Source organism: Lysinibacillus sp. GW247-5R2A (assembly GCF_059424475.1).
Window position 1 is genome coordinate 173,015 of sequence record NZ_JBWKZL010000005.1, and the last position, 57,671, is coordinate 230,685.

53 protein-coding genes (2 of these 53 running past the window's edge) are annotated in these 57,671 nt (G+C 38.2%); 11 read left to right on the forward strand and 42 right to left on the reverse strand.

What is annotated here, in order from left to right:
- The 15 genes from AC07YC_RS09865 to dsdA form a co-directional block, all read right to left on the reverse strand.
- Positions 1-604 carry the start of a DNA polymerase IV gene (locus tag AC07YC_RS09865; protein WP_494919213.1) on the reverse strand. Its footprint begins 632 nt before the window's first position, so only the first 604 of its 1,236 coding nucleotides appear in the window; its start codon is at positions 602-604; the stop codon falls past the left edge of the window.
- Positions 605-805: 201 nt separating this feature from the next.
- Entirely contained in the window at positions 806-1,669 is an 864-nt protein-coding gene (locus tag AC07YC_RS09870; protein WP_336635139.1) for a MurR/RpiR family transcriptional regulator, read from the reverse strand.
- A 486-nt stretch (positions 1,670-2,155) separates the two neighbouring features.
- Positions 2,156-3,055, reverse strand: coding sequence for a serine hydrolase (locus AC07YC_RS09875; RefSeq protein WP_336635140.1), 900 nt, complete (start codon positions 3,053-3,055; stop codon positions 2,156-2,158).
- A gap of 55 nt (positions 3,056-3,110) precedes the next feature.
- On the reverse strand, positions 3,111-4,547 hold the full coding sequence (locus AC07YC_RS09880) for a serine hydrolase domain-containing protein (RefSeq protein WP_494919214.1): 1,437 nt from the start codon (positions 4,545-4,547) through the stop codon (positions 3,111-3,113).
- A gap of 72 nt (positions 4,548-4,619) precedes the next feature.
- The gene (locus AC07YC_RS09885; protein ID WP_494919215.1) at positions 4,620-6,725 is read right to left on the reverse strand and encodes a S9 family peptidase; all 2,106 of its coding nucleotides are present in this window, start codon (positions 6,723-6,725) and stop codon (positions 4,620-4,622) included.
- Between the two features lie 104 nt (positions 6,726-6,829).
- Entirely contained in the window at positions 6,830-7,969 is a 1,140-nt protein-coding gene (locus AC07YC_RS09890; RefSeq protein ID WP_494919216.1) for a M20 peptidase aminoacylase family protein, read from the reverse strand.
- The gene (locus AC07YC_RS09895; protein ID WP_494919218.1) at positions 7,962-8,804 is read right to left on the reverse strand and encodes a GNAT family N-acetyltransferase; all 843 of its coding nucleotides are present in this window, start codon (positions 8,802-8,804) and stop codon (positions 7,962-7,964) included. The genes AC07YC_RS09890 and AC07YC_RS09895 overlap by 8 nt, the downstream gene beginning before the upstream one ends.
- A 48-nt stretch (positions 8,805-8,852) precedes the next feature.
- Positions 8,853-9,983, reverse strand: coding sequence for an o-succinylbenzoate synthase (gene menC / locus AC07YC_RS09900; RefSeq protein WP_336635145.1), 1,131 nt, complete (start codon positions 9,981-9,983; stop codon positions 8,853-8,855).
- Positions 9,984-10,017: 34 nt separating this feature from the next.
- Positions 10,018-11,016, reverse strand: coding sequence for an ABC transporter ATP-binding protein (locus tag AC07YC_RS09905; RefSeq protein WP_336635146.1), 999 nt, complete (start codon positions 11,014-11,016; stop codon positions 10,018-10,020).
- Entirely contained in the window at positions 11,013-12,017 is a 1,005-nt protein-coding gene (locus AC07YC_RS09910) for an ABC transporter ATP-binding protein (protein WP_494919220.1), read from the reverse strand. Before AC07YC_RS09910 ends, AC07YC_RS09905 begins: the two co-directional genes overlap by 4 nt.
- Before the next feature lie 19 nt (positions 12,018-12,036).
- Positions 12,037-12,951, reverse strand: coding sequence for an ABC transporter permease (locus AC07YC_RS09915; protein WP_336635148.1), 915 nt, complete (start codon positions 12,949-12,951; stop codon positions 12,037-12,039).
- Positions 12,952-12,968: 17 nt separating this feature from the next.
- Entirely contained in the window at positions 12,969-13,886 is a 918-nt protein-coding gene (locus tag AC07YC_RS09920; RefSeq protein ID WP_336635149.1) for an ABC transporter permease, read from the reverse strand.
- A 66-nt stretch (positions 13,887-13,952) separates the two neighbouring features.
- Complete coding sequence (locus tag AC07YC_RS09925; protein WP_336635150.1) at positions 13,953-15,551, reverse strand: ABC transporter substrate-binding protein; 1,599 nt, start codon at positions 15,549-15,551, stop codon at positions 13,953-13,955.
- An 8-nt stretch (positions 15,552-15,559) separates the two neighbouring features.
- The gene (locus AC07YC_RS09930) at positions 15,560-17,050 is read right to left on the reverse strand and encodes a M81 family metallopeptidase (RefSeq protein ID WP_494919221.1); all 1,491 of its coding nucleotides are present in this window, start codon (positions 17,048-17,050) and stop codon (positions 15,560-15,562) included.
- Positions 17,051-17,379: 329 nt separating this feature from the next.
- On the reverse strand, positions 17,380-18,759 hold the full coding sequence (dsdA, locus tag AC07YC_RS09935; RefSeq protein ID WP_494919222.1) for a D-serine ammonia-lyase: 1,380 nt from the start codon (positions 18,757-18,759) through the stop codon (positions 17,380-17,382).
- 149 nt (positions 18,760-18,908) lie between these two features.
- On the opposite strand from dsdA, the gene AC07YC_RS09940 reads away from it, so the two are divergent.
- Both AC07YC_RS09940 and AC07YC_RS09945 read left to right on the forward strand, forming a co-directional pair.
- Positions 18,909-19,454, forward strand: a complete 546-nt coding sequence (locus AC07YC_RS09940; RefSeq protein ID WP_336635152.1) for a helix-turn-helix domain-containing protein — start codon at positions 18,909-18,911, stop codon at positions 19,452-19,454.
- A 19-nt stretch (positions 19,455-19,473) separates the two neighbouring features.
- The gene (locus AC07YC_RS09945) at positions 19,474-19,995 is read left to right on the forward strand and encodes a GNAT family N-acetyltransferase (RefSeq protein ID WP_494919223.1); all 522 of its coding nucleotides are present in this window, start codon (positions 19,474-19,476) and stop codon (positions 19,993-19,995) included.
- Positions 19,996-20,213: 218 nt separating this feature from the next.
- Here the strand turns inward: AC07YC_RS09945 and AC07YC_RS09950 are convergent, their stop codons facing one another.
- Positions 20,214-21,611 (reverse strand): aminotransferase-like domain-containing protein, encoded by a 1,398-nt coding sequence (locus tag AC07YC_RS09950; protein ID WP_494919224.1) that lies wholly within the window; start codon positions 21,609-21,611, stop codon positions 20,214-20,216.
- 129 nt (positions 21,612-21,740) lie between these two features.
- On the opposite strand from AC07YC_RS09950, the gene AC07YC_RS09955 reads away from it, so the two are divergent.
- Positions 21,741-22,904 carry an aminotransferase-like domain-containing protein gene (locus AC07YC_RS09955; RefSeq protein WP_336635155.1) on the forward strand — a complete coding sequence of 388 codons (1,164 nt, stop codon included), beginning with the start codon at positions 21,741-21,743 and terminating at the stop codon, positions 22,902-22,904.
- Between the two features lie 45 nt (positions 22,905-22,949).
- Here AC07YC_RS09955 and AC07YC_RS09960 read toward each other — a convergent pair whose 3' ends face one another.
- A complete protein-coding gene (locus AC07YC_RS09960) occupies positions 22,950-23,504 on the reverse strand; it encodes a helix-turn-helix domain-containing protein (RefSeq protein ID WP_336635156.1) in 555 nt (184 codons plus the stop codon).
- Positions 23,505-23,620: 116 nt separating this feature from the next.
- Here AC07YC_RS09960 and AC07YC_RS09965 point away from each other — a divergent pair, with 116 nt between their 5' ends.
- Positions 23,621-24,208 carry a LysE family transporter gene (locus tag AC07YC_RS09965; RefSeq protein ID WP_494919225.1) on the forward strand — a complete coding sequence of 196 codons (588 nt, stop codon included), beginning with the start codon at positions 23,621-23,623 and terminating at the stop codon, positions 24,206-24,208.
- A 45-nt stretch (positions 24,209-24,253) separates the two neighbouring features.
- Here the strand turns inward: AC07YC_RS09965 and AC07YC_RS09970 are convergent, their stop codons facing one another.
- The 5 genes from AC07YC_RS09970 to bioD form a co-directional block, all read right to left on the reverse strand.
- Positions 24,254-24,376, reverse strand: a complete 123-nt coding sequence (locus tag AC07YC_RS09970) for a hypothetical protein (protein ID WP_008178200.1) — start codon at positions 24,374-24,376, stop codon at positions 24,254-24,256.
- 387 nt (positions 24,377-24,763) lie between these two features.
- A complete protein-coding gene (bioB, locus tag AC07YC_RS09975) occupies positions 24,764-25,759 on the reverse strand; it encodes a biotin synthase BioB (protein ID WP_494919226.1) in 996 nt (331 codons plus the stop codon).
- The gene (locus AC07YC_RS09980; protein WP_494919227.1) at positions 25,756-26,349 is read right to left on the reverse strand and encodes a biotin transporter BioY; all 594 of its coding nucleotides are present in this window, start codon (positions 26,347-26,349) and stop codon (positions 25,756-25,758) included. Before AC07YC_RS09980 ends, bioB begins: the two co-directional genes overlap by 4 nt.
- Positions 26,342-27,718: an adenosylmethionine--8-amino-7-oxononanoate transaminase gene (gene bioA / locus AC07YC_RS09985; protein ID WP_494919228.1), complete on the reverse strand. Its 1,377-nt coding sequence runs from the start codon at positions 27,716-27,718 to the stop codon at positions 26,342-26,344. Before bioA ends, AC07YC_RS09980 begins: the two co-directional genes overlap by 8 nt.
- Positions 27,699-28,403 carry a dethiobiotin synthase gene (bioD, locus tag AC07YC_RS09990; protein WP_494919229.1) on the reverse strand — a complete coding sequence of 235 codons (705 nt, stop codon included), beginning with the start codon at positions 28,401-28,403 and terminating at the stop codon, positions 27,699-27,701. The genes bioA and bioD overlap by 20 nt, the downstream gene beginning before the upstream one ends.
- Positions 28,404-28,666: 263 nt before the next feature.
- Between bioD and AC07YC_RS09995 the strand changes: the two genes are divergently transcribed.
- Complete coding sequence (locus tag AC07YC_RS09995) at positions 28,667-29,131, forward strand: hypothetical protein (RefSeq protein WP_494919230.1); 465 nt, start codon at positions 28,667-28,669, stop codon at positions 29,129-29,131.
- Positions 29,132-29,178: 47 nt separating this feature from the next.
- Here AC07YC_RS09995 and AC07YC_RS10000 read toward each other — a convergent pair whose 3' ends face one another.
- Both AC07YC_RS10000 and AC07YC_RS10005 read right to left on the reverse strand, forming a co-directional pair.
- Positions 29,179-30,219, reverse strand: a complete 1,041-nt coding sequence (locus AC07YC_RS10000; RefSeq protein ID WP_494919231.1) for a beta-carotene 15,15'-monooxygenase — start codon at positions 30,217-30,219, stop codon at positions 29,179-29,181.
- Between the two features lie 108 nt (positions 30,220-30,327).
- Positions 30,328-31,221, reverse strand: coding sequence for an AraC family transcriptional regulator (locus AC07YC_RS10005; protein ID WP_494919232.1), 894 nt, complete (start codon positions 31,219-31,221; stop codon positions 30,328-30,330).
- Positions 31,222-31,328: 107 nt separating this feature from the next.
- Between AC07YC_RS10005 and AC07YC_RS10010 the strand changes: the two genes are divergently transcribed.
- Both AC07YC_RS10010 and AC07YC_RS10015 read left to right on the forward strand, forming a co-directional pair.
- The gene (locus AC07YC_RS10010; RefSeq protein WP_402792251.1) at positions 31,329-32,246 is read left to right on the forward strand and encodes a DMT family transporter; all 918 of its coding nucleotides are present in this window, start codon (positions 31,329-31,331) and stop codon (positions 32,244-32,246) included.
- Between the two features lie 165 nt (positions 32,247-32,411).
- Positions 32,412-33,461, forward strand: a complete 1,050-nt coding sequence (locus tag AC07YC_RS10015; protein ID WP_336635166.1) for a Cj0069 family protein — start codon at positions 32,412-32,414, stop codon at positions 33,459-33,461.
- A gap of 29 nt (positions 33,462-33,490) precedes the next feature.
- On the opposite strand, the gene AC07YC_RS10020 is transcribed toward AC07YC_RS10015, so the two are convergent.
- The 3 genes from AC07YC_RS10020 to AC07YC_RS10030 form a co-directional block, all read right to left on the reverse strand.
- Positions 33,491-34,123, reverse strand: coding sequence for a LysE family translocator (locus AC07YC_RS10020; protein ID WP_494919233.1), 633 nt, complete (start codon positions 34,121-34,123; stop codon positions 33,491-33,493).
- A 117-nt stretch (positions 34,124-34,240) separates the two neighbouring features.
- A complete protein-coding gene (locus AC07YC_RS10025) occupies positions 34,241-34,984 on the reverse strand; it encodes a tetratricopeptide repeat protein (RefSeq protein WP_336635167.1) in 744 nt (247 codons plus the stop codon).
- A gap of 87 nt (positions 34,985-35,071) precedes the next feature.
- Positions 35,072-36,787: a methyl-accepting chemotaxis protein gene (locus AC07YC_RS10030; protein WP_494919235.1), complete on the reverse strand. Its 1,716-nt coding sequence runs from the start codon at positions 36,785-36,787 to the stop codon at positions 35,072-35,074.
- A 207-nt stretch (positions 36,788-36,994) separates the two neighbouring features.
- Here AC07YC_RS10030 and AC07YC_RS10035 point away from each other — a divergent pair, with 207 nt between their 5' ends.
- From AC07YC_RS10035 to nspC, 3 genes are all read left to right on the forward strand, one after another.
- Positions 36,995-37,201, forward strand: coding sequence for a hypothetical protein (locus tag AC07YC_RS10035; RefSeq protein ID WP_494919236.1), 207 nt, complete (start codon positions 36,995-36,997; stop codon positions 37,199-37,201).
- Between the two features lie 227 nt (positions 37,202-37,428).
- On the forward strand, positions 37,429-38,658 hold the full coding sequence (locus tag AC07YC_RS10040; protein ID WP_036126904.1) for a saccharopine dehydrogenase family protein: 1,230 nt from the start codon (positions 37,429-37,431) through the stop codon (positions 38,656-38,658).
- Positions 38,655-39,794: a carboxynorspermidine decarboxylase gene (nspC, locus tag AC07YC_RS10045; RefSeq protein WP_494919237.1), complete on the forward strand. Its 1,140-nt coding sequence runs from the start codon at positions 38,655-38,657 to the stop codon at positions 39,792-39,794. The genes AC07YC_RS10040 and nspC overlap by 4 nt, the downstream gene beginning before the upstream one ends.
- A 119-nt stretch (positions 39,795-39,913) precedes the next feature.
- Here the strand turns inward: nspC and AC07YC_RS10050 are convergent, their stop codons facing one another.
- From AC07YC_RS10050 to mce, 5 genes are all read right to left on the reverse strand, one after another.
- A complete protein-coding gene (locus AC07YC_RS10050) occupies positions 39,914-40,402 on the reverse strand; it encodes a chemotaxis protein CheW (RefSeq protein ID WP_008181662.1) in 489 nt (162 codons plus the stop codon).
- 26 nt (positions 40,403-40,428) lie between these two features.
- Entirely contained in the window at positions 40,429-41,544 is a 1,116-nt protein-coding gene (locus AC07YC_RS10055; RefSeq protein WP_494919239.1) for a M20/M25/M40 family metallo-hydrolase, read from the reverse strand.
- Between the two features lie 136 nt (positions 41,545-41,680).
- Positions 41,681-42,634 (reverse strand): hypothetical protein, encoded by a 954-nt coding sequence (locus AC07YC_RS10060; RefSeq protein ID WP_494919240.1) that lies wholly within the window; start codon positions 42,632-42,634, stop codon positions 41,681-41,683.
- A gap of 128 nt (positions 42,635-42,762) precedes the next feature.
- Positions 42,763-44,310, reverse strand: coding sequence for an acyl-CoA carboxylase subunit beta (locus tag AC07YC_RS10065; RefSeq protein ID WP_025116102.1), 1,548 nt, complete (start codon positions 44,308-44,310; stop codon positions 42,763-42,765).
- 5 nt (positions 44,311-44,315) lie between these two features.
- Positions 44,316-44,729 carry a methylmalonyl-CoA epimerase gene (gene mce / locus AC07YC_RS10070; RefSeq protein WP_012295035.1) on the reverse strand — a complete coding sequence of 138 codons (414 nt, stop codon included), beginning with the start codon at positions 44,727-44,729 and terminating at the stop codon, positions 44,316-44,318.
- Positions 44,730-44,854: 125 nt separating this feature from the next.
- Between mce and prli42 the strand changes: the two genes are divergently transcribed.
- A complete protein-coding gene (prli42, locus tag AC07YC_RS10075) occupies positions 44,855-44,950 on the forward strand; it encodes a stressosome-associated protein Prli42 (protein ID WP_150907189.1) in 96 nt (31 codons plus the stop codon).
- Positions 44,951-44,971: 21 nt separating this feature from the next.
- On the opposite strand, the gene AC07YC_RS10080 is transcribed toward prli42, so the two are convergent.
- The 10 genes from AC07YC_RS10080 to AC07YC_RS10125 form a co-directional block, all read right to left on the reverse strand.
- Complete coding sequence (locus AC07YC_RS10080; RefSeq protein ID WP_494919291.1) at positions 44,972-45,949, reverse strand: aromatic acid exporter family protein; 978 nt, start codon at positions 45,947-45,949, stop codon at positions 44,972-44,974.
- Positions 45,950-46,137: 188 nt separating this feature from the next.
- Positions 46,138-46,578 carry a BrxA/BrxB family bacilliredoxin gene (locus tag AC07YC_RS10085; RefSeq protein ID WP_008179942.1) on the reverse strand — a complete coding sequence of 147 codons (441 nt, stop codon included), beginning with the start codon at positions 46,576-46,578 and terminating at the stop codon, positions 46,138-46,140.
- Positions 46,579-46,732: 154 nt separating this feature from the next.
- Entirely contained in the window at positions 46,733-47,830 is a 1,098-nt protein-coding gene (gene meaB, locus AC07YC_RS10090) for a methylmalonyl Co-A mutase-associated GTPase MeaB (RefSeq protein ID WP_494919242.1), read from the reverse strand.
- Entirely contained in the window at positions 47,830-49,983 is a 2,154-nt protein-coding gene (gene scpA / locus AC07YC_RS10095) for a methylmalonyl-CoA mutase (RefSeq protein ID WP_336635175.1), read from the reverse strand. The genes meaB and scpA overlap by 1 nt, the downstream gene beginning before the upstream one ends.
- A complete protein-coding gene (locus tag AC07YC_RS10100) occupies positions 49,980-51,683 on the reverse strand; it encodes a methylmalonyl-CoA mutase family protein (protein ID WP_494919244.1) in 1,704 nt (567 codons plus the stop codon). Before AC07YC_RS10100 ends, scpA begins: the two co-directional genes overlap by 4 nt.
- 121 nt (positions 51,684-51,804) lie before the next feature.
- Positions 51,805-53,148 (reverse strand): dihydrolipoamide acetyltransferase family protein, encoded by a 1,344-nt coding sequence (locus AC07YC_RS10105; protein WP_494919245.1) that lies wholly within the window; start codon positions 53,146-53,148, stop codon positions 51,805-51,807.
- Positions 53,149-53,314: 166 nt separating this feature from the next.
- Positions 53,315-54,298 (reverse strand): alpha-ketoacid dehydrogenase subunit beta, encoded by a 984-nt coding sequence (locus tag AC07YC_RS10110; protein WP_016993882.1) that lies wholly within the window; start codon positions 54,296-54,298, stop codon positions 53,315-53,317.
- Complete coding sequence (locus tag AC07YC_RS10115; RefSeq protein WP_336635177.1) at positions 54,298-55,314, reverse strand: thiamine pyrophosphate-dependent dehydrogenase E1 component subunit alpha; 1,017 nt, start codon at positions 55,312-55,314, stop codon at positions 54,298-54,300. The genes AC07YC_RS10110 and AC07YC_RS10115 overlap by 1 nt, the downstream gene beginning before the upstream one ends.
- Positions 55,315-55,402: 88 nt before the next feature.
- Complete coding sequence (lpdA, locus tag AC07YC_RS10120) at positions 55,403-56,830, reverse strand: dihydrolipoyl dehydrogenase (RefSeq protein ID WP_336635178.1); 1,428 nt, start codon at positions 56,828-56,830, stop codon at positions 55,403-55,405.
- Between the two features lie 185 nt (positions 56,831-57,015).
- A protein-coding gene (locus tag AC07YC_RS10125) for a Leu/Phe/Val dehydrogenase (RefSeq protein ID WP_336635179.1) crosses the window boundary here: on the reverse strand, positions 57,016-57,671 show its 3' portion. The gene runs 439 nt beyond the window's last position; only the last 656 of its 1,095 coding nucleotides appear in the window; its start codon lies beyond the right edge, outside the window; the stop codon is at positions 57,016-57,018.

The window sequence follows — 57,671 nt, forward strand, 5'->3', positions numbered from 1 at the left end:
TTGTTTGAATACCTAACTCTTTCAGTTTTTCTGCCGTGCTTTTCCCGATTCCATGCATCTCTTTCACATTCAATGGCCACAAAACAGAAGGGACATCACGTTTACGTAATATGGTTATGCCCATTGGCTTTCTCATATCACTGGCCATTTTTGCTAAAAACTTATTGGGTGCAATGCCGATTGAACAAGGCAATTGTAGTTCGTTCCAAATTCGTTCTTGTATACCATGTACATGTTCTAAGACATTTTGTCCTTCGATTATCGGCAATTGTATATAACCTTCATCTATAGAAACGGGTTGAAGTATTTCACTATACTCTTTCAGTAATCCAAAAAAAGATTTTGAAGCAGCTCTATATCGTTCAAAATTTGGAGGTAGCACAATTAATTCTGGGCATTTTCTTCTTGCCTCACCGACATTCATGGTTGTATACACACCACTTTTTCTAGCTTCATAGCTACATGTAATAACGATACCTCTACGTTCCTTTGGATTACCTGCAATGGCTATAGGCTTTCCTTTTAATGAGGGATCGTAAATTTGTTCCACTGAGGCATAAAAGCAATTAAGGTCAATATGTAAAATGATTCTTCCTTTATGCAATTTCGTTCACCTCACTTTAGTTTTAATAGTAGCTATATTTTATCATAGATAGGTCCTTGAACACTTAATCTACCATCTAAGTATGTTTCATAATAAAATAAAAAGGTTCTTTTGATGTAAACTCTCGGAAATCGAGTGACATCAAAAAACCTTCTATTTTGGTTACCTATCCTATTAGAATCTAACCAATGAGCTCCCTTCCTACTGGTTGGTAAATGGTGAGAAATCATCACTTGTTTGGTCGTAATCTTCCATCCGCTTTTGAACCTTTATTTCATCTGAAGCTGCTATTCCTGTTATTAGTAGATTAAGTAAGGCAAAGGTTGGTGTAGTACCTTTTAGAGAAATAGGAGGAGGAGCCACCACCTTAAACATAATGTCCGAAAGAAGCCCTAATGGGGACAACTCATCGTCTGTTATGCCTATCACTTGTGCCCCTTTTTTCTTTGCTGCTTTTACAAATGCATTCGTTTCTTTTGAATATCGAGGAAAAGAAATAGCCACCAATAATGTCTTGTCATCGACTAAGGATAATAAATAATTAGAATCCTCTATTTCTCCACGATATAAAAACGTATTTCCTACAACAACATTGAGACTAAACGATAGCCAGTTAGCAGGACCATATGATGAACGGAAGCCAATGACGATTCTTTTTTCAGAACTAATTAAAAGATCTATAGCTTTTTTATACTGGGTGTAATCTATTTGTTCTAGCGTTGCGCGTATATACGAGGTATCTTTCTCGATTACATGTTGAATTAAATTTGTATCTTTTAAAGACTTGGACGTAGATCGAAGTCCTTCAATTGGATCTGCAATGGGTGAAGAATCTTCTAATAAAGTAGCTTGAATTTCTTTTTGCAACTCGCTAAATCCAGAATACCCAAGAGCATAGGATAGCCTAATCACCGTTGTATCGCTTGTTTCACTTGCAATACCTAGCTGCTTCGATGTTTGAAATGCAACCTCTTTTGGAAAGTCAACAATATATTTTGCAACTAATTTCTGTCTTTTTGTCAGTTCATTAAATTGTTTTCTAATTCTTTCATTATAATTATCCATACAGCCAGCCCTTCCAATGTGTTAATCGAGGTATATAACTTATATAATACCGGTTCAGTAAATGGTTGATTACTAAAAAACTCCCATTTTATTATTCAGTATGCATCACTTTTATATTTAAAAAACCACTAAATCACTTAGAGATAATGAGCTCCAAGTTTTATCCTTTTATCTGTCGGTGTAATTTATCCAATGAACATTTACTATAGTACAAACATTCAATCTATTACGTAGGTAATTTGGTAATTACACGAACCTTTATTGTGAGTTTTATGTATAATTTCAGTTTCATATTTTTAGCATAAGATCCTGGGTATTCACTTTAAACATTTAGCGTGAATACCCCAACATTCATTGATTTTTAACAAGAAAATAACTTACTATTTGTAACATCATCATACCATTTAGCTATGAATTGTTATAGTTGTATATTTTTTCATACCCGATTATATTTGTTAAATTATTAATAGCCCTTGGGTTTAAAAGTTAAACGGTTACTTTATTAAGAAAATGATTATAAGCAACTCTCGATAATTTAGATATTATACTAGCACCTTCTGCTTCAGTATTATTTCCTATAGAAAATACTGAAATGATAAAATTACCTTTATTATCAGGGAGCTGGACTATCCCAGAATCATTGACAACACTTGCAATGGTGCCAGTTTTATGAGCAACAACAGTATTTTGAGGTAATAAATAAGGTATTCTACTTCGAAACTGTTGCTTGGCAAGGATTTCAAACATATCATGACAAGCTTTTTCAGAGATTAATTGCTTATTTGCCATTTTTTCTAACAAAAGTGCCATATCAGCTGCGGTTGTTACATTGTTTGCATGACTTTCTTTAAATACAATTGAATGATGATCAATTTCACCATTTTTAAATCGACGGTTAATGTCATTATAAGTGTCCATTGAGAATTTTTGTGGAGGTAATCCCACACAAGAGCAAAGAAGCTCCCAGCAGCTGAGACGAATGTAAGTATTGCTTAGTCCAATTTCTTTCATATATTGATTTACATTTTCTTTCCCTAAAATACTCAATAATTTATCTGTTCCAACATTATCACTAACAATTATCATCATAGTCGCTAAATTTTTTATCGTAACGTCGATTCCAGGAATTAACTCCTTAAATATACCTGATCCATTGACTAAATCCTCTTCTTCCAACCTAATACGTTCTTTAAGTTCGACCTTCCCCATTTGAACATCACGATATAAAGTGGCCAAAATAGGAATCTTAAAAACACTTGCAGCTTGAAATAAACGATTCTCATTTATTGCAGCAGTCTCTCCAGATTCCAGATGTTTCACATAAACCCCGAATGTCCCAGTAGCTTCTTGTATAATTTTTTCCAAACTCTCTTGTAATTCCATCATCAACATCCTCTCAAATTTCTACATAAGGAGTTCAATATGAAAACCTTGGAACTCACTAGTTAAGTGGTATATTTACGGAAACTTTAGGGAATTGTCTAAAATGATATGATATTCCGTATGCTTCACTATTATCATCTACTAGTATCTCAGCTATTTCTGTAAAGTCATTAAAATATGCTATAAACATGTTATCGCTCACAAAAGTTATTGGTATCTCTACATTTTGTGAGAGTAGAACTGGGTTTCCTTCTTTGATTTTAATGCAGACTTTCGTCCCTTCATTCGATTGATATTCTCCTTGATACTGTTGAAGTCGTTCTTCTGAAATATCATATTCTTCAAAGGTAAGGTGATTGGCGTCTACTTCTCTTTCACTCAAAACATTAAAAGCAAGTTGCATAATCCGGGCAGCAGGTACACCTGCCAAGTTAGTTAATACAACACCTGTAACCCCTTTTTCAGGTAAAATACTTAATTGAGCTGAAATTCCCTTGAGCCCTCCACCATGTTCAATAAGAGTAGTGCCAAAATAATCGGGAGTAATCATAAAACCATATCCATAGAATCTTCCAGGTTGTAATTGAACATGGGGTTTAGTCATTTCTTTTACACTTTCTTCAGATAATATTTGCACACCATTTACTACACCAGCATTACGGAAAATTTCTGCATACAATAACATGTCTTTAGCTGTAGATTTCAAAAAGCCTGCCGCTCGCATTGAAGTAGAATCCCACCAAATTGGTGCAGCCAAAACGCGTTTTGTTCCATCGCTTTTCTCCTCTGTATAGCAAGTGGTGATATTTTCATAATCACCGTACTCCTCAATTGTGAAATAGCTGTTTTCCATACCACAAGGTGTGAGGATATGATCATATATATATTGTTCATAACCTTTTCCACTGATTCGTTCGATGATTGTTCCTAACAAGGCATATGATTCATTGGAATAACTAAAATGTGTACCAGGTGCCCCCAATAATTCAATATCTTGTTCATCAATAAACTGCATAAGTTGCTCATAAGTGTCGATTGGTCCGTGATCTTCAACATTAATATTTAAACCTGGATAATTTTTTACAGTTGGGTCAAGATCTAGTGACCTTTTCATTGCGTAAAATAACGAGGACATTGGAGGCAATCCTGCTGTGTGAGTCATAAAGTGATGAATAGTGATATCTTTAATAGTCTCTTTATTTTTAACGTTGAATTCAGGTAAGTACTTACTAACAGGATCATGCACATTCAATTTACCGACTTCCTGCAGTTGCAATATAGCCACACAAGTAAATGATTTTGTTATCGACCCAATACCAAAAACTGTATTTTCAGTTACAGGTAGTACATCGTCTACATTACGGAAGCCAAATCCTTTATGGTAAAGAATTTCCCCAGCTTCAGCAATTGCAACCGAAGTACCAGGAATCTTATGTTTTTCCGTTATCTTTTGACCAGCCTCTTCAAATGCTTTTAAATTCACATCTACTTTCATTTCTTTTCCTCCTTTAGAGTAGTTGTATATAATAATGTAGATCGAATCGATGATCTAACTATTATCCTCACATTATTGATTCTCAGTCGTTATCAACTTCGAAAAATCTTCTACAGGTAAATGTCTGTTTATAAAATCGAGCATTGAATTCAATCTAGCTATTCTTAATTCGGGTTTGCCGTATTGGAGGAGCCCATGACTTGATTGTGGGATACGAACCAATTCTACTTCTCCTCCTCGACGCTTAATATGGGAATAAAACTGTTCTGCCTGCTCTATTGGACATCGTAAATCATCTTCATTGTGTAGAAGTAGAAGTGGCGTTTTTACATTATCTACATAGGCAAGAGGAGAGAATTTCCAAAGATTCTCCAAATCTGTCTTTCCAAGAAACTCCTGATCAATAAAATATGGTGCTATATCGCTTGTGCCATACATGGAAACCCAATTCGAAATACAGCCTTCAGAAACTGCTGCAAAAAATCTATCGGTGTGAGAGATGAGCCAATTTACCATGAATCCACCATAGCTAATTCCATTAACGGCTACCCTATTTTTATCAAGATAATGATTTTTTTGTAGGGCAAATTCCAGTCCGTTCAAAATATCATTCATATCCTTTCCACCATAATCACCATGTACAGCATTGGTAAATTCTACACCGAATCCTGAGCTTCCTCGTGGGTTCGTATAGATAACTGCATAACCTCGTGCAGCGAATAATTGCAATTGATGAAAATATGTGAAACCATAAGCAGAATGTGGTCCTCCATGAATATCTAATAGAACAGGATATTTTTTCTCAGGATCAAAGTTAGCGGGTTTTAAAATAAAACCTTGCATATACCAGTTATCAACAGAATTATAGGAAAAAACCTCAGGTTCAACTACGATGAGTTCGGATAATAACTTGTCGTTGCAGTCATCCAGACGAACTTCAGTTTCAGGGAAAATGGGTACACGTAATTGAGAAAAAGCTTCTGTTGGATACCGATAATTACAGTCGGCTGTATTCGTTTCATCAATTTTAATGGCTGATATCTTCCCAGGATGATTTACTGTCGAATAGGCCATACTAATCGTCTCTTCTCCATCAAATGAAAAATGAAAAATAGTGCGGTCTCCACCAGCAATAATTACCGGATAATCGTTATTTTTGTCATTCGAGAATCTAACAATTTCATTTCTTCCTTCATGGGTACTAAGCGCATAAATATACCTACTATTATTAGACCATTGAGGGCGAAGTGCATATCTGAGATTACGCATATCTGTAAAAGTCATATCAAGGAGGGTGTCTTGATATTTTTTACTTAAACATCTAACATCCCCTCCCTCTGAAGGTATAACTAACAATTCCTTCTGTTCTGCATGGTTGCCAAAAAACGCTATCCACTTTCCATCAGGTGAATAAGAAGGTGAGCTTGCTTCCGTGTCACTGTATAGCAACTCCGCATCTCCTCCAGAAGAAGAAACTCGATAAACCTTTCCTCCAAAAAGAAAATTTTCATTTTCTGCGTTTGAACTGAACACGATATATTTTCCATCTGGTGAAACGTCAGGCTGATGAACTTCATTTTTTCCTTTTGTTATCAAAACGAATGTTCCAGTATCTATATGAATAGCAACAATTTGACGTTTGTACGGTTTATGAAGCCCAGCTCCATCATTTTTGTAATATAGATGATGATAGCGTTTAGCCCCATCTCTCCATAACTTATCCTCTTGTTCCTTCTCACTATTTGCTTCATTAATTGTTGCATTTTCATGAAAGGTTTCTAGTTCCGAATGTTCAACTACAGGTACCAATCCATATATCGTTTTACCGTTAGGAGCCCATACTATTGAGCTAATTCCTTGACGAAACTTTGTCAGACACTGGGCCTCTCCACCATCGAGAGATAACAGCCATACCTGCATTCCGTAAGCACGGTTCGAGATAAATGCTATGGTTTTTCCATCGGGTGACCAGATAGGATTGACGTTTCTTATGCCTGAGGATGTCAAAACTCTTCGTGTTTTTCCTTCTACATCGCTTAAATATAAATGTGTTTCGTAATTATTTTCTTTCACAGCTATGGTTCTTTCATAAACTACCTGTTGTCCATCAGGAGAAATAACCGGATTGCTTGGCCATTCAAAGTTATAAATATCTTCTGGCACTGTAGTTCTTAACATCTTTTATCACTCCTTATTAATAATAGATATTTCACTATTGCAATTATTCAGAAAAAATTTTCGCAATATTCTAATCTAGTCTCTTCTACTAATTTTCACTAATACTATGGTTTAAATAATTTAATGGTCGTCATAGCAAGTATTTTTACACCATTTTGCAAAGCATCTAAGTTAAAATTCATATTAGGATGGTGCAGTCCAGGTTGTAAATCGGTTCCAAGTCCAATCATTGTAGCTTTAATATGAGGAAAATACTTTTTATAATAATGGAAATCTTCCCCTCCAGGAGTAATGACTGGCGCTGTGATTGCGTCATTCCCTAGAGCTTCAATAATAGCTTCTCCCACTAGTTCCTCAAGTTGTGAACTGGGTTCCGCAGCAATCATTGATGCTAGAGTCTCTATTTCAACTATTGCCCCATTGGCTGAACCCGAAGTAAGAACCGCATTTTCTACCTTTTTAAGTAAATCTTTCATAACATAGTTCTGTTGTGCACGGACATCAATGCCAAATTCAGCATAATCGGGAATGATATTAATATTGTTTCCACCCGCCTGAACCATGGTTATTTTGGCAGATGAGGATAATGTCGGATCCGTTTTAACTGAGTTAACAGCCTGAATAATGGCTCCAAGTGAATCTACAACATTTATTCCAAGATTTGGTCGTGAACCATGAGCTTGAATCCCTTGAATCCTTCCTTTTAATAGAGTTGTGGCGCCATGATAGATGGCAGGAGATGCTTGGCCAAATTTTAATTCTTGAATTGGCCGTACATGTATCCCTAGTAAACAATCAACATCATCCATAACGCCTCTATCTATTAGAGCCTTAGCCCCTAAACCGGATTCCTCAGCTGGCTGAAAAATAATTTTAATAAGACCCCTTGGTTGAAAACCTAATTTCTTTAGACAAGAAATAGTATGAAGTACCATTGTCATATGAGCATCATGACCACAGGAATGATTGGCTTTCCATTCACCGTCGACCAGCTGCCATAACGCATCAATGTCTGCTCTAATTCCAATGGTTGGACCAAATTTCTCATTTCCCCAATATCCAACAACTCCAGTATGCTCCTCAAACCTCTCAAAAGGTATTTTCAAATATTCGAATTGCTTACATAAGTAATCCGTTGTCTCTTTTTCTTCCCAACTAATTTCCGCATTACAATGAAAATGATGATATGTTGAATTTATTAACTCTTTATTCTCATCAACCCAATTTTTGATTTGTTCAATCATATAGAGGCTCCATGGATTTATTTTCAATAACATAAAAATGAATGTTAGCTAAATTTTTTTTTAACATTCCGGTTACTACAAAACCTTTTGAGAAAGCATCATTTACTGCATCTCTCAACTTATACCTCCAAGCCTTCGCCGCTTCAAAATCCTCTTGTTTCAAAATCTGAAAATTAGCTGGAACAGGTATTAAATACCCCTCTTCATTCTTGATTGATTCTATCTCATCAGGATATGGAATATTTCCACTATCACTATATGACAGAAGCGACTTATAGTGATTAACCAATGTATCCTTTTTGACTATACCTGTAAGTGCATTCGTTACTCGGTTCGAACAAATATCCCATTCGACTAAAAAACGATCAGATGGTAGACCTTTATTCAGTTTATCGCTCATTTCACCATAATAAGAAGGAAAGTACGTTTGGGAATATGCTCCTAGCTTATTTAGATTAAAGTATGCATTTTTGGCTTCTAAAGGATCAAAAGTCCATACAATTTTTTGATAGCCGTAATCTACTGCCCACTCCCTTTGCTTAAGTTTTAGCTGTAATCCGATCCCATAATTTCGGTACTTACTATGGACGCCAGTCATATGAGAGATTAAATATTTTCCCCCATTCTTAAAGCCAGAAAAACCGTATGAAAATCCAATTAATTCACCTTCTTTAAACGCTCCAACAATGTTTCCCCCATTGTGAGTTGCAGCAACAAGCTGCGGAAGAGGTGTTACTACATCTTTATCCCAAATATCTTCTTGAAAACAGACTACATCTTGTATTTCCTTTAACCCTATAATACTTTTATAGATGATTGGTTGTGTGAAAACCATGGGTAAATCCCTCCATTCATCATGAAATAAGATCAACTTGAAAATCATTTAGTAGAACTTTACTTTATCTCTCATAAACTCTTTCTGATTCACTGTAAGTTGATTAATGAATTCCTGGTTAACCTCAAAACCAATGCCAGGTTGTTCTGGAACAATAATAGTGCCAGCCTTTGAAAGTTTTACTTCTGGTAAAATGATATCTTTATCAAAATATCGACTAGAAGCAGATGTATCACCTGGAATACTAAAGTTACTTAATGAAGCGATTGCGATGTTATGAGCTCTACCTATCCCAGTTTCAAGCATTCCCCCACACCATACAGGAATGTTATTTTCCTCACACAAATCGTGCATTCTAATAGCTTCGAATAGCCCTCCTACACGACCAACTTTAATATTAATAATTTTACACGCATTAATTTCAATAGCCTTTCTTGCGTCTTCTACTGAATGTATACTTTCATCTAGACAAATAGGAGTGGTTAATGCGTCCTGTAATTTTGCGTGATCGATAATGTCGTCATGAGCTAACGGCTGTTCAACCATCATTAAATGAAACTGATCTAATTCTTTTAATAGTTGTAAATCATCCAGACTGTAGCAAGAATTAGCATCCGCCATTAGTGGAATTTGTTCTCCAAACTTTTTCCGAATAGCCTCTAAAGGTTTGATGTCCCAGCCAGGTTTAATTTTCACTTTAATCTTTTTGTAGCCATCCTCTAAAAAGTCTGCCACCTTGTTTAATAGTGTTTCTATATTATTTTCAATTCCAATGCTTACGCCCACTTCAATCTCGGAGCGATTCCCTCCTAATACAGTAGATAGCGTTTGTCCTTTTTGCTTGCTATATAAATCCCAAATTGCCATTTCTAGCGCTGCTTTTGCCATGTTGTTTCTACGTATATAGGAAAATAATTTTGAAAAATCTTTGGGCTCTTTAATTTCATTTTCTAATAGCTTTGGAATTAAGTAAGTTTCAAGCATGTGCCATACTGTACCTGTAGTCTCTTCATTGTAGATAGGAAAAGGCATCGCGACACTTTCAGCAAAACCAACTTTATCTCCACTATGGACCTTTACGATGATAATATCCTTTTCAGTCACTTTACCGAAGCTAGTTTCAAACGAAGATTTTAAGGGTAATTTAATTCTTTGTAACGAAATTTTATTTATTTCCATTTAGTAATACCTTCCTTTTTATATAAAATTACTTTTAGTCTCTTACTTCCATTCTTTCTGGCTCAAACAAATGACAAGCTACAAAATGTCCCGGTTTAACTTCTATGTTTCGAGGTTTTTTTATCCTACAAACCTCCATACATGCGAAGCACCGTGGATGGAAAGTACAACCAAGAGGAGGATTTACCGGATTTGGAACATCACCAGTTAAAATAATCCGGTCTTTTTTTTCACTTTCAGGATTTGGGATAGGAACAGAAGACATAAGGGACTTTGTATATGGATGAAGAGGGTCAGCAAATAATTGGTTTTTATCGGCAAACTCTACCATTCTCCCTAGATACATAACTCCAATTCTGTCACTAATGTGTTTTACAACACTTAAATCATGAGCAATAAAAATATATGTTAGTCCTAATTCTTTCTGGAGGCTTTGAAACAGGTTAAGTATTTGTGCCTGTACAGATACATCTAAGGCGGAAACTGGCTCATCTGCGATGATAAGTGAAGGGCCAACCGCGATAGCTCGGGCGATACCAATTCTTTGTCTTTGCCCTCCACTAAATTCGTGAGGATATCGATCTGCATGAAAAGCACCTAACCCTACCATTTGCAGAATCTCTATTACTTTCTGTCTTCTTTCTTTTTTAGTCGCTCCTATTCCATGTGTTAACAGTGCTTCTTCTAAAATAGAAGAGATTCGTAGGCGAGGATTTAAAGAAGCAAATGGATCTTGGAAAACAATTTGCATTTGTTTTCTGAGCTTTCTCAATTCCTGCCTGCTCAAGCTTAGAACATCTTTGCCTTCAAATAGGATGTTTCCACTTGTTGGTTCAATTAATTTTAAAATACTTCTTCCAGTTGTAGACTTGCCACAGCCGCTTTCTCCAACAATTCCTAATGTTTCTCCTTTAAATAGCTTGAAAGTAACGCCATCAACAGCTTTGACATAGTCCTTATTTTTTGAAAAAAAACTTTTATTGATTGGAAAATAGGTTTTTAGATTTTGAACTTCTAGCAATACTTCACTCATGCGAATGCCTCCTCCTTACTATATAGCCAACATCTAACGGAGTGTTCATTATTCGTTTTTATGAGAGGTGGGTTGCTTTCAAAACATTTTGAATGAGCTTGGACGCACCGAGAAAAGAATGGACATCCTTTCGTTACTTCTCCAATATTCGGTACATTGCCTTCGATTGGTTGCAGCTTATCCTGCTCATCTTCAAGACTAGGAATAGAATTTAATAGACCTATCGTATAAGGATGTTTTGGGTTTTTATAGATCGTTTTCACATGTGCTTCTTCAACAATTTGTCCATAATACATAACCATCACCCGATCAGCCATTTCCGCTACAACACCTAAATCATGCGTGATTAATAGTATGGCTGTATCGTAGTTAGTTTTGAGATCATTCATTAAGTCTAAAATCTGGGCTTGTATTGTTACATCTAATGCTGTTGTCGGCTCATCCGCAATTAATAGGCTGGGATTACACGCCATCGCCATCGCAATCATGATCCTTTGTCTCATTCCTCCAGAAAGTTGATGTGGATATTCGTGAACAATTTTTTCCGGACGTGGAATGCCAACCTTTTTTAATATATCTACCGTTTGCTTTTTTAACTCATCCCCTGTGGCATCTGTATGGATCTTAATAACCTCACTAATTTGCCTGCCAATTCTATGAACAGGATTTAAGGATGTCATAGGCTCCTGGAATATCATTGAAACATCTTTCCCCCGAATCGAACGCATTTTCTTTTCAGATATTTGATTAAAATCCATATCTTTGAAAAGAATTTTCCCTTCAATTTCACCAACACCATTTGCTATTAATCTCATGATGGAAAGGGACGTAACACTTTTTCCACATCCAGATTCCCCCACCAAAGCAAGTGTTTCACCTTTATTAATAGTAAAGTTCACCTGACTCACCGCATTGACAAAATCTCTCTTCCCCGTTTTAAATTTAATAGATAGGTCTTCCACTCTCAGAAGCGCTTCATCTTTTACGAGATCCGTTCCCATATTTTTCACTCCCAAGCAGTTATTTTTGCCTTGGATCTAATGCATCACGCAATCCATCACCTAGCAGATTAAAACCAAGGACGACTAACATAATGGCCATACCTGGGAATAGAGACATCCACCAAGCCTGCCCTAAAAAAGCTTTCCCGACGTAAGCCATCGAACCCCATTCAGGAGTTGGAGGCTGAGCACCGAGCCCCAAAAAGCTTAATGCTGCAGCTACTAGAATACTAGTTCCAAATTGTAAGCTGGATAAAACAATTACTGGTGATAGGACATTGGGCAATACGTGCTTTACAATGATTTTAAAATCTGAAACGCCAAGTGCCTTAACTGCCTCTATATATTCTTTTTCTCTTATTGATAAAACCGATGCTCGAACTACCCTTACATACGAAGGTATTGCCGAAATTGCGACTGCAATCATCGCGTTCGTTAATCCGACCCCAAGTACAGCAATAATAGCGATGGCTAGAAGGAGTGAAGGAAAAGCCAGTAAAATATCCATAACCTGCATAATATAAATATCAAATTTACGATAATAGCCTGCTATCACCCCTAAAATGACACCGATAACACCTGCGATTAGCACTGCAACAAGCCCCATCATTAAGGAAACCCGACCACCATATAAGATTCTTGAAAATATATCTCTCCCAAAATCATCTGTCCCTAAAAAATATTGTCCTCCTGGAGGTAAAAACCTTTGTTCGAAATTCATTACGTCAACTGGATGTGGAGCTATCCAAGGAGCTAGTAAGGAAATTGATACGAAGAATAATAAGATAAATGCCCCACTAACAGCACTTTTGTTAGTTATTATTCTTTTCCCCACGATCGACCAGTACGATTTAGACTTTGCTTCAGAATCTTTATTGTGAGGAGGATTAAATTTAGTTTCTGAATCTGTAAGTTTAGGAGCTGAACTACTCAAAATACTTGCCTCCCTTTCTAATACTTAATACGAGGATCTACTAGACTGTAAACGAGATCCACGATCATATTAGTTATAATAAAAAGAAATGCCATAAATAGAACTAACCCTTGTACGGTTGGCAAATCCCTTTTAGTAATGGCTTCAATAGAAAAACTCCCTAACCCCGGTAGTGCAAATACAGTTTCTATGACTACAGCACCTGCTAATAGAAAACCAAACTGTAGACCAATTAAAGTAATAACTGGGATCATCGCATTTTGGAGGGCATGTTTAAAAATCATAGTAATCATGGCAAGCCCTTTAGCTTGAGCCGTTCTCATAAAATCCTGTTTAATGACTTCAAGCATGCTAGACCTCGTCATTCTTGCTATATTGCCTGCTGAGCCTAAACCCAGTGTTATAGATGGCAAAATTAACGAGTAAAACCCTTGATAGCCAGAAATAGGAAAAATATTGAATTGGTAGGAAAACATCCAAATTAAGAATAATGCTATCCAAAAACCTGGTGCAGATATTCCTATTAAGGAAATCACCATAGCTAGCTGGTCAAAGATTGTGTTTTGTTTCACTGCTGCTAAAATACCCATTAAAATTCCAATGACGGATCCAATGATTAAACTATACAGTGCTAGTTGTACTGTAATAGGAAAACGAGCCATAATCTCTTCACCCACTGTCAAGCCCGTAATATAGGAAGTCCCTAAGTTCCCTTGCAACACATTTTTAATGTAATCAATGTATTGAATAAAAAGCGGTTGGTCTAAACCTAAAGTCTTTTTCATTTCAACTATGGCCTCTTCTGAAGCAAAGTCTCCTAGAATATAAGTTACGGGATCACCCGGTATGAAATGCATCATCAAAAAGACTAAAATTGATACACCAATTAGAGTAATAAACATTGAAAGAGTTCGATTCAAAATATATTTAGACAAGTTTTAATCCCCCCCTTTTAATAAGGTAGTTAGCGATGAGCGGTCCCTAACTTTACAGGTTAATTTTTATTTCGAAGTGATATCATTGAAAATAATTGATTGTGAATAAGGATTTTGTTTAAATCCATTAACGTCACGGTAAGCGGTTACATTTTCACGTACAAATAACGGAACCCAAGGAGATTCTTCCACAAGGAATTGCTGCGCTTGTTCATAAATTTCCATCCGCTCATCCGTATCCATCGTCTGACGTGCTTTCGTGAGTAAATTGTGTAATTCCTCAGGTTCGTAATGCATTCTTAATGAGCTTCCTTTTGCAAAAAGCATATATAAGATATCTGGATCTGACCATCCATACATATTTAGAATTGCATCATGTAACCCCTTTGGTGTGTTTGCAGTAATTGCCGCTGGCTCTTGAACCGAAATATTAACTAAAATCCCAATCTCTTTTAATTGGCCTTGCAGAATTTGGGCAATTCTTTGCATCACTGGCTCATCAGATAACCATAATTCAAATGAGAAAGGCTTTCCGTCCTTCTCTACAATGCCATCCCCATTTGTGTCCTTCCACCCAGCTTCTTCTAGCAACAATTTAGCTTTTTCCACATTTCGAGTATATTTTTGTTTAGCCTCTTCTTCCACCTTACCACTATACCCTGGTATGCTTTCAGGAAGCGGTCCAAAGAGTGGTTTTGCATAGCCTTCCAAGGCAAATTCTACGAGTGGATCACGATTGATACCTAGTGCAATCGCTTGTCTAACACGTTTGTCTTGGAACATTGGCTTTTTATTATTGAAGCCTAAGTATGTTATGCCTTGTTCCAACATACTATCAATGTTCACACCTTCTGTTGCTTCAAGCTCTTTAATATAATTTGGTGGCACACTGGTCATAATCTGTGTGGTACCTTTCTTAAATTCTAGCACTCTAGTATCGTCATCCGTGATAAAACGGAATTCATATTTATCAAAACCTGGTGCACTCTTATTATCTACAAAAGGAGGACCCCAATTATATTCATCATTTTTCATGTAAGTAATAGAAGATCCACGTACTCTTTCCTTAAATTTAAATATTCCTGAAGCTGAAGGTTTTTTTCCAAAATCCTCACCGTACTCATCAAGTGCCTTAGGATCCATCGGTGCTAAATAGGCGGTAGTTAATCCACTGGCAAAAGGTGCAAAAGGCTCTGTGAAATAAATCATTAATTTCTGTCCATCAGCTTCTATTTTGTCTACTGGTCCAGCTATAAATTTGACAGCTGAATTTTGAAGGAACCTTTCAAACGTCTTTTTAACCGCTTCAGCAGTGAGCGGTTCCCCAGAATGGAACTTGACATTTCCATCTAAATAAAGGGTCCATATTTTACCATCATCTGAAATGTCATATTTTTCAGCAAGACCAGGTATTATATTTCCCTCCAGGTCTCTTTTTAACAATGTGTCATAAATATTAGCTGTTGAATTATCAACCCAAGTTGTTTTATGGACATCAATTGTATCCGGCTCACGAACAGAAGAGATGACTAATGTATTCCTTGATTTGCTATCGCCATTTCCAGCACTTTGTTCATTTGAATCTGGGGTACAGCCTGCTAAAATAACCATAATCATTACCATAACGATACATTTAATTCCGCTGGTTTTCTTTTTCACCTTCATCCTCCCCTTTACTTAACTTTATCTTTCTGTAAAAATTCAACATCTTTCCTAAAAGGATAAACTTCTTTTGCAAGTCTTGTATGGTCAAAAGAAAACAGATTAAAACTTGATAATCCAGGTGAGTCAACGGTAATGATTGTATGGGCTAAGGGTTCAAATCCGGCACGGAAATGCTGACTTGATTTTAAAGCGACAATTTTATAGGACCTAATATCAATCCCGTGTAATAAAAAGATTTGTTCATCCAGTGTTTGGGATCTCTTGGAACAAACAACAATATCAATGTCGCCAACTACTAATCTTGCAGACTTACCATAATTTACTTTTGCACCTTTTCCCATTTGAGAAGACTGGATAAATCGGCCATCTGCAAGAGTTTTAACATAAGCAGTAACCTTGAGCGGCTTTCCGTGTAAATCATCTGTTTTGCCACCTAGTAATACATCGATTGTTGCTCCTACTCCACTATTATGAGCAATATTCACTACCTCAGGGTCATAAATAAAACTGAAGCAAGCATTTTTAAGATCTGCGTTTATCATGGCTGAAAGTAAATGAGTACCATCACCTGGCGTACCCCCTCCAGGATTGTCTGAAGTTTCGTTAATGACAATTGGCTTTCCTTCTATTTTTAGTGCTCTTTTAATGCCTTCATCTGGATTAATAATGTCTGGAAAAAACATCTCTTTTGTATTCCAAATCTCCAAAGCAATTTCTTCTGCAGTTTGATCTGCAAGCTCCTGGTCATTATTAGTGACGGTCACCACCGAAACGCCAACTTCAGGTATATTCGTGTAAGGAAAGCCATGAAAGAATGTGCAATCAATAATTTTTTCATTTACTTCATGTGCCCAGCACAGTTCATTGATATTTTTTGCTGGTGGTAAATTTGTAGTAGAGGTAGGAATCATAAGTGGGAGTTTTTTTAGGCTCATTTTTGGTTGAAGCTCACCTGAAAGAATTTTTCGGGTAATATCGATTGCCTCGATTCCTCTTTCAAAACAATCAACATGTGGGTAAAAATTAACGCCCAATAGGACATCTGCTTCTTGAACCATCTGATCCGTTATATTTCCGTGTAGGTCTAGCGTGACGACAACAGGAATTTTATACCCGACAACTTCTCTAATAGCCGATAATATACCACCTTCAAGATCATCAACGTCTTCCGCGACACCAGCACCATGAAGTGCAAGACAAATGGCATCATACTCTTTCACAGCTTTAATTGAATTCGTTAACTCCTGAAGAAGCACGTTGTAGGTTTCTTTTGTTATAACTCCAGAAGGCATGGCAAATGCTGAAAATAAAGGAATGATTTCTACTCCTGTTTCTTCAGCTCGTTCCATCATTCCACCTAAGTAATCTCTTACTTTACGATGTTTCTGTAAGATCTCGTCGCCATGAATCCATTCCCATTCCTTAAACGACTCAACAGTTGTTTTCCCATTAGCAAACGTGTTTGTCTCATGTGCAATTTCGCCTATTAAGATTTTCATGATTTTACCCACCCTTTTTTGAAGTATTCACTTTAAAATAAAACAAAAATAAAGTAAATGTTTTATTTTTTTAATCATATTTATTTTGGGTAAAGTTGTCAACACTATTATTTAATTTTTCTAAAATTTCAGAATTGAAATTCACATTGATTCATGTACCTGTTCAACTAGCGCTAACATGAAAAGATTCTTTAGTAATGGCTTAATGAATGCAACAGGACGACAGTCTACTGACTATTGCTCCCATAAACCTAAAAAAGCAACCGGACATAGCGATCGCCATGTTCAGTTGCAAAAAAACTAGTATAGAAAAGGCCCAGCACATTTTTCTAGTGAGAATCTGTGTTTTGTCCATCCATTTTGTTTTCTAGCGCCAACTTTAAACCTTTTTGATAATATTGATTCATGATTTCTTCCGGAACCATGCTCCCCCCAGTTCCCCAAATAATATGTGTACTGTTTTTCATTATTTGTTCTGTTAAATGAAGCTTGCTTAAATAATCAGCACCCTCTTTATATAATTTTATTGGTCCTAACATACCAGCTAGTGCTGATGGTTCTAAATGAATGCCTTCAGTATCGACAAGCTCCTTCAGTAATCTATACAATTGTTCATCGCTGACAGTAAAATTACCACTTAAAAAAGGTTCTATAGTCTTACCAACAAATCCAGATGGTCTTCCTACAGCAAGTCCATCTGCCTCTGTTACATTATCAATGCCAATCTCTTGCACAGAAACTTGATCATGCAGTCCTGTCATTAAACCGAGTAGCATACAAGGAGAGTGAGTAGGTTCAGCAAAGAAACAGTGAACATTATCTTCAAATAATAGCTTCAAGCCAAAAGCTATTCCCCCTGGACCGCCACCTACACCGCATGGAAGGTAAACCATTAACGGATGATGCTGATCTATCGTTATATGCAGATCCTCTAATTGTTTTTTTAAGCGTGACGCAGCTACCGCATAGCCTAAAAATAAATCATGTGAATTTTCATCATCCACAAAATAGCATGTTGGGTCCTTTTCTGCCTGAATTCGACCTTCTTCTACTGCTTTACTATAATCAGCTTCATATTCAATAACAGTGACATGATTATTTCTGAGCAAGTCTTTTTTCCATTGCTTAGCATCTGCTGACATGTGAACCGTCACATTAAAACCCAATTTTGAGCTTATAATACCAATACTAAGCCCTAGATTCCCAGTTGAGCCTACTGCAATAGAATAGTGTGAGAAGAAAGATCGGAACTTCTCACTAGCCAAAATTGAATAATCATCATTGACCGTTAATAAATTATGTTGAATAGCCAAATCCTCTGCATGCTTAAGAATTTCATAAATCCCCCCTCTAGCTTTGATAGATCCTGATATAGGAAGATGGCTATCACATTTCAGTAATAAGTTACCTAAAATCGGCTGCTGAAAAGTGTCCTGTAATGATTGCTTCATAGCAGGAACATCCACTAAAGGAGATTCAATCATTCCAGCTGCGCCTTCTGTTTCAGGAAAAACCTTCGCTATATATGGAGCGAAGCGTACCAACCGTTCCTCCGCATCCCTTACATCCGCTTCGTTCAGAGGGGATTTTTTAATTCCTGATTGGAATATCTCCATATTCGGATTTATCCAAAATACTTCCTCCATTACTGTAAGCTTATCGAATAATGGATATTGTTCTTTCCATATTTGTATATCTTTTTTCATCATCTAGCTAATCCCCCATTTTTCTTGTAGTAGTTCTAGTTATAAAATATAATTAAATAATATTTAATTAAGTTTAACACAATTACCGTTTATGTTAAATCAAATTGAATAACGTTAAATAATTTTTAATTCATACGATAGGGAGTTTCAAAATGGAGAATATTGATATTGGAAAGAAAGTGGAGAAATACAGAAAAATGAAGGATTTGACCAATAGAGAATTAGCAGCCTTAGCTGGTATTACCCCTTCTATGTTAAGCCAAATTGAACGGGGTCTAGCGAATCCATCCATTCAAACACTAAAAGTCTTAGCAAAAACTTTAGATGTACCAACATTTAGTTTTTTTATGGAAGAAACAAATACCGATGCTTTAGTAGTAAGATCCCATAAACGCAAGAAAATGATTATAGATAACTTGTCCTATGAGTTATTATCACCTGATTTTACAGGTAATTTGGCTTCAGCCATTATGACCGTTCCACCCAATACTTCTTCCTCAGAGAAACTTTTAGATCATAGAGGCGAGGAAATAGCAGTTATTATAGAAGGAAGCATAAACATTTACTTGGGTGAGGAAGAATATCGTTTAGAAGTTGGTGATAGTGTGAAAATCCCAGCTAATTTGAAGCATAAATGGGAAAATAATTCTCATACAGTGGCAGTTGTATTATTTTCTGTTACTCCACCTATTTTTTAATACATTAAAAGAGATGTGTATGAATACAGACAAAAAATATCAATTTAATGGACAAGGAGTAAACATGGTTATTTCAATTAGAGAAATCAACAAAGAAAATTATATGGAGGTTTGTGAGTTAACAAGTAATAAAGATGGCAAATTAACATTATACGAAGAATTTATATGTAGTAATGCTGTATCTTTAGCGGAATCCAAGTATTCTTCAAATATGCACCCTATGTCCCTTTATCATGATGAGATTTTAATAGGTTTCTTTATGTATGAGCATAGCGAAAAAACACCTGACTTAGTGACAATGTGCCGGTTTATGATCGATCATAAATTTTTAGGTAAAGGATGGGGACGTCAAAGTTTTGAAGCGATGTTAAACTATTTTAAAAATAGTGTGAAAGCAAGCAGTATCGAATTGATGATAGAGGATGAAAATATAATAGCGAAAAAATTATATACATCCTATGGGTTTACGTTTACTGGGAAAATAAACACGTTTACAGGGGACATAACAACTCATGAATATTATTATAGGCTAGATTTTTAAGTCTGGCTGTCCATACATAAATGAGTCCATAGACAAACTTAACATTTTAAGAGTTTGTCTACGGACTTTTATGTTTTTCCCTCATGGTTAATCATAGTTGTGTAATATTTAGTATGCTTACAAAAATTTTTTTCCTACAATTGCAATAGAATTGCCCACCTAAGAATCCCACACTCTGCATTCATATCTCTACACCTCTTCCTATGGCTTGAAGACGATTAATCAACAAATGCATAGTCACCATTACTTTCGAGAATATCCTTTAAGATGATTAATGCTTGCTCCAGCTGATACTCTGGAGCTGCTATAGCCATACGCACAGCATTCACAGGCTTTGCATTGCCGACTGCAAAGCGTTCTGCAGCATAGACCTGTACACCCGCTTTCGAGGCCAGCAATTCAAATTGTACGCCTGTAAATTTGTCTGGCAATAGGAGCCATCTGAAAATACATTCGTCATCACCTAGAATGTGATACTCTGCTAAATAATGATTAACAAGAGCATTTTGTTGTTTTGCGTATGCTCGATGTTTTTCCAATATGGTTTGCGCGACCCCTTCATGTATTAATCTTGCTGCAAGCTCTAGCATAATTGGAGAGACTGATATATTGATATTATAGAGAGTTTCCATTATTTTTTTACGAAATGCAGGAGGTGTGACAATAAAGGATAGTCGTAACCCTGGTGAGATCGTTTTCGACAGACTAGCAATATAGATCACTTTATCAGGTGCATAGGAAGCAATCGGAGCATATGGTTTTTCCTTAAGAAAGCTATAAATTGCATCCTCAATGACAAGCAAATTTTTCTGTCTTGCTACTTCTGCGATCATTTTTCTTGTTTCTACCGACATCGTATGTGTAGTTGGATTATGAAAATCAGGGATGACATAAATGCCCTTAATATGTTCATTTTTACAAGCATACAACAGTCCTTCTTTTGTCATTTCACCCTGGCATTGTTGTATAGCGACAAGCTGTATACCTAGCATATTGGCAGCAGTTTTCATCCCAGCATAAGTAACGGGGTCTGTCCCAATTCGATCGCCTGGCTGGAATAATGCCGCAAGTGTTCCGACAATGGCATTTTGTCCGCCAGCTCCAAGCAAAATGGGCTGATCTGTTTGAAAATTTACCAATTCGAAGAGCTTGAGCACGGCCTCATTTTGCCAAGCAGTACCCTCAGGTCGTCCATATTGAAATAGTTTAGGAAAGCTAGGTTCACCTACCATTTTTTTCATATAACGAGTAATGTCCTCATTGACAAAGTTATCTGGTAGTACGGAGCCCATTTCAATAATCGGCGTCGTACGGTTTGTAGGCAATAAAATTTTATTGCTAGCTGCATCCGTTGAAACAAATGTGCCACTACCAATTGAGGCATATATTAATCCCTTTTGTCCACAGAGCTTAAATGCACGTGTAATCGTGCTTAAATTCACATCTAAAAAATCAGCTAATTCTCGTTGTGGTGGCAATTTTGTTCCTGGCGTTAGCTTTCCTTCTTTAATGTCTAGCTCTAGCTGTTGTGCAATGGCTATATATAATGGAGCCGTGCTATTACTAATATCTGGCTTCCAACTCATAGGATACGCATCAAATGAATTAATAGGCATTCGCAAAGCGCCTTCTTTCTATTAATTTGCATACAATAGTTTAATTGTCTTGCATACAATGATAATATTGTATGCAACCGATGACAATGATATAATTTTTAAAAAATCAGAAAAAAAGGACCGATCATTATGCAATATTCTGAAAGAATCTTAAATACTCCATCCTCATTTATTCGAAATATTTTGAAAGTGACAGATGCAGAGGATGTCATTTCCTTTGCAGGTGGGCTTCCAAACCCAATTTCTTTCCCAATTGATGCGTTAAGAGCATCAGTAGATCAAGCTATCACCAAAAATGGTAGCCGCCTATTTCAGTATTCTTCAACACAAGGTTATGCACCATTACGTGAGTACATCGCTGCGAAGTATCAACGTATCCACGGGCTTGATATTCATGCTGACGACGTCTTTATTACAACAGGTTCACAGCAAGCACTTGAATTAATTGGTAAAGTGCTTATTAATAAGGGCGATGGCATTATTATCGAAGAGCCTGGTTACTTAGGAGCTATCCAAGCCTTTACATTAGCTGAACCAACCTTCCATGGGGTGACACTAGAAAACGATGGTCTTAATCTGGAAGAATTAGAGCAAGCCCTACAACAACCAAATGTAAAATTTATTTACACAGTACCAAACTTCCAAAATCCAACGGGTCTCACATACTCGAAAGAAAAGCGTGAGCAAATATACGAATTGGTTGCCAAGTATGATGTTGCTTTAATTGAGGATGATCCTTATGGCGAGCTACGTTTCCAAGGCGAGCCACTTCCTTATATCGGCGCTGGTAAATTAGAAAATAGTATTTTACTAGGTTCTTTCTCTAAGACGGTCACACCTGGCATGCGTCTTGGGTTTATTATTACAAAAAATAAAGAGCTTTTACAGCATATCGAAACAGCTAAGCAAGCTTCTGATCTTCATACAAATATTTTCTCGCAATATGTTATCTATGATTATTTAGCAAGTAATGATTACACGGAGCATGTTAATAAAATAATTAGCTTATATAAAAATCAATCAGAAGCGATGCTAGATGCGATGCAAGAGTTTTTCCCTGCCCATGTTGAGTACACACGACCTGAGGGAGGCATGTTCATTTGGGCAACAATGAAGGATGGTACGTCAGCCCTTGATGTATTCCAAAAAGCGATGGAACAAAAGGTTGCCTTCGTGCCTGGTGATCCATTCTATACATCGAAAACGAACGTGAACACAATGCGATTAAACTATACAAATGCAACACCTGAAGTAATCCGCGAGGGTATTAAACGTTTAGCAAGTATACTGTAAAAAAATGAAACCGTATAAACGCTTTGAAGGCGTTTATACGGTTTATTAATGTGGATAATAGATGGTCATGCTGAGACGTGTTAAAGTCTCCCCGGGGTTGATATATGTGTGGGGGCGATCAGCTTTAAAACGGATGGCATCACCGCTTGCTAATCGATAGTCCTTATCTTGTATTCGCATAATTAATTCCCCATCAAAAACGGTTAAATATTCCTCCGTTCCTTCTCTATGCGCCTCAGCGTGTAATGTTCCATTCTCCTTTATCTCGATACTATAAATTTCAAAGCGGCTATCCTTTTGAAAAGGAAAATGAGGGTAGACGATATATTTCCCGTTATCTTCCTCTAATGCATGAATATCCTTGCCTAAGATGAGCTTTGTTTCTGCTTGCGGTTGATGAATAAGCTCGGTGAAAGAAACCTTTAACCCATTAGCTATTTTCCAAATGGTAGTTAATGTGGGGCTCGATTCCCCTCTTTCAATTTGTCCAATCATGGCTTTACTAACCCCGCTTAGTTGTGAAACCTTCTCTAGGCTTAATTTCTCTCTCTCACGAATAGCCTTTAAATTTCGAGCAAAAATCAGTTGAATATCATCCATATTTAATCTCCTTTTATATATGTACAATATAACGCACGTTATGTATAATAAAACAAACAACGTTATAATGTCTGTTTCGGACATTATAACATACAAATTGAAGGTGGTGATTGTCCTTGCCTATATTTTCCTTTTTGGTTTTTATTACGATTACAAGCTTCACTCCTGGCCCTAACAACTTTATGGCCATGGTATTTGCCAAACAGCATGGCTTATCAAAAACGTTGCCCTTCTGTTTTGGTGTGGGAATTGGTTTTTTTATCATTATTGCTCTGAGCAGCTTTTTCAACATCGTCATGCTAAATATTTTACCGACCATTAAATTGCCCTTAACCATTTTTGGTGTCGGCTATATGCTTTATTTAGCCTTTAAAATTGTGACAAGTAAAGAGCCGGAGGAAAGCAATGAGGTAGAAGACAAACGGAACTTATTTTTTATAGGAACCTTCTTACAATTTATCAATCCAAAAGGAATACTATTTGGGATTACCGTAGTTGCTACCTACATCCTTCCTTATAATTCTTCCTACATAAGCTATCTACTGTTCTCCATCTTTTTAGGCTTCATTGGGATCATTAGTACATTTAGTTGGGCATTATGTGGGTCCGTTTTCCAAAAGGTATTGCAACAACATCGACAAATGTTTAATATCATCATGGCTTTATTACTAGTGTATAGTGCCTTTTCAATTGTTGTTCATTAAAAAAACAGCCCTCAACTGTCGAGGGCTGTAGTAAAAAAAGAACTTTTATTTTGTATATGTTAAAACCGCATTTTTTTTGAACTTCGCTAACGCCTCTGTTGCCTCATTTTTGTTTGCATACTCAAAAATTCGAACATCCTTTTTATCAAATACTGTAATAACCCACATGTAAAAAGCTCCCTTCTCTTATTTTTTATACTATAACAATCACTAAAATTTGTGAGACTACTCGTCAACTGTTTTACAACAATTCCTTACTTGATTCTTATTTTACGCTGAATTTTTGAAAAAGAAAGCTTTATGTGAAGGTCTTCACAAACTGTTCAATTTCAAACCGCTTACATTGAACAATTTGTGAATTTCTTTAATTTTTAGGTATAAAACCGGTTTTAGATGTTAGGTTTATCTGTCATTTTTCGCTCTCTATCCATTGCATTTCAGCTTTATCCGCAGCTTCTTTCTAGTGATCGAACATCATTACAACTCTATCCATCTTAAGCAAAAATCCGTACGAGTGCACGGTTCTCTGTCGTAGTAGATTTTTATTTCTCAAGCCTAACAAAATGCTGCTTCTTGCTTTTGCGTTAACTCAATCTCAAAGCCTAAATCCTCCAGCATACGATAATCACTATTGGCTTCCTGGCCTGTAGTTGTTAAATAATCCCCCACAAATATACTATTCGCTGCATAGAGGCCCAGTGGCTGTAGAGAGCCAAGATTGATTTCACGTCCACCCGAAATTCGAATTTCCTTTGTTGGATTGAGGTATCGGAATAATGCCAAGACCTTTAAACAATACCGTGGATTTAGGTCCCTTGTCCCTTCCAGCTTTGTGCCGTCAATCGCATTTAAAAAGTTAACAGGAATCGAATCTGCATCTAATTGATGGAGGGCACGCGCAATATTGACGACATCCTCCCGAGTTTCCTTCATCCCAATAATGGCGCCCGAGCATGGAGAAATACCATGTTTTTTAACAATCTCTACCGTATTGACACGATCCTCATACGTATGTGATGTCGTAATGAATGAATGGTGACGCTCAGAGGTATTCAAATTATGGTTGTAGCGATCCACCCCTGCCTCCTTTAATTGCTGTGCCTGTTCTTCTTTTAGCAAGCCAAGGCAGGCACAAACCTTCAAGCCATATTTTTCTTTAATTTCAGCAACTGCCTCGCTTACGACATTGACGTCCTTCCGTGTCGGCCCACGACCACTTGCCACTATACAATACGTTCCAATCTTATTGTCAAATGCTCGTTTCGCACCAGCCAAGATTTCCTCTTTCGTAATAAAAGGATATTTTTCAATAGGTGCTGTTGATTTAGAGGATTGAGAACAATAGCCACAATCCTCTGGGCAGTAGCCGCTTTTAGCATTCATAATCATATTCAGCTTTACTTTTTTACCATAATAATGTCGACGAATAGCAAAGGCACCATCCATCAGTTGTAATAGCTCATCATCCTTACTATTTAAAATAGCAAGTGCCTCCTCATTGCTAATAATTTTGCCGTCAATTACTTCCTGTGCTACCTGTAAAAAATTCATATCATCGTCTCCCCTTCCCCTTGAGAAATACTTACTCTTCTAGCTGAATGAAATACTTTATATAATTTCTCTGCTAATAAGCCAGCTGAAATAGCTAAGCCAAAATCAGCAATGATACTGCTTACAAAGCCAACAACAAAAACATGTGACCAGCTTGTTTTCATATCTAACCAGAAGTTTAAAGCTATATATAAATATGGAACAGCTACAGCATATACAATGAAAAGCCCCAAAATTGTCGCCCCAATAAAATGCTTTTTCGTTGGCTTTTCAATTCTCTCAACAATCATTCCAATTACATACGCGGCAAGTGCAAAGCCAATAAGATAGCCGAATGTGGGCTGTAACACATAAGTAATGCCTCCGCCCTGCGTAAAAACAGGTAGCCCTACTAAGCCAACACCGATATAAACAAGCTGACTATATAAACCATTGCGACTACCTAGTAAACATCCTGCTAAAAAAACGAAAACAATTTGTAAAGTAAAAGGGACAATCGGTAATGGAATTTTAATAAACGCCCCGATCGCCGTTAAGGCAGCGAACATGGCAATCATGACTAATGCTAATGTAGAATGACGGTTAATCAACCTCCTCCCCCCTATCTTTGAAAAATTGTTCAATCGTTTCTTTCGTTGTTTTCATCATGAACGTCATTTCTTCATTTGAAATGATATAAGGTGGCATAAAATACAAAATATTGCCAAGAGGTCGTATGAGTAGACCTTTTACTAATGCTTGTTGATAAATTTGGTAACCAATTCGTTCTTCACTTGCAAATGGCTCCTTCGTCTGACGGTCTGCAACAAGTTCTATAGCCCCCACTAAACCAACTTGTCGGTATTCACCCACATAAGGCATATCATCAAATGCTGCCATTGCTAGCTCTCGCATTTGTTGCCCCTTGCGTTGAATCATGTCCATTATTTGCTCTTCTTCAAATATTGTTAATACTTCCAGCGCCACACGACATGCCAATGTATTACCAGAATAGCTATGAGAATGTAAAAATGCTTTCATTGTCCCATATTCATCATAAAATGCGTTATACACTTCATTACTTGTGAGGACAGCGGATAATGGTAAATAGCCGCCTGTTATGCCCTTGGATAAACACATAAAATCAGGTGTGATATTCGCCTGCTCACAGGCAAACATCGTTCCTGTACGACCGAATCCAACAGCTATTTCATCAGCAATTAGATGAACATCGTATTGTGAGCATAATGCTCGAAGCCGTTTTAAATAAATGGGTGGATACATTTTCATCCCTGCTGCTGCCTGAATAAGTGGTTCTATAATAACTGCGGCGATTTCCTCATGATGCATCTTGAGCTGTTCTTCTACGAATTGACTGCATGGTGCATCACAGCTTTCTGGTACTTTCTGAAACGGGCAACGGAAACAATCCGGCCCCTGGGCACGTACAGTATCCAATAAAAGTGGCTCAAATACTTCATTGTACAGTCCTACCCCTCCTACAGATAAAGCACCAATGGTTTCACCATGATACGCATCTGTAAACGCTAGAAATCTAGTCTTTGTTTGTTTTCCAGTTTGCATATGGTATTGAAAGCTCATTTTCAATGCCACTTCAACGGCAGAAGAGCCGTTATCCGCAAGAAACACTTTATGTAAACCAGGTGGTGCTAAAGCGACTAGTTTTTCAGCTAACCGAATAGCTGGTTCATGTGTAAAATTATCAAAAATCGTATGCTCCAACGTAAAGGCTTGATGACTTAAGGCTTGACTGATCCGTGGATTGGCATGTCCAAATAAATTTACCCACCATGAGGAAACTGCGTCCAAATAGCGTTTATCATGCTCATCATAAAGCCACACACCCTGTCCTTTTTGTATGACGATTGGCGGAAATGCTTCGTAATCTTTCATTTGCGAGCACGGATGCCAAATATGCTGTAAATCTCTAGCTTGTAAGTCAGTTATTTCTCGTATCATTTCCATAAAGCCTTTCAAATAATGTTGTGTGTGTAATGTTGATATTCACTAGCTGTGAAATGTCCTGAAGACGTGGAATAACCGCATAGGGCAAAGGGTGATACTGTAAAATCGTTTTTATATTGTCCTGTTCCATCATACTGCCCGTGTCACCATTAAAAACAATGCCAAGTACGTCAATCTGGCGTGACTGCAATGCCTCCATCGTTAACAAGGTGTGATTGATTGTCCCAAGGGATGTCCTAGTAACAAGCACTACTGGCAATTTGCTACTAACAATGACATCGAGCAGTGTGATGCTTTGTTGAACATCTAAAGGCACAAACAATCCACCTGCTCCCTCAGCTATAACGACATCGTAGCATTCTTGTAAGCATTGAATACGCTGTAAAAGATTTTCTACATCAATTTGCTGTCCCTCCAGTTGAGCAGCAAAATGAGGCGATGCGGCTTCCTTAAACGAATAGCCATTCATATGCTCTTTATTTAAAGCTTGCAAGGAATACTTTTCATACATAGCCGTATCAGCATAATAGCTATGCAAATTGTCGTATACCTCTCCTGTTTGCACAGGTTTGAAAGGTGTAATTTTCAACCCCAGCCTTTGCAATTGACACATCAACATTGTGGTGACAATCGTCTTACCAACATCTGTATCAGTACCGACAACCCAAAAATGTTGCATTGTTAACCTCCCCCTCTTTTTAAGTTAACCTAAGACACTTTAAAAGTTAACACATTTATTTTCTTGTTGTAAATGCCTATTCTTTAATTTCTCAGAAACTTGTACAAAAATAACAGAATCTTGTCATAGCTTCTTGAAAAGTTAGACCTTTCAAGGAATGCACCAACTGAATATGTTTTTTCATAAAATAAAGTAGGAGAAACTTCTTAAATGAAAGGAGTTTTATCTAGCTGTGTAGTATTACACTATATGGGGGTGGTTGTATGTTTGGGATTTTTAAAGACACAGAGAAAAGCATTGATACATATGAACGAGTGCATACAATTTTAAAATCATTGCTTACCTATGAACTAAGAGAATTACCGACTCGCTATGAATTTTGGTATCGTGTAGCTATTCGTCAGGAGGAGTGTCGTAGTCTTCAGGCGGAACATCGTGCAAAAATTTCGATGACCTCTGCAGTAGGACGTTTTCACCAAAAACAATATGAGGCGATGACCAAGAAACTAGCCAAACTGGAGCGCCTGGCTGATATCTTTAAATTATTTTGTTTGGAGGAAGAACGAGCGAATCTCAACCATCGACTATCCTTCCATCAAGAAGACATCGCCGCACTATACGATCACATTCAGCATAAAGAGCTTTATACGTATTGCGACTCGGTTCAACTGCAATTTTGGGAAGCCATCCGCGATGACATTTTACAAGCAATCGCAGACCTTGATTAAATAAAAAAAGCCAACGTTTTTATTCAAAACGTTGGCGATACATATATTTAGGCAAAATGCTTTGACATTTTTAGTTGAAGCATTTGTTTAAATTCTTGTGACTGATCAACTTTAATCGCTACTTGACGATAGCTTTTTTTAATGCCTAACATAAAGGTCACTTCCACTGGCTCTTTCATTTTTAAAATAACGTGAGGATAAGCTTCACCAAAATCACGTGCCACGAAATCTATGGTATCCTTTGATAATCTCCCTTCTACCTGTACCTTATCCTCTATGACCTCTTCAATTTTATTAAAGTCGATTTCTGTACGCTTCATTAAACCTAGTGAAATATATATTGTCTCGTCTGTTACGTATATAGGGTTTAATCGAACCGCCTGCATATCTGCGATAAAAAAGATGACTGAATACACATTAAAAATGAGCAAAATAATGGAAAGGATCATGGACTTCTCATGTAGCCACCAGTGAATGCCAATCGTTTCAATCACAATACCGTGGATAATCATCAGTTGAAAAGCGATATAGCTTGAATTTTTATGCAAAGTGAAACCGGGTCGTTCTTGTCGTTTCCAGCTAGCAAATCCATAATAAAGGACAAGTACATCGGAACAAATCATTTGAATGACAGGATGCTGCGGTATTTGTTTTTCCACAGCTTTTGAAAATGAAAATAAATCCGGTAATGAACTGGCGCGTACATCAGCAAGAACCCTTGGCAGATAGCGTACAAGGGTAGCAATGAGAAAAATTTCTAATACGATCATCATGCCTTCAATGGCAAAGCCTGCCCACGTGACTGCCACAAATGGCTGAAGATGCTCTTTCGGAATGATTAAACGTGCGGCAAGACAGCCAATTGCGGCTAATAAAATGGCTTGCTTTAATGAAAACTTCCCTTTATAAAGCATCCATAATACAGGTATGATGACTACTAAATCAATAAGGGAACCTAGGACAACCCCATTTGTATCAATTGGCAAGATGGAAGAACCAAGCCCCGTATTATAAAGCGTATAATTGCTGACTAACACGATGAATAAAAAGGCTAGCCATATATGTTGCTTTTTCCTTAAAACCATCATTCTAATGCCCCCTACATCCTATTAATTTCACTTTATTGTAAATGGTGAATCATGTATAGATTACAGGCATAAATAATCATATTTTTTCCATTTATGTTCAAGGTTTTTTCACATTTTATTATTTTGCAGGAATCTCTTGCGATAAACATGTGGTGAATAGCCTGTATATTCTTTAAATTTCTCAATATAATAGCTGACCGTACTAAAGCCTGTATTGGCAGCTATAATTGTGACGGTTTGCTCGTCATCCCTTAATAATTCAATACTTTTGCGCAGTCGATATTGTAATAAATAAGTAAATGGTGTCAGTCCAATTATTTTCTTAAAATAACGACTACACTCAGCCCTACTTACATACACATGCTTAGCTAAATCCTCTAAAGTTATTTTTTGCTGATAGTGCGTATGTAAAAAATTCAGCATCACTTTAGCCCGTTCTTGTTGCACGATGATCGAGGGGTCCATAATCTCTTCCGTTAGCAAGGATTGGGTTAACATCAATTCCCAAATGTATAGCAGCTCTCTCCATACTTTTAGTTGATAAAAGGCATTTTGCTCCCGCAAAATCTCAGCCATACATGCCACTTTTTGTGATAGCTCCTTTGTAAGCTTGACGTATGGCAGTCGCTGATTCGTTAAATAAGGTTGAACATAATTAGTTATAAAAATACTGCCTTCATGTCCACCGATGATTATAGGATCTACATTTATGCAGTAAACAATAGCCTGCTCCATTTGAAAGGGCTTTGCCTCATGTAATTGTGAGGCGTTGATGAATAGCCCTTCCCCCTCCTCTAAAACTAAAACATTCGCCCCGATCCGATACTTAGCACATCCACTTTTGAGATAGACAAATTGAATTTCTTTATGCCAATGGAGCGGTAGAAAATCCATACTATCCATGCTCATTGTTGTTTCATACAAGGCAACTGGAAATTCTTTCGATCCATGCAATGTTAGCTCTTGTAAATCTTTCGCAATTTTTATATGTGTTAAAGGCATTCTCATCACCTCAATATATTGATATTTTTAACGTGATAAAACGATATTTATTGGGTTACGGATCGCTTATAATCACTTTATATTGATAGTTTAGGAGATGTTCATCCATGAATCAAATCATCCCAAAAAATCGGTCCCTCGGTTTTTTACTAGTTATCCTCGGGGCAAGTTTTTGGGGAATCGGTGGAACCGTAGCCCAAAGACTGTTTCAGCAGGAGCAAATAGCTGTAGAATGGCTAGTTTCTAGTCGTCTACTTTTGTCTGGTCTATTACTTATAGGAATATATAAAATAACCCATCGACATAGGTCAATATTTGTAATGTGGCGGACAAAACAAAATGCAATGAGACAACTTCTATTTAGCTTACTCGGCATGCTTGCTGTCCAATATACGTATATGATGTCTATTTCCATTGGAAATTCAGCGGTAGCCACGCTTCTACAATATTTAGCACCGTTGTTCATTATGGCATATTACTTCTTATCGAAGCAAAGCCCGCTGACAAAACAGGATAGTATTGCTGTAACACTTACACTTGTAGGGACTTTTTTATTATTAACAAATGGGTCCTTTTCAACACTGTCAGTTCCATTTATGGCAGTCTTCTGGGGAGTAGTATCAGGACTTTCTGTTGCCTTTTATACACTATATGCAGTTCCTCTCCTCCAACAATTTCATTCCTTACTTGTTGTAGGTTGGTCCATGATCATTGGGGGAATCGTTATGAGTTTTTTCCATCCACCATGGGCTATTGATGTATCAGATTGGACATTTTCTACGATTGCCTATTTTCTATTTATTATTATATTCGGCACCATGCTAGCTTTCTGGTTTTATATTGCTAGCTTGCATTATTTATCCCCAAAGGAGTCAAGCTTGTTAGGAAGCTTAGAACCATTAATGGCCGTCATCACAAGTGTATGGTGGTTAAAAATAAGCTTTGGAGGTTATCAATTTATTGGCACTTTACTCATTCTTCTAATGATTCTATATCTCACAGTGTTTCAGAAGAAACAGGCTTAAACACCTAAATGTCTGATTTTTCTGATTTATTGTAGTTAATACCTCCTATATTAAATATTAATTTATATGAATTTATACATAAAATTTACATATTTCATATATCTTTTCTCCTTGTTTGTCTACTATACTGAAAATAAATAACAAACAAAAAAGGAGGTATTATGGATGAATAAAAAAGTTATTTTTTTCGAGGTTGAAGGTGGCACAGACAAAGGACCAGATGGCTATCGTCCAGATACAATGCCAATGGTGGAAGCTTTAAAGCAACGTGGGCAAGATGCAGAGGTGCTATTTTTTGATAATGCAAAAAAACAGCAAATTTTTGACTATGTGAAGGAACATGGTGCTGCCTATGTATCACGTATAAACCCTGGCAATTTACAACATGAAGAAGAATATTTTGCGATGCTCCGAGAACTTTGCCAAGTCGGCGTAATGGGCATGCCACATCCCGATGCGATGATTAGCTATGGCTCTAAAGACGTATTATCCAAGCTGATTGCTACAAATTTAGTACCTGATGATACGTTCGCCTATTATACGATTGAAGCATTTAAAGCGCAATTTCCTACATCACTAGCATTAACAGAACGTGTGCTGAAGCAAAATCGTGGTTCTACAGGTGAAGGTATCTGGCGTGTAAAATTAGTAGAACCTCTAGCCGCAGGAATGACTGAAGTTCCACTAGATGCACAAATTAAATGTACGGAAGCGAAAGATAATCATGTTGAATATTGGTCGCTTGGAGACTTTATGACATTCTGTGAGCCCTATATTACGGGACTGAATGGTATGTTGATCGATATGCGATTTCTACCTCGTATTACAGAAGGTGAAGTTCGCTTATTAATGTTGCGCAATCACCCCGTTCACGTGGTACATAAAAAACCTGCTAATACCGAGGATGCCTTTAGTGCAACATTATTCTCAGGTGCACAATATCGCTATGATTCACCAGAGGAATGGCAAGAGCTGGTGGAAAACTTTTTATCGCAACTCCCTCAAGTAACGAGCCTATTAGGGGGTTATGACTTACCACTAATCTGGACAGCTGATTTTATGTTAGATACGGATGAAGCTGGAGCAGATTGCTATATATTAGGTGAAATGAATTGTTCTTGTGTGGGCTTTACTTCAGAGCTTGCCTTAGCACATCAAGTAGCAGAAGAAATTTTGGCTTGTCTCCAAGAGCAGACGGTCGTTTCATCATCATAAAAAAAGTGCGATCTGAGTGATCGCACTTTTCATATATAAATTTTAATTGCTTGTATAAATTCATATATAAAATATCCAGCAAAGCCAATTAACAAGAATCCTGCGACAATCGTAAATGTTTTAATCATCTTACGATTCATGGCTTTACGCGTAACTGAGACAATGGTTAGTAAACCAAGATCGTGGAGTAAAATTCCACTCAGGACGCCAGCAGCAATAATTAAAAAGCTTGATTGCTCCCCTTGTCCATAAGATTTAGCTAGAACCACGCCGAATACATTGACCCAAAAAACAAGGTTACCAGGGGAGATCGCTACCAATAAGCCATTAAAATAAGAGGCAAAAAAGGACTTGGTTACTTTTTCTCCTGCCAATGTAATATCATGATCGGCATTCTTAATAGAGTCATACCCTAACAAGAATAAAAAGCCCGCTCCAATGACCCACATCGGAAGCTGTACCATAGGCATAGCCAAAATGGAGGCTAATCCCATATACAAGGCAAAAACTAATACGATATCAATGGTCATGCCACCAAGCCCTACAGCCCAGCCGTGCAGAAAACCATTTTTGAGTCCTTGCTTTGTCATTTCGACTGTAATAGCACCTACAGGCATGGCAATGGCAAGTCCCACTAATACATACGCTACATATAAACTCAAAAAAACACTTCTTTCATGTCATCGATAAGCTTCATACGTCCGTTTATACATTCATAATAGCATAAATATACTCAAAAGGAAATAATTATTAATAGTTTGACTATCTCTTTTCTAGATTTATAGCATTTGTTTTTTCCATTGACTTAACATATCATTTGATTTCACGAGATCCATTTTTAAGGTAATTTGCTTAGTAGAACAGCGTTTTTTAGCTCTTTCCCAAGCCTCTTCTAAAGCAGGTAAATAGCTTAAATTTTTCGTAGCAGCTACAAGCTGTAAAAAAATATTCCCTTGAATAAAGTGCCAGCGAGGATTCATACCATCTAGCTGTATGGCTTCCTCAATAAGTCTAAGTGCTAAATAAGGGCTCCCCTCATGACGGTTTAAAAATTGTGCAAAAGCACCCCAATAGAGACCCTTGTTAGGCTGTAATTTGATAGCCTCCGCAAATTGTACCATTGCTTTGTCCTGTTCTTTAGTAAGAACGTAGTATTCAGCCATCGTGTAATACGCATTTGCCTGTGCTTCAATGGGTCCAGCTAATAATTCGTCTATTACCTTCCCAAACTGTTCATCATCTTGAGTACCGATATAGGCTGTAAGAACATCTCTCTCTGGGTACGAACCATCTGTACGTTCTGCACTTTGCATGACTTTTTCATCAGTCGTTTCGGGCATATTGGCATATCCATTTGCCTCGAGTAATGCAACATGTTGCTGAATAAGCTGATGGGTCTCACCTTCTAAATTTGTCTGGTTGGCAAGTATCTCCTTTGCTAGCTGATAACTCTCTTTTACTTGACCACTTAAAAATAAGTCATTCATTTGCTGTACTTGCTCATCCATTTGTTTTACCACCATTAAATCCTCACCTTCACCAAAAGAAAAATCTTATTGATAGTGTACCATCTTAGACACGCAAGCAAAAGCTAACTTATTCTAATTTTTCTACAATTCTTTTAATTTAAATGCTTTTACGTGTTGCTCTAGTGTATGTGCCATATGGGTCGTTTCATTCGAACCTTGTGCAACCTCATCAATACTTGCTGTTGTTTGCTGGGCTGCTAAAGTAATTCTATTCATGGCCCCTTCGATGTCTCTAATGGATTCAGTTAATTGTTGTATCATCTGGACAATTCGAGCTGACTTTTCATTTTCAACAGTCACTGCATGAGAAATACTTATAATTTCCTCGACGGTCTTCGCTACAGCGTTTGAAATATTTCCTAACGATTGTGCTGTTAAACCGACAGTCTCTGTTCCTTTTTCAATATATTGCGTATTATCATTCGTTGACGACATTACTTGCTGAACATGCTTCATCATATCCTGAATAAGCTGTTCAACCTGTAATACTTCTGCATTGGACTGCTCTGCTAGCTTTCGCACTTCCTCAGCAACAATCGCAAAGCCTTTTCCTTGCTCTCCTGCTCTAGCTGCCTCGATAGAAGCATTCAGTGCTAATAAATTTGTTTGTGATGCAATACCAGCAATAGATGTTGTAATTGCCTGTATTTTAGCAGCAGACGTAACTAAGTTTTCAACAGTATGCTTCACTTCATCTGATCCACTTTGAATCGATGCCATATCATTATTTATGTCTTTGGCTAGCCTTTCTCCCTCAGTTGCGAGTTTCATTGTTTCTCGTGCATGATTAGCACTATCCGTAGCATTGTACTGGATTACCTGCAAGTCATCTGCTAAGGAGGAAAGCACTTCGGTAGCATTTTCAGCATGATGCATGCCTGCCGTCACAGTGCTTGTTACCTCTTCGATATTATGAGCGACCTCTTGAATGGTATTTGTCATATCGTTTAAGGTGCAAGCGGTTTCATCAGCATTATTAGCAAGTGAATTAGAAGTAGAACGCATGGTCATGATCATACTTTGCAGGCTAGCGGTCATACGATTTAATGTCTTCGCTAAATCCTCCACCTCATCCTTGCTATTTATTTTTGTTTCAGCTACTGCTAAATTGCCATTCGCAATTTCTTTGGCCTGTTGAATGAGAACACTAATTGGCTTCACTTTTCGACGGATTAAAAACCCTGTAATAATTGAAGCAATCAGCATAGGGAAAATACTAATTAATATCCCACTTCGCACAACATCCCATGTACGCTCCTTGACAATATTGGCGTCAAAATCGATCACACTAATGGCAATGATTTCTTTACTTGAATCGTGGTCTTTGAAAATGGGCGCATAGCCCGATAAGCGATCCATGTCAGCATACGTATAGGGCTGAGAGTAAGTTGGATGCTTATCCTGTAATAGCCTATCAATCGCCTCTTGATCCAAATAGAAAGAATCCCCAGGGGCAAATCCTTTCTCGGCTAAATGGTCGTCCAGCGCTAACAATGTACCATCAAGGGACAGAATATATTGCGTTTGAAAAATATCTTTGTGTCCGGTTGTCCAGTTTAAGTCATTCCCAATCCGTTCCTGAGCTGCCTGGTCGCCACGCATGGCCTTGTCCATTAGTTCAGGAGCAATTAAACCTGTTGTAATATTGGCACATCCATATGCCTCCACACCAGCAGCATCATAAAGTTTATTGTAAGCAGTTATGTATGTAGCGAACGATGTAATCCCTAGCATGACCACTAAAATACCAGCGATAATCGTTCCAAGTTGAAAAGTTAATGAATTTCGTAATTTCACGATTCACCTTCTCCCCTTTCTTGTCATAATCTATGAATTTTCCCTTTATTTTCTCATCATACTATAAAAAGATGTATTAAAAAAGCATCTTTAATTTTTCCTATAAAAATAAAAGTATTGGATAAAAGTTCTGAATTATGTGATAATTGAATTGGACTAACTTTATTTTGGGGCATTCAATCATTCATCTACAAAGGAGGGCTTACAATGAATAAACGTTTTCATTTTGTATCGCTTGTTTCTGGAAATTTGCTAACAATAGGAGCCATATTCATTTATGCCGTGCAAAGCCAAGTACATGTAGCCCTCAGTACGTATGCACTAGTGATGGGATTTTTAAGTACATTACTTGTGATTTTCTTCTATGTATGGGGAGATGAAAAGCAACAAATATCCAGTCGATTTTTAAAATAAAATGAATGAAATGATGTTCTAATGTTTCAAGCAATGAGGTCCCTTGCTACCCTTGTAGAAAAGGGATTTTTTCATGTTTTCCAAGCTAATTTCTTCTGATTACGTCTAATTGATGTAGAAAAATTAAATTTTTTGTAGAAAATTTTAAAACAATGATTGAGTACTATATCAAATTTCTGTATAATCAGCTTGTTTGACAATACTTTTATGAACTTGGGGGTAGACAATTGGGTAAAGCATTGATTATCGGAGCTGGCGGAGTTGCCAGTGTTGTGGTACACAAGTGTGTTCAAAATTCGGACGTATTTGAGGAAATTTGTATCGCAAGTAGAACTGTTTCAAAATGTGACGCTCTAAAAGAAAAACTAGACGGCGGAAAAACAAAAATTCATACTGCACAGGTAGACGCAGATAATACAGAAGAGGTTATTGAGCTTATTAAAGCTTTCGGACCAGATGTAGTGATTAACGTCGCCCTACCTTATCAGGACTTAACGATTATGGATGCTTGCTTAGCGACAGGTGTGCACTATGTGGATACTGCAAACTACGAGCCACCTGAAACGGCAAAATTTGAATATAAATGGCAATGGGCTTATAAAGAGAAGTTTGAAAAAGCTGGCTTAACTGCATTACTTGGTAGCGGTTTTGACCCAGGTGTAACAGGCGTTTTCACTGCTCATGCGCAAAAACATGAATTTGATGAAATCCACTATATCGATATCGTGGATGCAAACGCAGGAGATCATGGTTATCATTTCGCAACAAACTTCAACCCAGAAATCAACATTCGTGAAATTACAGCGAATGGTCGCTACTGGAAAGAAGGCGAGTGGGTTGAAACGGCACCACTCGAGAAAAAAGAAGTGTATAACTTACCAGAAATTGGGCCGAAAGATATTTACCTTCTATACCATGAAGAGCTTGAATCACTAGCGAAAAATATTAAAGGTTTAAAACAAATCCGCTTCTGGATGACGTTCTCTGAAAAATACTTAACACACTTAAAAGTATTAGAAAACGTTGGTATGACATCAATCGAGCCGATCGAATTTGAAGGCAAAATGATTCAACCAATCCACTTCCTGACAGCAGTATTACCAGATCCAGCTTCTCTAGGACCACGTACAAAAGGTAAAACAAATATCGGTTGTATCATTCGCGGTCTAAAAGATGGCAAAGAAAAAACGTACTATGTGTACAACGTATGTGACCACGAAGAATGCTATAACGAAGTGGGCTCACAAGCAATTTCTTACACAACTGGCGTACCAGCTATGATTGGTGCAATGCTAGTGATGAACGGCGAATGGCGTAAACCAGGTGTTTGGAATGTAGAAGATTTCAATCCAGATCCATTCATGGATGCATTAAATAAATGGGGTCTACCATGGCAAGAAAGCCATAACCCAGAGTTACTAGACCTTGATTTAGATACAAAGGAATTAAGCCGATGAAACCAATTGATTTTTCAAAAGTTCCATCCCCTTCTTATGTAGTGGATGAGCGATTATTAACAAAAAATCTTGAGCTTTTAAAATCAATTCAAGATCGTACAGGCTGCCGCATTTTACTAGCCCTTAAAGGGTTCTCTATGCATTCAACTTTCCCGCTAGTAGGGGAATACTTAGCAGGCATTACAGCCAGCTCCCTGCATGAGGCGCGTCTTGGCTATGAAAAAATGGGCAAAGAAGTACACGTTTATGCACCTGCTTATATTGAGCATGAAATGGACGAGCTTCTAGGCTATGTGGATCACGTCGTATTTAACTCATTTAACCAATGGGCTCTGTTCAAGGATAAAGTAAAATCCACTGGTAAAACAATTGAATGTGGTATTCGTGTGAATCCTGAGTACTCTGAAATTGAAACAGCTCTTTACGATCCTTGCTATACAAATTCCCGTCTTGGAACGACTTTGGCTAACTTCGATAAATCCCAACTTGACGGCATTGATGGCTTACACTTCCATGCAATGTGTGAACAAAACTCGGATACGCTAGAGCGTATTATTGAAGTAGTGGAAGAGAAATTTGGTGATGTATTACATCAAATGAAATGGTTGAATTTCGGTGGTGGTCACCATATTACACGTGAAGATTATGATGTAGAGAAGCTTGTGAACATCATTAATTATGTGCAAGAAAAATATAACCTGCTTGTGTATTTAGAGCCAGGTGAAGCAGTAGCCCTTAATACAGGTTATTTAGTAGCTACTGTGCTTGATATTCAAGAAAATGGGATGGATCTTGCTATTTTAGATACGTCGGCAACATGTCATATGCCGGATGTACTTGAAATGCCTTACCGTCCAATGATTATTGGTTCTGGTCAAGCTAATGAATTTGCCCACACATATCGCTTAGGTGGACTAACATGTCTTGCTGGTGATGTTATTGGTGATTATTCATTTGAACAGCCATTAAAACCAGGAGATCGTCTTGTATTTACGGATATGGCCCATTATTCAATGGTAAAAAACCATATGTTTAACGGTGTTAACCTGCCTTCTATCGTTTCTTACAATGATGACGAAGGTATTAAAATTATTCGTGAATTTAAATTTGAAGACTACAGTGGTCGTCTTTCTTAACAACGCGACAAAGCCCTTCCATTTTTTGCAGGAAGGGCTTTTTTTATAGCTGTATAGTCTTGGGATTGGTTCATACGACCCCTGTCCCACCAATTTGAACATAAGAAAATCGTAGAAGCCTAAGCCTCTACGTTTTCTTTTTCATTTTCAAGCATTTTGTGTAAATAATTGATAATTTCACGAATACCCTCTAATGAATTGACGAGTATTTTTGGGTCAACATACGTAATCATTCGGTTTTCAAGATTAGCCACAGCTGTAAAATAGCGAGTTTTACTATAATTCACAAGTCCTAGCTGTTGAAGTATAGACTCATCTAAATCAAGTATTTCACGAGCTTCCGTAACAAGTAACCCATAGTTAACAACATCTGTATTCAATACAATCACCCGAGCAGTTGCTGTATTGGAAGAGCGATTATATAATATTCGTTCAAAATCTAGGACAGGCACAAGTTCCCCACGAATTCTTGTAAAACCTAAAAGATAGTTAGGTAAATGAGGAATAGGTGTTACCTGCTCTAATTTTTCAATTGAAATCGCTTGCTCTACAGGCACTGCATATTCCTCTGTACCACAAGCAAAAACTACTGCTTTTACACTTTCCATATGGTCACACCCTTCAAATTCGACTATTATTTTTTCGCAGATTCTTTGACGATCTCTACTAGTAAATCTGCTAATTTTTCTAATTCTTCAACGGGTATTTTTTCATTTATCGTATGAATATCCTCATACCCAACTGATAAATTAACTGTTGGGATACCAAAACCTGCAATCACATTTGCATCGGACCCACCACCTGATATACCTAATGTAGGTGTACGATCAATTTGGCGTGCCGCTGCCATTGCCACTTGAACGACTTTGTCTGATTCGGTTACACGGAAACCTGGATACATAAGCTTCACTTCAACTTCAGCTCGTGCCCCTAATGAAGCAGCTACTTGTTCAAATGTTTCTTGCATATGCTTTGTTTGAGCATCTAATTTTGTTTTATCAATCGAACGCGCTTCAGCTAGAATAGTAACTTCGTCGCAAACAATATTTGTTGCCTGTCCACCCTCAAAGCGACCAATATTCGATGTTGTTTCTTCATCTAATCGACCTAGCTTCATCTGTGCAATACATTTAGATGCAACTGTAATAGCTGAAATTCCTTTTTCAGGCGCAACTCCAGCATGCGCAGTTTTGCCGATAATTTTCGCGAAAATTTTCGCTTGGAACGGTGCTGCTGTCACAATACCTCCAACTTTGCCATCACTATCCACAGCAAAGCCATATTTTGCTTTAATAATAGATGGGTCCAATTCTTTGGCACCAACAAGACCGCTTTCTTCACCAGCAGTAATAATAAACTCAATATCTCCGTGAGCCATATTTTGCTCTTTTAAGCGTTTTACCATTTCTAGTAGTGCCGCAAGTCCAGCCTTATCGTCCGCACCTAAAATTGTTGTGCCATCCGATACAATATAACCGTCTTCACGTAATGATGGCTTTATGCCTTTACCAGGAACAACTGTGTCCATATGAGAAGTAAAATAGATCGGCTCTACATCTAATGTGCCTTTTAATGTAGCAATAATATTGCCTGCACCATGTCCGTTCCGTGTATGGGCGTCATCTTGGACTACTGTAAATCCAAGCGCTGATAACTTATCGACTAAAATTGGTGCGATTTCTTGTTCATATTTTGTTTCTGAATCAATTTGAACGAGCTCAAAAAACTCTTCCACTAAACGACTTGTCATGTTGTAAAACTCCCTTAGTTTACGTGATTTTCCACGTTATAGTATAAGTATTATTTTAGCACAACGTCAGAAGAGTTGAAATCATTCAACAATACTCCCCATATAAAAAGTCTGAGAAATTAATCTCAGACTCAGCTTACGCATTGAAAATGGCTCCTTGTTCTTGTTCGATTGTTTGTAAATAGTTCGCTGCTTTATTATGTTTATCCTGTAAGCGCCAAATTGTATTATGTACATCATCTTGGACACGTGAAACCTGCTCTCTTGCGGTTGAAATTTTGGAATGGACCGACCAAGCTGAAAAAAGATCATCGAAGAAGTAGTCCGCAAATTTAACAAAACCATCTGTTTCGACTTGCAGTGTCTTTGTAGACATCTCATGGACATCTAATAACTCATTATGAAAACGTTGCAACGCTATTTGGGCACTATGTATATAATTTTCTGATTGATCAAGTGCACCATGCTTTAAGTGTGTAGCGATTACTCCACCACCAAAGAAAGTATCCCAAGTCGAATATTCGTTGGCCGAATGAAGTGACGCAGCTGCTTGCCCCAACTTTGTCAGAGCTACCTCCCCTGCTCCTTCTGCTTCTTGAATTTCAGCAATGAGTTGCTTCGTGTGCATTTTTTCCTGAGCTAAATGCTCCAATCTCTCGGCCTGTGCAGGATTATGGATTTGTAAATAGCCCTGCTGTTTTGCGTGAATTTCTCGAAGTTCATCTTGTAAGGCTATTATATTGATTTGAGCCAATTTCTGAGTTATTTGAACTTTATCTTCGCTTAAATCCGTCTGCATTTTCTTCGCTTCTTTAATTTTTAATTCAAGGACGGCCGCTTTATCAATTTTTTCAGCCCGTAATTCATCTTGCTGACCCGTCCAAGTACGAATCATATTCATAAATGAGAAACCCTCTAATTTATGTAGTTTGGACCGAATTTGATTGAGTGTACTAAAATGTTTGTTTATTTCCTGTTGTGTATGCTCAATCTGCTTGTCAATTAACAGTCCTTGCTCGTTTAGCCTTGCCGCTTTTCTTAGTTGTGTATGAATCTTTTCCTGCTCTTTTTGTAATTGCTTCCATTCCATTCATATCAACTCCTTATATATCAGTACGGATGACAAGGAAAAATGTTTCAATTTTCATTGATAATATCATATACTGATTTTTGGGAATAAAAAGCCCAGTAACTGTATAGCTACTAGGCTTGGACAATTTATAATGGAATATTACCATGTTTTTTCTCAGGACGCGTTTCCTGTTTATTAGACAACATATCAAGTCCTTGAATCAGTTTAATGCGTGTATCTCTTGGATCAATAACATCGTCTACCATACCGCGAGATGCTGCAACATATGGATTAGCAAATTTTTCTTTATATTCTTCAATTTTTGCCGCACGTGTTGCTTCTGGATCATCTGATTTTGCAATTTCACGGGCAAAAATGATGTTTGCAGCTCCGGCAGCTCCCATAACTGCAATCTCAGCGTTTGGCCAAGCAAATACAAGGTCCGCACCGATTGATTTAGAGTTTAGGGCAACGTAAGCGCCTCCATAAGCTTTACGTAAAATCACTGTAATTTTTGGTACAGTTGCTTCGGAATAAGCATAAAGAATTTTCGCGCCATGACGAATGATGCCACCATGTTCTTGTTTAACACCTGGGAAGAAACCAGATACGTCTTCAAATGTAATGATTGGAATATTGTAGGCATCGCAAGTACGGATAAAACGAGCTGCTTTATCAGAGGAGTCTATATCTAATCCTCCAGCAAGTACTTTTGGTTGGTTACAAACAAGACCAACTGACTCACCAGCAATACGGGCAAAGCCAACTACAACGTTTTTCGCAAATTCTGCATGAACTTCCATGAATGAACCTTCATCCACTACCTGTTCAACGACTTTACGCACATCATAAGGACGTGTTGTTTCAATCGGTACAGTGTCTACGATTTCTGGACGGTAATCATCCCCCTCTGGTCGATCTTGACGAGGTGCTTTTTCTTTATTGTTTTGTGGTAGATAGCTTAATAGTTTTTTAATTTCTTGAATTGCCTCTTCTTCAGATGGTGCACGGAAATGAGCATTACCACTTACTGCATTATTTACTTTCGAACCACCTAAATCCTCAGCAGAGATTTTTTCACCTGTTACAGTTTCGATTACTTTAGGTCCTGTTATAAACATTTGAGATGTTTTATCTACCATTAAGATAAAGTCTGTGATTGCAGGAGAATATACAGCTCCTCCAGCACATGGCCCCATTATTACGGAGATTTGCGGAATAACGCCCGAATAAATCGCATTTCGGTAGAAAATATGACCATAGCCATCTAGTGAAAGAACACCCTCTTGGATACGTGCGCCACCTGAATCATTAATACCGATAAATGGTGTGCCATTTTTCGCAGCGAGGTCCATAACTGTGGCCATTTTTTTCGCATGCATTTCACCTAATGCGCCACCAAACACTGTAAAGTCTTGAGAGAATAAGTATACTGGACGTCCGTTAATTTTACCGAAACCAGTTACAACACCATCACCAGGGCCTTCCATTTTTTCCATTCCGAAGTCTACTGTACGGTGAGTAATAAATGGGTTGATTTCAAAAAATGTACCTTCATCTAGTAACAAATCAATACGTTCACGAGCTGTTAATTTCCCTTTTTCATGCTGTTTTTCGATGCGCTCATAGCCACCACCAAGTTCAATTACCGTCTTACGATCATACAAGTCATTGATTTTGTCGAACATATCCATATTAATCACTTATCCCCTTTTCCACTTTTATCACATAATTCATATAACACCCCGAACGAAGATTTAGGATGCATGAACGCAACCTCTGCACCTCCAGCACCAGGTCCTGGCTCTTCCGATAAAAGACGTACACCTTTTTCACGAAGCTCTACCATACGCTCACGAATTCCTGTCACACCAAAAGCAATATGGTGAATACCTTCTCCACGTTTTTCAATAAATCCATGAATGGCACTTTTTTCACTCATTGGTTCTAATAGCTCTAATTTCACGTTGCCTGCGTCGATAAAGGCAACACGAACTTGTTGTGAATCTACTTCTTCCACTTTCAACAACTTTAAACCTAAAGTTTCTGTATAATATGTAATGCGTTCATCAAGATCGCGCACCGCAATCCCAATATGGTCTACTTTCTCCATGGTGACATCTCCTTCTGTTATGGTACATACTCTATTTTACAGACTTTTTTGTCAAAACTCTACTACTTGAGAAATTTTTCAGATTTGATAAACTATTTATAAGAAAAGAAGGAGCGAACGAGCATATGAGTAATAAAAAGTTTCAAAAAATCGTTGTTTATACTATGGTCGCAATCATGCTAATCTCATCTCTAGCATTCGGCTTATCAATGCTAGTTTAAGGCAAGGCCATAGCGTCCACACTACTGTGGGCGCTCTTTTTTTACCTTTAAGCCCTTAAATGACTGCTTTATTTCTAAATACCTGTCCATTTCCTCGATAAACTGATAGAGGGCGGCTTGAGCGATAAATTGCTCATGATTTTGCGGCAATGGTAGCTGAGAGAAATCATGTTTCACCTGCTCTAGCTTTTCCCGATAATGACTCGCTGTATTTCCAGAATGAATATGTCCCCCGAGGTCTTGTAAAAAATCTGCCACAATTTCAGCCTCTTGTACTATAACAGGTAAAGTTGTAATTTTTGGTAATACTCTTTCGATAATTTCTAGCTGTTTTTCCCGCATATCGAAATACATATAGTAATCATTTTTACGTCTCGTAAAATGGTTTTCAACATCTTTAAATGCCAAGGACTTTGCATCATTTAATGTTCGAATAGCTTCAATAATCTCATGCCCATCCCATAACGTATCCCCTTGTCGTAAATAGCTAGCAATTTCTAAAAATATCTTGCTATATAGCTCCTCAATTTTAACTCTATAGTAATTTAATTCCTTTTGAATATCTGGCATATACATATTGATGGCTATACCGGTTCCATAGCCGATAGCCATTAACGCCAATTCATTATAAACAAGCTCCATCGAAAAACTTTTAGCGGCGTAAATATGCATAATAATGACGACACTAGAAATAAATCCGTCTGCAACTCTCAAGGACACAATCGTTGGGATAAAAAGCAATAGCATACCTGCTAGTGTTAGTGGCTGGTAGGAAAAAAGCTCAAAGCTTATAAAGGCAAAAAACATAGCCACTATACTAGCAACTAATCGTGTATAAGCTGCATGAATAGATTTCTTTTTCGTTGGCTGTACACATAATATCGTTAGAATACCAGCAGAGGCATACGAGGCTAAATTAAAATATTGAGCAATGGCAATCGCAAGTGCTGCACCAATTGCTGTTTTTAAAGTTCGATAGCCGATTGAAAACTTCTTCAGGCCGACTGCCTCCTATCTTTTAGTACTCTTCAGTGAATATCGCTAATTATTTAGCCAATATTACAAAAATTTTAATGGTAATGCTGAACTATCTATACATGATAATTAAGTAGGAAGCCTGCATAGATCAACTGTCTATGAGGCTTTTCTACTTAGTTATAGAGGATTGCTTTTATGCAAAATTTGACTTACAGCTCGTCACAATATTCTTCAAAGTTTGCTTGTAAGTTTGTCACAACTGACATCGGGTCATGCCCTTCAATTTCATAGCGACCCACTTCAGCGACAACTTGTCCATCTTTTAATAGTATAAATGATGGTGAGGATGGTAGGTGATCTTCCCCAAAAAGATAACGAGCCGCTGCAGTCGCTTCTTTATCTTGTCCTGCAAATACAGTTACTAAGTGATCTGGGCGTTTATCGTAATGTACACATTGCGCTGCTGCTGGACGAGCGATACCACCCGCACAACCACACACTGAGTTCACCATAACTAATGTTGTACCTGGACGAGCAAACGCCTCCTCAACAGCCTCTGGTGTTTTTAGCTGTTCGTAGCCAGCTGTTTCAATTTCAGCACGAGCTGTTTTTAAAATTTCCTGCATAAATAAATCGTAATCCATATTCATATAGCGATAGCTCCTTTCAAATCGCGTCAATTCAGCTTTTTATAGTAGGTATTTGACGCACATACATCTCTTATCATAGCAGTTTGCAACGAATTTGTGCACCCACTTGCTCATACATGTCAGTTGAATTTTCTAAGCATTTAAAGAAACTAGTTTACTGACCTTCCTGTTCCTCGCTAAATAAACGATCTACACCTTGTGTAACCGTTAGTTGGCCACTTAAAATTTGACGTTCCAGAAGCTGTACCTGTGCTTTACGTTGTGGATTTCCATAGAACATATCTATTAAATGATTAGTAATCATGGATTGGAACCACTCTTTTGTTTGTTTTTGACGTCGAGTAGCCCAATAACTGTTTGATTCAACAATTTGTTTAAATTCTTCTATAGTTCCCCAAACCTTATCGAGACCCCGTTTTTCCAATGAACTAACTGGCATTGCAGTTGACATCCAGCCTGGTGTAGCAGGCTGTAAAAAATGCAGAATCTGTTTATATTCTGCGACAGTTTTTTTGGCAAGCCGCACATTATCACCATCCGCCTTATGCACAACAATAGCGTCTGCTAACTCCATAATGCCCTTTTTCATGCCCTGCAATTCATCCCCTGCTCCAGTTAAAACTAGCAGCAAGAAGAAATCCACCATGCCTCGGACATAGGTTTCACTTTGCCCCACACCCACGGTTTCAATGAGAATGACATCATAGCCTGCTGCTTCACAAACTAACATCGTTTCACGTGTCTTTTTATGAACACCCCCAAGGGTACCAGCCGATGGTGAAGGACGTACAAAAGCAGTAGGCTTCTTGACGAGCTCCTCCATGCGCGTTTTATCCCCTAAAATACTCCCCCCTGATAAAGAAGAGCTTGGGTCAATCGCAAGGACTGCTACTCGTTTTCCCATGTCACAAAGCATTGTTCCGAAAGCCTCAATGAACGAGCTCTTCCCCGCTCCTGGAACACCGGTAATCCCGATTCGAATACTCTTTCCTGTATGCGGTAAAAGCTCCTGTAAAAGCTCCTGCGCTAGGACTTTATGAGTGGCATTCGAGCTTTCAATGAGGGTAATCGCTTTTGACAAATGTGTGCGAGAGCCTGCACGTACTTGCTGTGCCAGCTCCCCAATATTAACAGTGTCGGCTTTTTTCTTTCGGAATTTTTTAGGTGTACCATAGTGCATACCGTCGTGAGTCGCCTCGACTCCGTCCATCACAAATAGCGCACTTTCTTCCATCCCTTTGTTGTTGTCCATTATTCAGACACTTCCTCATAGCCTAAACGTTTGTAGATTTCCTCAATGATTTTCTGTGCGGATACTGGAATCACAGTACCTGGTCCAAAGATAGCTACTGCGCCAGCATTATAAAGGAAATCATAGTCTTGAGCAGGTATAACACCCCCCACAATGATGATAATATCCTCACGTCCTAATTTTTCTAGCTCCGCAATCAATTCAGGCACTAATGTTTTATGACCCGCTGCTAATGAAGAGACGCCGATGACATGAACATCATTTTCAACAGCCATTTGCGCTGCCTCAGCAGGCGTCATAAATAATGGAGAAATATCTACATCAAAACCTAAATCAGCATAGCCTGTTGCGACAACCTTGGCTCCACGGTCATGTCCATCTTGTCCCATTTTAGCTACTAAAATACGTGGACGACGGCCTTCGTTTTCAAGGAATTCTTCTGTCATTTGCTTGACTTCTGAAATTTGCTCCTCATCAGAGAAGTTGGCAGAGTAGACACCTGAAATAGAACGGATGACAGCTTTATGTCGTCCAGAAACAGCTTCAATCGCATCAGAAATTTCTCCTAAAGAGGCACGTGCACGAGCCGCATCAACTGCTATAGCTAGTAAATTTTCTTCGCCATCTTGCGCCGCCTTCGTTAAACGAGCTAAATGTTTTTGAACCTCAGCCTCATCACGTGCTGCCTTCATCGCATCTAAACGCTCAATTTGTTTTTGTCGCACTAGGGTATTATCAATATCTAGAATGTCAATTGGCTCTTCTTTCGTCAGACGATATTTATTTACACCAACAATCGTCTCTGTCTTGGAGTCAATTTTCGCTTGACGTTTAGCAGCTGCCTCTTCAACTTTCATTTTAGGAAGACCTGTTTCAATTGCTTTCGCCATACCGCCAAGTGCTTCAATCTCTTCAATTAATGCCCATGCTGATTTAGTTATTTCTTCTGTTAATTTCTCCACGTAGTACGAACCACCCCATGGATCAATTACCTTCGTCATTGCTGTTTCCTCTTGTAAAAATAACTGCGTATTACGTGCAATACGTGCAGAGAAATCCGTTGGAAGTGCAATAGCTTCATCTAGTGCATTCGTATGCAGTGATTGCGTATGTCCCATTGATGACGCATTTGCTTCGATTAACGTACGTGCTACATTATTAAACGGATCTTGCTCTGTTAATGACCACCCAGATGTTTGCGAGTGGGTACGCAAAGCTAATGTTTTCGGATTTTTTGGATTAAACGTTGACATCATCTGAGCCCAAATACGACGGGCTGCGCGCATTTTAGCCACTTCCATATAATAATTCATGCCAATGGCCCAGAAGAACGATAGACGTGGTGCAAATGCATCGATATCAATACCAGCTTTTAGTCCTGTACGTACATACTCCAAACCATCTGCTAACGTATAGGCAAGCTCAATATCATTTGTTGCTCCCGCTTCTTGAATATGGTAACCAGAAATCGAAATGGAGTTAAATTTTGGCATATACTTTGCTGTATATTCAAAAATATCTGCAATGATTTTCATCGACATAGCTGGTGGGTAAATGTATGTATTACGCACCATATATTCCTTTAAAATATCATTTTGAATCGTCCCTGCTAATTTTTCTGGTGTTACACCTTGTTCCTCTGCTGCCACAATATAGAAAGCAAGAACTGGTAGTACGGCACCATTCATTGTCATCGAAACGGACATTTGATCTAACGGGATTTGGTCGAAAAGAATTTTCATATCCTCAACAGAGTCAATCGCTACACCTGCTTTTCCTACATCCCCTGTTACTCGTGGATGATCAGAGTCATAGCCTCGGTGAGTTGCTAGGTCAAACGCTACAGATAAACCCTTTTGTCCCATTGCCAGATTTCGCTTGTAAAAGGCATTGGATTCTTCAGCTGTTGAGAAACCAGCATATTGACGAACAGTCCAAGGACGAGCCACATACATGGTAGGGTATGGTCCGCGTGTATTAGGTGCAATACCCGCTACATCATTTAAATGTTTAGCATCCTTGATATCTTCTTTTGTATAAATATCTTTAATTTCAATACCTTCATTTGTCATAAACTTATTATCAGACGCTTGAGGTGCATTAGCTGATAAAACTTTTTCTATTTCAATTGCATTAAAATTTGGCTTACTCATCGTTGGACCTCCTTTATGCTCGCGAACACTGACTGTAATTTTTCAATGATGTTCTGTCCTGCGAAAATAAAGCCGTTTAAGCCATTTGCTAACCAAGCTTCTTCTTCGTCTTTAAATTTCCCAGCCACATCCACAAGTACACCAGCTGGTTTGTCTGCTAAAATGGCATGGACAAATTCCTTTGTATCCTCATCATTACCTGCAATGACAACATATTTAGCGTCTGTTACCTTTAGCCAAGCTATTGCCTCTTCAACAGTTGCCGTCGGTTCACTTTTTTCAGGAACAAGCCCTACTGTATTTAAGAAACCAGCAATAAAATCTGCTCTTGGCTTGGAGCTTTTTAATGTACCTAATGCTAATATACCCGTTTTCACATCAGCTGCCGTCATTTCTGCACGCAGCTTTTCAAATGGAATAGCACTTCGTTTAATGCTAGCAAATAACGGATTCGTTTCACATTCAAGTGCATCAGCTGGGTTGGCATAAATATTCGTTCCAATCAACGATTGCTTACGTGTTTGTGCAGCATGAATACGAGATTGATACGATTTCTCTACTTCTTCAGCGAGCTTGCCAGATGCAGTGTATTCATCAATGCCGCCAGCTGCCTCTATTTCTAAGAATAACGCCCATGCCTCTTTGACAAAGTCTGCCGTTAACGACTCGATGAAGTAAGAGCCACCTGCAGGATCTATAACCTTTAAGACATTTGTTTCTTCTTTTAAAATTAATGACACATTACGAGCAATACGTACTGATTGTTCTGTAGGCTTTGTTAACGCATCATGTGGATGTACCGTAAAGAGATCAGCGCCGCCGATTAACCCAGAAAGCGCTTCATTAGAAGATCGTAATAAATTCACATAAACATCCAATTTAGAGAAGCTTCTTAAAGATGTTTCAGCAACAGTTGGGATTTTTACATTTTTTGTAACACCATAGGCAGATGAGAACGCTTTCCAAAGTACTTTAAAAGCACGGAGTTTTGCAATCTCTGTAAAGAATTGTGTATCAACAGCAAAGGATACAAAAAATTTCTTTGAAAATGCTTCAAAGCTTGCTTCCTGTTCTGCAAATTTTGCTGCTAATGCAAGTGCATAGGCCAATTCTTGAACGGCGTTGGCACCCTCATTATGATATAGGACTGTGTTAGCGCCGACTGAGCGCACGCTCGGAAATGCATATAAAGAGATTGGTTCGTTCGAAACGATGAAACCTTTCACAGCTTCTCGTTGATCCAAGGCAATTTTATCAAACACTGTTAATAATGGGTCTTTTGTATCTTTAATAGTAATTTTAAATGAATATTCTGAGAAATATGATGCTAATTTGACCAATACATCTTCTGTCCAGTCAAAATTAACACGACTATCAATGGTAATAACTTCATTACCTCGAGCTAAACTATCATCAAGCTGTGCAAAAAACGCTTCACTCGTATCAGCATGAACTTGCTGAGCTACTTGAAATGCTTGACTATTTTGTAGGGAACGAATTGTGGCAACTTGTCGATCAAGCTCATCACCAAGCTTAGCTACTAAACTTTCTTGTGTGTAAATGGGCTGTAGTGTAACACCCTCATTTGTTTTCGTGAATAGAGACTCAAATGGTTTCCCCTTTAAAGCTTTGATTGCTGCATCTTGCCAGTCAGAATAGGCCGGCTTTTCAAATTCAATATATTTCATGTTGTTTGACATGCGGACGCTTAATCAGCTTCCCCCCTTAGTAGTTTCTATTTGTTATTCTACATGACAAATTGCGACTCGGAAAGCATAAAAAAAATCGGAAACCCTTATACAGCAGGTTTCCGACAAGTCATCAGTAGACTGACGTCGAAGATTTATTTGTATTTTCGAGTATTTCTTTTACTCTATTTAGGAATTTACCACATACTAGTCCATCCAACACACGATGATCTAATGATAAACATAAATTCACAATATCACGAGCGGCAAACATTCCACCAGGTAAAACGACTGGTTTTTTTACAATACTTTCCACTTGAAGGATAGCAGCTTGTGGATAATTAATGATACCCATTGATTGAATAGAGCCAAATGCTCCCGTATTATTTACGGTAAATGTACCACCTTTAATATCATCCATGGCTAATTTTCCAGTTCGAACCTTGTTAGCAAGCTCATGAATTTCTCTAGCAATTCCTTTAATGGATTTTTCATCCGCGTGTTTTATAACAGGCACGAATAATGCATCATCCGTCGCTACTGCAATCGAAATATTGATGTCATGCTTTTGAATAATTTTATCCTCAGCCCACATCGAATTCATCATTGGGAATTCTTTCAAGGCTTGAGCCACTGCTTTTACAAAGAAGGCGAAATATGTAAGATTAAAGCCTTCTTTTTGCTTAAATTCACCTTTTAGGCTATCTCGATAAGCAACTAAATCTGTTACGTCCACTTCCATCATCATCCAAGCGTGTGGAGCCTCTTGAACACTTCTTACCATATTATTAGCAATGGCACGACGGATCTTCGTCACTGGAATTTCAATATCTCCAGGCTGGATAGATTGTACCGGTGCTGCAGGCTTTTCTGCATGCTGAGCTTGTGCAGGAGCTGGCTGTTCAGATGGCGCTTGACTCGTTGCTGGCGCTGGTGCCGCACTAGTTGCAGTTGGGATATTGCCCGTTTCAATTAGTTGTAACAAGTCTTTTCTTGTAATGCGACCACCCTCGCCCGTTCCTGTAACTTGTTCGAGTGCAATATCATGCTCCTGTGCAAGTCTTAGAACAGCAGGTGAGTAGCGTACTTTGTCCTTACGCGCTTCTTTTGGAGCGGCTGAAGGAGGAGTAGAAACTGATTGTGATGCCTCTTGTTTCTTTTGAACACCTGCATTTAAAATCGCTGTGCTTACAGCAGATTTTTTTTCAGGCGGTGGAGGTGGTAATTCACTATCCCCTGCAATTTCAATCGAGCATACGACTGCACCAACTGGTAATGTTTGACCTTCTTGTGCAATTAGCTCTGTAATAACCCCTTCAAACGACGATGGAATTTCTGCATTTACTTTATCTGTCACAACTTCTGCTAAGGAATCATATTTTTTTACTGTATCGCCAGGCTTCACAAGCCATTTTTCAATTGTACCTTCTGTTACACTTTCGCCGAGCTGTGGCATAGTAATATTTTGAACCGCCATCATTTATTCCTCCCATCAATTAAGCCTAGGCGACATTGTACCTGATGCAGCGCTAAATTAATAAACGAAGATAGGCAAATAGACAGATTTTGACTTCAAACGGCTAAGTCAAAATCTGTTCTTCCGTCTGAGGCTTTCATTTTTTCAATCAGCCTTGCTTGGTATGTTAAAATGCCGCAAGCTCTCGCATCGCACGTTCAACTTTATCAGGATTAATCATAAAATATTTCTCCATTGTTGGTGCATATGGCATTGCTGGCACATCAGGTCCTGCTAGACGTTGAATTGGTGCATCAAGCTCAAATAAACAATGCTCCGCTATAATCGCGGCAACTTCACTCATGATACTGCCTTCTTTATTATCCTCCGTAACAAGTAATACTTTTCCTGTCTTACTTGCTGCCTCAATAATTGCTTCCTTATCAAGTGGATAAACTGTGCGTAGGTCAAGTATATGGGCAGAAATACCATCTGCAGCTAGACGCTCTGCCGCTTGTAGCGCAAAGTGTACAGCTAAACCATAGGTAATGACTGTCACATCATCCCCTTCACGCTTCACATCAGCCTTGCCGATTGGTAACGTGTAATCGTCTAGCGGTACCTCACCCTTAATTAATCGATAAGCACGTTTGTGTTCAAAGAACAATACTGGATCTTCATCACGAATAGCTGCTTTCAGCAATCCTTTAGCATCATACGGAGTTGATGGTATAACTATTTTTAAACCAGGCGTACCCGCAAAAAGGGCTTCAACGGATTGAGAATGATAAAGCGCCCCATGGATCCCTCCACCAAAAGGTGCACGGATTACCATTGGACAAGTCCAATCATTATTAGAACGGTAACGGATTTTAGCTGCCTCAGAGACGATTTGGTTAACCGCTGGCATAATGAAATCAGCAAATTGCATTTCTGCGATTGGACGCATACCATACATCGCTGCCCCAATACCAACCCCTGCAATCGCACTTTCTGCAAGTGGCGTATCTAGTACACGGTACTCACCGAATTGATCGTACAGACCTGTAGTTGCTTTGAATACACCGCCCTTACGGCCAACGTCTTCTCCTAAAATGAAAACTCGCTCATCACGTTCCATTTCTTCTTTCATTGCTAATGTAATCGCATCAATATAAGACATAACTGCCATTACACGTCACCTCCGTCCACTGGTGCATAAACATATTTCATGGCATCCTCTGGTTGTGCATATGGAGCCGCTTCCGCATAATCAGTCGCTTCATTCACTTCTGCCATCACACGTTCTTCAATTTCAGTACGTACTTTTTCAGTCATGACGCCAGCATCTGTTAAATACTTTTCGAATAACACAATCGGATCTTTTGCCTTACCTTCTGCTATATCTTCAGCCGTACGATATTGACGATCATCATCATCCGAAGAGTGGGCTGTTAAACGATATGTGACTGTTTCGATTAAGCTTGGGCCCTCTCCATCCCGTGCACGGTCCGCTGCTTCTTTTACCACTTTGTAAACTTGTAATGGGCATTTCCCATCAACCGTCACACCTGGCATACCGTAGCCAATTCCACGATCAGAAACCTTCGCGCAGCCTAACTGGCGTTCAACGGGTACAGAGATCGCATATTGATTGTTTTCTACCATGATAATAACTGGCAGCTTATGAACACCTGCGAAGTTTGCTCCTTCATGGAAATCTCCTTGGTTAGAAGAACCTTCACCAAGTGTCACGAAAGAAACAAAATCCTCTTTTTGTAGACGTCCTGCAAGTGCTACGCCAACTGCGTGTGGCACCTGAGTTGTTACAGGCGAAGACCCTGTTAAAATACGATTTTTCTTTTGACCAAAATGCCCTGGCATTTGACGTCCACCAGAGTTTGGATCTTCCGCTTTTGCAAATGCAGATAACATCAACTCTCTTGGTGTCATACCAAAGTGTAAAACAACACCCATATCACGATAATATGGTGCAATATAATCTTTATCTTTATTTAGTGCAAAGGCTGCTCCAACTTGTGCTGCCTCCTGACCTTGACAAGAAATAACAAACGGAATTTTACCAGAACGGTTTAATAACCACATACGCTCATCTAATCTTCTGGCCATTAACATTGTTTCGAACATAGCAAGTACATCTTCATTTGACAAACCTAAATCTTCATGTTTGATTTGAACATCTTGCATACGAACACCCCTTTCGTATTATAGAGAAATAACTATCTTATCCTATATCCCCACATTTGGATACGTTAGTTATGAAATTCAGAAAAATTTAAAAATGGATAGCACGACCATCAACTGCTAAAGCAGATTCCACTAATACCTCATTTAATGAAGGATGTGGATGGATTGCCTGACTAATTTCCCATGGCGTTGCATCCAATAATTTAGCTAAAGATGCTTCCCCAATTAAATCTGTCACGTGCGGCCCTACCATATGAATACCCAAAATATCATCTGTTTCTTCATCAGCAATAATTTTTACAAAACCTTCTGCTTCTCCATTTACCAATGCCTTACCAATTGCCTTGAACGGGAATTTACCGATCTTTAATGAAAAGCCTCGCTCTTTGGCAGCAAGTTCTGTTAAACCGATGCTAGCAACCTCAGGATATGAATAAACGCATTTTGGTACGTTCAGATCATTTAAATGCTCTGTTTTTCCTGTCGCTATATGCTCGATTGCTGACAATCCTTCATGTGACGCAACATGTGCTAACTGTAAGCCACCAATCACATCCCCAATGGCATACATATGTGATTCCTTCGTTTGATAAGAATCATTCACTTTAATGAAGCCATTTTCCACTTCGATTTCTGTATTTTCCAAGCCAATATCTTGCGTGTTGGCTTCACGTCCTACACAAAGTAAAAGTTTATCTGCCTCAAAGATTTCTTCCTGATCATTCACTTTGGCAGAAATGAAAACGTTATCATTTTTTATTTTGAATGTATCTGCCTCTAAACGGGCATTTGTCACAATGCGAACTCCACGCTTTTCAAGCTGCTTGGTTACTTCTTTGACGATATCTGCATCTTCTGCAGGTAAGATAGTTGGTCCGTATTCTACCACTGTTACATATACGCCAAAATCGCAAAGCATAGATGCCCACTCAATACCAATGACACCACCGCCAACGATTAACAATGATTTTGGTAAATGATCAAGCTCCAACGCATGATCTGAATTCATCACATATTGACCATCAACAGTTAATCCGGCCATACCTCGCGGCTTTGAGCCTGTTGCAATGACAACATTTGTCGGTACAAGCATTTCATTTTCTTCCCCATTAGACATTTCTACCGAGATCGTTCCTGGCATTGGCGAGAAAATAGATGGACCTAAAATTCGTCCTGTACCATGATAAACATCTATTTTACCTTTTTTCATCAGTGTATTCACACCTTGGCTTAATTGCTCAACGATTGCTTGTTTCCTAGCTTGAACTTTGTCAAATTGTAGTGTTACACCTTCAATATCGACACCAAATTCACTAGCCGTTTTATTCGCCATTCGATATACTTCTGCACTTCGAAGTAAGGCTTTACTTGGAATACAACCTTTATGCAAGCATGTTCCGCCTAAACGCTCCCGCTCTACAATAGCTGTTTTTAAGCCTAGTTGCGCAGCTCGGATGGCCGCAACGTAACCGCCTGTACCTCCACCTAAAATGACAACATCATAATTTTGAGCCATGTTTATTCCCCCTTTTGAGAAAAGTGCTAACGTATTCTATCTATTAAACAAGCACCTTATCAATTAGCTTACGGTTTATTCTTGCTTAAGAAAAACTTTAGCTTTACTACAACGATGCTCGTATTTGTTGGTAAAATTAGAAGAAGTCGACAATGCGACTTCTCCCAATTTTCAACCCTTGTATATTAGCGACCGTGTAAAATATTTTTTTCATTTTTTAAGAATTGGCTGCGAGATTTCGCCACACGCGCAATGCGTTCTTCAGCTAAACGATTCGCTGCCACATATGTTGGAATGCCATCTCGTTTTGAAATAGCAAAGATCTTTTCAATACTATCATAAATACCGTCAACGCGTTTCAGAGCACGTTCACGATTATAGCCATATAATTCATCCGCAACGTTAATAACGCCACCAGCATTAATCACATAGTCTGGTGCATAGACAATCCCTAATTCATGTAGGTAATCACCATGACGTGAATCTTTTAACTGGTTATTAGCAGATCCAGCAATTACTTTTGCTTTTAGCTGTGGAATTGTTTCATCATTTAATATAGCACCTAAAGCACAAGGTGAGAAAATATCAACGTCTTGCGCGTAGATTTCATCTGGAGCTACTGCCATTGCGTCAAAGTCATTTACAACTCGATCAATGGCTGCCTGATTGATATCTGTTACAACAAGTTTTGCCCCTTCATTATGTAAATACTCGCAAAGCTTGTAAGCTACATTTCCTAGACCTTGTACAGAAATTTTTAATCCCTCTAATGATTCTGAACCGAATGCTTCTTTTGCAGCCGCTTTCATACCGCGATAAACACCATACGCCGTTACTGGAG

Excerpts from the sequence above, each read along its gene's own strand:
- AC07YC_RS09870 (WP_336635139.1), bottom strand. The coding sequence starts at position 1,669 with ATGGATAATTATAATGAAAGAATTAGAAAACAATTTAATGAACTGACA.
- AC07YC_RS09875 (WP_336635140.1), bottom strand. The coding sequence starts at position 3,055 with ATGATGGAATTACAAGAGAGTTTGGAAAAAATTATACAAGAAGCTACT.
- AC07YC_RS09880 (WP_494919214.1), bottom strand. The coding sequence starts at position 4,547 with ATGAAAGTAGATGTGAATTTAAAAGCATTTGAAGAGGCTGGTCAAAAG.
- AC07YC_RS09885 (WP_494919215.1), bottom strand. The coding sequence starts at position 6,725 with ATGTTAAGAACTACAGTGCCAGAAGATATTTATAACTTTGAATGGCCA.
- AC07YC_RS09890 (WP_494919216.1), bottom strand. The coding sequence starts at position 7,969 with ATGATTGAACAAATCAAAAATTGGGTTGATGAGAATAAAGAGTTAATA.
- AC07YC_RS09895 (WP_494919218.1), bottom strand. The coding sequence starts at position 8,804 with ATGGTTTTCACACAACCAATCATCTATAAAAGTATTATAGGGTTAAAG.
- menC (WP_336635145.1), bottom strand. The coding sequence starts at position 9,983 with ATGGAAATAAATAAAATTTCGTTACAAAGAATTAAATTACCCTTAAAA.
- AC07YC_RS09905 (WP_336635146.1), bottom strand. The coding sequence starts at position 11,016 with ATGAGTGAAGTATTGCTAGAAGTTCAAAATCTAAAAACCTATTTTCCA.
- AC07YC_RS09910 (WP_494919220.1), bottom strand. The coding sequence starts at position 12,017 with ATGGGAACGGATCTCGTAAAAGATGAAGCGCTTCTGAGAGTGGAAGAC.
- AC07YC_RS09925 (WP_336635150.1), bottom strand. The coding sequence starts at position 15,551 with ATGAAGGTGAAAAAGAAAACCAGCGGAATTAAATGTATCGTTATGGTA.
- AC07YC_RS09930 (WP_494919221.1), bottom strand. The coding sequence starts at position 17,050 with ATGAAAATCTTAATAGGCGAAATTGCACATGAGACAAACACGTTTGCT.
- dsdA (WP_494919222.1), bottom strand. The coding sequence starts at position 18,759 with ATGATGAAAAAAGATATACAAATATGGAAAGAACAATATCCATTATTC.
- AC07YC_RS09940 (WP_336635152.1), top strand. The coding sequence starts at position 18,909 with ATGGAGAATATTGATATTGGAAAGAAAGTGGAGAAATACAGAAAAATG.
- AC07YC_RS09945 (WP_494919223.1), top strand. The coding sequence starts at position 19,474 with ATGAATACAGACAAAAAATATCAATTTAATGGACAAGGAGTAAACATG.
- AC07YC_RS09950 (WP_494919224.1), bottom strand. The coding sequence starts at position 21,611 with ATGCCTATTAATTCATTTGATGCGTATCCTATGAGTTGGAAGCCAGAT.
- AC07YC_RS09955 (WP_336635155.1), top strand. The coding sequence starts at position 21,741 with ATGCAATATTCTGAAAGAATCTTAAATACTCCATCCTCATTTATTCGA.
- AC07YC_RS09960 (WP_336635156.1), bottom strand. The coding sequence starts at position 23,504 with ATGGATGATATTCAACTGATTTTTGCTCGAAATTTAAAGGCTATTCGT.
- AC07YC_RS09970 (WP_008178200.1), bottom strand. The coding sequence starts at position 24,376 with ATGTGGGTTATTACAGTATTTGATAAAAAGGATGTTCGAATTTTTGAG.
- bioB (WP_494919226.1), bottom strand. The coding sequence starts at position 25,759 with ATGAATTTTTTACAGGTAGCACAGGAAGTAATTGACGGCAAAATTATT.
- bioA (WP_494919228.1), bottom strand. The coding sequence starts at position 27,718 with ATGATACGAGAAATAACTGACTTACAAGCTAGAGATTTACAGCATATT.
- bioD (WP_494919229.1), bottom strand. The coding sequence starts at position 28,403 with ATGCAACATTTTTGGGTTGTCGGTACTGATACAGATGTTGGTAAGACG.
- AC07YC_RS09995 (WP_494919230.1), top strand. The coding sequence starts at position 28,667 with ATGTTTGGGATTTTTAAAGACACAGAGAAAAGCATTGATACATATGAA.
- AC07YC_RS10000 (WP_494919231.1), bottom strand. The coding sequence starts at position 30,219 with ATGATGGTTTTAAGGAAAAAGCAACATATATGGCTAGCCTTTTTATTC.
- AC07YC_RS10005 (WP_494919232.1), bottom strand. The coding sequence starts at position 31,221 with ATGCCTTTAACACATATAAAAATTGCGAAAGATTTACAAGAGCTAACA.
- AC07YC_RS10010 (WP_402792251.1), top strand. The coding sequence starts at position 31,329 with ATGAATCAAATCATCCCAAAAAATCGGTCCCTCGGTTTTTTACTAGTT.
- AC07YC_RS10015 (WP_336635166.1), top strand. The coding sequence starts at position 32,412 with ATGAATAAAAAAGTTATTTTTTTCGAGGTTGAAGGTGGCACAGACAAA.
- AC07YC_RS10025 (WP_336635167.1), bottom strand. The coding sequence starts at position 34,984 with ATGGTGGTAAAACAAATGGATGAGCAAGTACAGCAAATGAATGACTTA.
- AC07YC_RS10035 (WP_494919236.1), top strand. The coding sequence starts at position 36,995 with ATGAATAAACGTTTTCATTTTGTATCGCTTGTTTCTGGAAATTTGCTA.
- nspC (WP_494919237.1), top strand. The coding sequence starts at position 38,655 with ATGAAACCAATTGATTTTTCAAAAGTTCCATCCCCTTCTTATGTAGTG.
- AC07YC_RS10050 (WP_008181662.1), bottom strand. The coding sequence starts at position 40,402 with ATGGAAAGTGTAAAAGCAGTAGTTTTTGCTTGTGGTACAGAGGAATAT.
- AC07YC_RS10055 (WP_494919239.1), bottom strand. The coding sequence starts at position 41,544 with ATGACAAGTCGTTTAGTGGAAGAGTTTTTTGAGCTCGTTCAAATTGAT.
- AC07YC_RS10060 (WP_494919240.1), bottom strand. The coding sequence starts at position 42,634 with ATGGAATGGAAGCAATTACAAAAAGAGCAGGAAAAGATTCATACACAA.
- AC07YC_RS10065 (WP_025116102.1), bottom strand. The coding sequence starts at position 44,310 with ATGGATATGTTCGACAAAATCAATGACTTGTATGATCGTAAGACGGTA.
- mce (WP_012295035.1), bottom strand. The coding sequence starts at position 44,729 with ATGGAGAAAGTAGACCATATTGGGATTGCGGTGCGCGATCTTGATGAA.
- prli42 (WP_150907189.1), top strand. The coding sequence starts at position 44,855 with ATGAGTAATAAAAAGTTTCAAAAAATCGTTGTTTATACTATGGTCGCA.
- AC07YC_RS10085 (WP_008179942.1), bottom strand. The coding sequence starts at position 46,578 with ATGAATATGGATTACGATTTATTTATGCAGGAAATTTTAAAAACAGCT.
- meaB (WP_494919242.1), bottom strand. The coding sequence starts at position 47,830 with ATGGACAACAACAAAGGGATGGAAGAAAGTGCGCTATTTGTGATGGAC.
- scpA (WP_336635175.1), bottom strand. The coding sequence starts at position 49,983 with ATGAGTAAGCCAAATTTTAATGCAATTGAAATAGAAAAAGTTTTATCA.
- AC07YC_RS10100 (WP_494919244.1), bottom strand. The coding sequence starts at position 51,683 with ATGTCAAACAACATGAAATATATTGAATTTGAAAAGCCGGCCTATTCT.
- AC07YC_RS10105 (WP_494919245.1), bottom strand. The coding sequence starts at position 53,148 with ATGGCGGTTCAAAATATTACTATGCCACAGCTCGGCGAAAGTGTAACA.
- AC07YC_RS10110 (WP_016993882.1), bottom strand. The coding sequence starts at position 54,298 with ATGGCAGTTATGTCTTATATTGATGCGATTACATTAGCAATGAAAGAA.
- AC07YC_RS10115 (WP_336635177.1), bottom strand. The coding sequence starts at position 55,314 with ATGCAAGATGTTCAAATCAAACATGAAGATTTAGGTTTGTCAAATGAA.
- lpdA (WP_336635178.1), bottom strand. The coding sequence starts at position 56,830 with ATGGCTCAAAATTATGATGTTGTCATTTTAGGTGGAGGTACAGGCGGT.